Genomic DNA, 57671 nt, shown 5'->3' on the forward strand with positions numbered 1-57671 from the left:
GAGAAGGTCGAGGACCTCGCCGACTGCGACCTCGTGATCGAATCCGCCACCGAGCGGGAAGAGGTCAAGCGGAAGATCTTCTCCGGCCTCTGCACGGTGGTGAAGCCGGAGACGCTGCTGGCCTCCAATACCTCTTCCATCTCCATCACCCGACTTGCCGCGTCCACCGACCGGCCGGAGCGCTTCATCGGCATTCACTTCATGAATCCGGTGCCGCTGATGGAGCTGGTGGAGCTGGTGCGGGGCATCGCCACCGACGACGATACCTTCGAGAGCGCCAAGCAGTTCGTCACCCGGCTGCACAAGACATATGCGGTGGCCGAGGATTTCCCGGCCTTCATCGTCAACCGCATCCTGCTGCCGATGATCAACGAGGCCATCTACACCCTCTATGAGGGCGTCGGCTCCGTGGATTCCATCGACCGGGCCATGAAGCTGGGCGCGAACCATCCCATGGGCCCGCTGCAGCTCGCCGATTTCATTGGCCTCGACACCTGCCTGGCGGTGATGCAGGTGCTGCACGAGGGCCTCGCCGATTCCAAGTACCGACCCTGCCCGCTGCTGGTGAAGTATGTCGAGGCCGGCTGGCTCGGCCGCAAGACGCAGCGCGGCTTCTACGATTATCGCGGCGAGAAGCCGGTCCCCACCCGCTGAGGGGCGCCGCAGAGCGGCTTCGGGAAAGAAGGGCGCCGCCGGTCGGCGCCCTTTGTTTTTTGGAACGGGCCCGGCCGGCCATGCCGGCTTCAGCCCGCCAGGCCTTCGGTCTCCTCGGCATCCGCCTCCACCGCCGGCAGGTCCACCTTCTGCAGCAGGCCGCCGCCCGGCCGGTTGGCCAGGGTGAGGCGCCCGCGGTGGCGGGAGATGATCTCGTTGGCGATGGCCAGCCCCAGGCCCGCGCCGGGGATGCTCACATGACGCGCCGGATCCACCCGGAAGAAGGGCTCGAACACCTGCCCCATCAGCGTCTCGGGGATGCCGGGCCCGTCATCCTCGATGATCAGCACCGCCCGGTCGCTCGCCCCGCCCACCGCCACCCGCGCCCCGCCGCCGTGGGTTGCGGCATTGACGATGAGGTTGCGCACCGCGCGCTTCAGCGAGAGCGGGCGGCCGCGGACCGTCACGGGCTGGGTGGAGACCAGGGCCACCTCGAGGCGCGCCTCGCCGACCTCGGCCACCACGGCCTCCACCAGCGCATCCAGCCGCAGCTTCTCCTCCGGGCCGCCCCCCACCTCCTCGCGCACGAGGCGGATGGCACTGTCGGCGATGCGGTCCAGCTCCTCGAGGTCGGTGAGCCACTGGGCCCGCTCCTCGTCGTCCGGGATGAATTCGGCGCGCAGCCGCATGCGGGTCAGCGGCGTGCGCAGGTCGTGCGCGGCACCCGCCACGATGCGCATGCGGCTGTCCAGGGAGCCCTTCAGCAGCGCCGACAGGCGGTTGATGGCGGCGGCCGCTGCGCGGACTTCGGTGGGCCCCTCCTCCGGGAGAATGGGCGGCTCGCCATCGGGGCCGATGCGGCGCACCGCCTCCTCGATGAGGGCGAGGGGCTTGGTCAGCCGACGCACGGCGAAGACGGCCACCAGCGCCACCCCCGCGACCAGGAAGGCGAGCCAGGTGGCGAGGCCGAACGTGCCGCCCGGTGGCCCGCGCGGAGTCCAGGGCTCCGCAAGCCCCTCCAGCACCAGCCAGCGCCCGTCCGGTAGGCCGATCGCGGTGGTGCCGCTCCGCTCGCCCGGCCCGCCGGGGCCGGGAGGCGCGCCCGGCGGGCGCAGGACCCGCACGGGCAGCACCGCGCCGCGCCGCATCAGGGCCTCGGCCAGAAGGCGCGTCTCTTCGGGATTGATCTCTCCGGCCGGCGGTGCGGTCCGCAGCAGCGCCGAGCGCCCCCCGGAGGTCACCTCGGCGCCGGTGGGCACGGCCGAGGCGAGATCGGCCATGATCAGCAGGTCGGCGGCCCGGATGCCGTGGCCGCCGAAGGGCGGCAGCTCGGGCCGGGCGAGGAAGAAGGAGGCGCCGTTGGCGAGCGCCACCACCGCCAGCAAGGCCAGGACCATGAGCGCGGAGACCTGGGCGCGCAGGGACCTCAAGGGGTCTCCTCCTGCTCGACCCGGACCGCGAGCTGGTAGCCGCCGTTGCGCAGCGTCTTCAGGATCTGGAAGGCCCCCTGGTCGCCGAGCTTGCGCCGCAGGCGGCTCACCAGCACGTCCACCGACCGGTCGAAGGGCCCGGCCTCCCGGCCCTTGGTGATGTCGAGCAGCTGGTCGCGGGACAGGATGCGCCCCGGCCGTTCCAGGAAGGCGATGAGCAGGTCGAACTCGGCGCCCGTCAGGGGCACCTCGCTGCCCGCATCGTCGGTGATGCGGCGCAGCTCGGGCTCCACCCGGAAGCGGGCGAAGCGGAAGGCGCGGGCGGCGGCGGCCGGAGCGTCCATGGCGCCGGAGCGGCGCAGCACGGCGCGGATGCGCGCCACCAGCTCACGCGGGTTGAAGGGCTTGCCCAGATAATCGTCGGCGCCGATCTCCAGACCGATGATGCGGTCCACATCCTCCTTCAGGGCAGTGAGGAGGATGACCGGCGTGCGCGCGCCGGCCTGCAGCGCGCGGCAGAGATCGAGCCCGGAGGCGTCGGGCAGCATCAGGTCCAGCACCACCAGGTCGATGCGATGGGTGGCGAGCGCCTCCTCCATCTCGCGGCCGTCGCCCGCCGTGGTCACGCGGAAGCCCTGTGCCGTGAGGTAGCGCCCCAGCAGCTTGCGGATTTCCAGATCGTCATCAACGACGAGAATGTGTGCGCCCGCGTCCAACTCTGCTCACCTCCCGAGACCGCGCCTGAAGGTTTGTGCTGCGGCGGCGCAACACCATAAAGGACGCCCTCCGCGCGTTGGACCCCTGTTGTGTTCCGCCTCTTGCGTCCGAGTGTTGCCCCGCGCCGCCCAGCAACATTGCGTTACAAAATGGACCGCGGCGGTGACGTTCGGACACGAAGAGACCTTCGGCAGCAACAGGGGCGGGTCACGTTGCTCATCGAACAACATCGGACGGAGGCACACAATGCCGCGCACACCGATACGCAAAGCGCTGCTCGCCAGCGCTCTGGTTGCTCCGCTGCTGGCGATCGGGGTGCTCGCGTCGCCGGTCGCCACGAAGGCGAAGACGCAGGAGCGCCTGCCCCAGGTCGAAAGCGCCCGGTCCGTGCAGATGGCGGCCCTGGACGTGCAGGGCCCGCAGGGCGGTCCTCCGGGCTTCCCGCCGCCGGAGGGCGGTCCGAGGGCGGAGGGTCGTCCCTCCGGTCGTCCCCGCCCGCCCGGCGGGCCGCTAGCCCTCGCCCGCAACCTTGCCGCCGCGGAAGTGGCTCTCGGCATCCGCGCCGCCCAGCTTGATGCCTGGCGCGATTTCACCGATGCCCTGCAGGCGATGCTGCCGCCGCCGGACCTGCCGCCCGGCCCGCCCCCCGCGCCCGGGGCTGAAGGCGTGCTCCCGAGGCCCGAGGCCTTCGCCCTCACCTCCGCCTTTGCCTCCCACGTGGAGGCGGCGGGCAAGGCCGGCACCCGGTTGTCCCAGGCGGTGACGGCGCTGAAGGCGCGCCTCTCGCCGGAGCAGCTGGAGCGCATGGTGCGCCTGGAGCCGACCCTGCTTCCCCCTCCGCCGCCGCCCCCGGGGCCGATGGGGGCGCCCTGCCCACAGCAGGACCATTGCCTCCCACCCCGGTGAGGCTTCGCAAAGGAGGGGATGCTCGCCGCCCTTGATTGTCCCCTCCCTGCAGCGGGCGTGCCTCGGCACGCCCGCTGTCCGCGTTCGCGGGCTCCGGCGCGTGTCACACGCTTGTCGCCGGCGGTGGGTTAGAGGAAGATCCTGAAAACGATTTCAGCGACGCAATCCAGCGCCGCGTGCTTCAGGAAACGTCCTTGGCCCGCATCGTGACCATCCGCACCGTCGCGGAGCACGCCGGCTGCTCCATCGCGACCGTCAGTCGCGTGATCAACCGGTCTGCGCCCACCAGCACCGAGGTGGAGACCCGGGTGCGCGCCGCCATCACTGCCCTGGGCTTCCGCCCGAGCGAGATCGGCCGGGCGCTGAAGACTCTGCGCATGCGCACGCTGGGCGTGGTCATCCCGAGCCTTATGAACCCGGTCTTCGCCGCCTCCGTGGCCGGCATGGAGGCCGCCGCGCGCGAGCGCCGCCACACCCTGCTCCTCACCGCCACGGATTACGAGGCCGGGCGCGAGGCGGAACTGGTGGAGACGCTGGTGGCGCAGAACGTGGCCGGCCTCATCCTCACCGTGGCCGACGCGGACGAGAACCCCACGCTGGACATGCTCGACGCCGAGCATATCCCTTATGTCCTGATCCACAACGAGCCGGTGCGCACGCGACGCGCGGCCGTGTGCGTGGACAACGCCGCCGCGACCTTCGCCCTCACCGGGGCGATGATCGCCGCCGGGCACCGGCGCATTGCCTACCTCGCCGGCCGCTTCTCCACCTCCGACCGCTCCCGCCGCCGGCACGAGGGCTATGCGGCGGCCATGACGGCGGCCGGGCTGACGGCCGAGGCGCCGGTGGAGCTCGACTACCTCAGCGATGTGCCCGGCCATGCGGAGGCCCTCGCCGGCCTGTTCCTCAGCCCCGGCCGCCCCACCGCGGCCTTGTGCTCCAACGATCTCCTCGCTCTTTCGGTGGCCGGCGCGCTGCGCGACCTCGGCCTCGGCGTGCCTGCCGACGTCTCCCTCGCCGGCTTCGACGGCATCGCTCTCGGCCACGTCATGAACCCGACGCTCGCGACCGTCGACACCCCTACCCGCCGCATGGGCGAGCGGGCGGTGGAGATGCTGTTCGCCATGCTGGAGGACGATGCGCCACCGCGCGTCGAGCACCTGCCCTTCACCCTCCGTCCCGGCGGCACGCTCGCCGCCGCGCCGGCAGATGCCGTGTCTGTTCCCTGTTCCCCCGTTTCCAACCCGTGAGGCCGAAGCCATGCGCCGCACCCTGACTGGTCTTGTCGCCGCGAGTGCCCTTGCCGCCCTGTCGCTCGCCCTCGTCCCGGCGCGTCCCGCCGTGGCGGCGGACGCCATCTGCTACAACTGCCCGCCCGAATGGGCCGACTGGGGCGCCATGCTGAAGGCCATCAAGGCTGATCTCGGCATCGACGTGCCGCAGGACAACAAGAATTCCGGCCAGTCCCTCGCCCAGATCCTCGCCGAGAAGGCGAGCCCGGTGGCGGACGTGGCGTATCTGGGCGTCACCTTCGGCATCAAGGCGAAGGATGCCGGCGTGACCCAGCCCTACGAGCCGAAGGGCTTCTCGGAGATCCCCGACGGCCTGAAGGACAAGGACGGGAACTGGTTCACCATCCATTCCGGCACCCTCGGCCTGTTCGTGAACAAGGATGCCCTGGGCGGCGCCCCGGTGCCGGCCTGCTGGGCGGACCTGCTGAAGCCCGAATACAAGGGCCTCGTGGGCTATCTCGATCCCACCTCCGCCTTCGTGGGCTATGTGGGCGCGGTGGCTGTGAACGGTGCCACGGGCGGCTCCCTCGACGACTTCAAGCCTGGCATCGAATACTTCAGGAAGCTGCAGGCGAACGGGCCCATCGTGCCGAAGCAGACGTCCTATGCCCGCGTCGTCTCCGGCGAGATTCCGATCCTGTTCGATTACGACTTCAACGCCTACCGGGCCAAATATTCGGAGAAGGGCAACTTTGCCTTCGTCATCCCCTGCGAGGGCACGGTGGTGGTGCCCTATGTGATGACCATGGTGAAGGGCGCGCCCCATCCGGAGGCGGCGAAGAAGATCCTCGACTATGTGCTCTCCGACAAGGGCCAGGCCATGTGGGCGAAGGCCTACCTGCGCCCCGCCCGCAACGTCGAGCTGCCGAAGGAGGTGGCGGATCGCTTCCTGCCGGCCGCCGACTATGCCCGCGCCAAGCCGGTGGACTATGCCAAGATGGAAGCGGCGCAGAAGGGCTTCTCGGAAGCCTATCTCAACGCGGTGAAGTGAGGCGGTCCGCATCTTGAACCGCGCCCGGCGCGCGACCCGGTCGGCTTGCGATGCAGGCTGACCGGCGCCGGCTCCAGCCCTGTCATCCCCCGGCGCGCCCGGGGGAAGCGTCCGGGCCGGAACGCTCGCCGCCGCGCCGGTCCCTTTCCATCCAGGCCCAGCTCCCATGCACAGCGCCGACCGTCTCGCCCGCCTGTTCCTGCTGCCGCTCTTCCTGTTCGTGGCGGCCTTCTTCCTGCTGCCTTTGGTGCGGCTCGTGGGCGTCGCCGGCTCGGGGCCGAACGGGCTGGCGGAATATTTGGCGATCCTGACCAATCCCCGCCATCTGGCGACGCTGGTGGCGACGCTGCTCCTATCGGCAGCCGTCACCGCCGCGACCCTCGCCATCGGCACGGTGGTGTCCCTGTTCCTCGCCCGGAACCGCTTCCGGGGCCGTCCGCTTCTGGTGTCCCTGCTGACCCTTCCGCTCGCCTTTCCCGGCGTGGTGGTGGGCTTCATGATCATCCTGCTGGCGGGCCGGCAGGGGCTGCTGTCCAGCCTGTCCGTGGGGCTCGGAATGGGGCGGTGGGTCTTCGCCTATTCCATGGCGGGCCTGTTCGCCGGCTATGTCTATTTCTCGCTGCCGCGCGTGCTCGTCACCCTCATGGCCGCGGTGGAGAAGCTCGATCCGGCCCTGGAGGAAGCGGCGCGCTCGCTGGGCGCGGGGCGGCTCGCGGTGCTGCGGGACGTGACGCTGCCGGGCATCGCCCCGGCGCTCATGGCCTCCGGCGCCATCGCCTTCGCCACCGCCATGGGGGCCTTCGGCACCGCCTTCACCCTGGCGACGCGCATCGACGTGCTGGCCATGACCATCTACACGGAGTTCACCCTCAACGCGAACTTCGCCACGGCGGCGGCGCTCTCCATCGCGCTGGGCCTTATCACCTGGGCGGTGCTGGCGCTGTCGCGCAATCTCGCCGGCTCCGGCGTCGCGGCGGCGGGGTGAAGCCATGACGCCCCACCGCCTGACCTTCGCCTTCCAGCTGCTGGTGACGCTCATCGCCTGCGCCTTCCTGATGGTGCCGGCGGGGGCCTCCATCCTCGCCGGCTTCACGACGAATTACTTCCGCGGCCTCGCCTCCGGCCTGACGCTCGAATGGGTCAGGCAGGTGCTGGAGCTCTATTCGGGCACGATCCTGCTCTCGCTGGGGATCGCCCTCGGCACGCTTGCCGTCACGCTGGTGCTCGGCGTGCCCGCGGCCTGGGCGCTGGTGCGCCGGCCCTCGCGCCTGTCGCGCCTCGTGGAGGAGGTGGTGACGCTGCCGGTGGCCATCCCCGGGCTGGCTTTGGCGCTGGCCCTCATCCTCGCCTACGGCGGCTGGCGGGATTTCCGCATGAGCCCGCTGTTCATCCTCACCGGCCACGTGCTCTACACGCTGCCCTTCATGCTGCGCTCGGTGATGGCGGTGCTCGCCGCCGTCGACGTGCGCACGCTGGAGGAGGGGGCGGCCTCGCTGGGCGCCTCGCCGCTGCAGCGCTTCTTCCATGTGGTGGTGCCCAACGCGCGAGGCGGCATCCTCGCCGGGGCGCTGATGGTGGTGACGCTCTCCATCGGCGAGTTCAACCTCACCTGGATGCTGCACACCCCGCTCACCAAGACGCTGCCGGTGGGCCTTGCCGACAGCTACGCCTCCATGCGCCTCGAGATTGCGAGCGCCTACACGCTGGTCTTCTTCGTCATGATCGTGCCGCTGCTCGTCGCCCTGCAACTGTTCGGCCGCACTCCCGGAGGCGCGAAATGACCACCCCCTCCGGCGCCGCCATCACCGTCTCGGCCTGCGGCAAGACCTATGCGGACGGCACGCGCGCCCTGCATCCCGTCGACCTGCAGGTGAAGGCGGGCGAGACGCTGGTGCTGCTCGGTCCCTCCGGATGCGGGAAGACGACGCTCCTGCGCCTCATCGCCGGGCTGGAAACGCCGGATGCCGGCGGGCGCATCCTGTTCGACGGGGCGGAGGTGACGGCCCTGCCCATCGAGAAGCGCAACGTGGGCATGGTGTTCCAGTCCTACGCCCTGTTTCCCAACATGAGCGTCATCGACAACGTGGCCTACGGCCTGCGCGTGCGCGGCGCCGCCAAGGCGGAGCGGCGCGCCCGGGCCGGCGCGGTGCTGGAGATGATGCGCATCGGCCAGCTGGCGGAGCGGCGGATCGACCAGCTCTCCGGCGGCCAGCGCCAGCGCGTGGCGCTGGCCCGGGCGCTCGCCGTCCGCCCGCGGGTGATCCTGCTGGACGAGCCGCTCACCGCCCTCGACGCGGCGCTGCGCGAGCATCTGCGTTCCGAGATCGACGCGCTGCTCAAGCGCCTCGCCATCACCGCCATCTATGTCACCCACGACCAGGCGGAGGCGCTGGCGCTGGGCGACCGCATCGTGGTGATGAAGAACGGCGGCATCGCCCAGGTGGGCACGCCGCGCGAGGTCTATTTCCAGCCGGCCGACGATTTCGTGGCCGACTTCGTCGGCATCACCAACCGGCTAGAAGGGGCGGTGCGCCACGGGCGCTTCGAGACCGCGGCCGGCGTTCTCCCCATGCCCGGGCCGGACCGGGCGACGGCGCGCCTGCTGTTCCGCCCGGAGGCGGCGCGGCTCGCCAACCCAGCGGAAGCCCAGCTGGTGTTCGAGGTGGTGCAGGTGGAGTTCCAGGGCGCGCGCCAGCGCGTCACCCTCACCGGGCCGGGCGGGGTACGCCTCGTCGCCGAGGCCCCCACCGACATGGCTCTTGCCGCCGGGGGGGCTGTCGGGCTCATCCTCGATCCAGCCCGAATCGTTCTCGCCTGAGACCCCATGCTCATCGCCCAGCTGACCGACACCCACATCCGCCGCCCCGGCAGCCTCGCCTACGGGGTGGTGGACACCGCCATCTATCTCGCCGCGGCCGTCGACCACATCCTCGCCCTCGATCCGCGCCCGGACGTGGTGATCGTCACCGGCGACCTCACCGATTTCGACGACCCGGCCGAATATGCCCGTTTCCGCGAGATCACCGGCCGGCTGCCCATGCCCCTGTTCCCGCTGCCGGGGAACCACGACAGCTCGCAGGGTTTGCTCAGGGCCTTCCCGGAGATCGCCGCGCGTACGGCCGGCGGGCGCGTGAATTATGTGGTGGAAGGCTTTGCCCTCCGCCTCGTGATGCTCGATTCCACCGTCCACGGCCGGCCGCACGGCACGCTGGGGGAAGAGGGCCTTACCTTCCTTGATGCGGCGCTTTCGGCCGAGCCCAGCCTGCCGGCGCTGGTGTGTGCCCACCATCCGCCGTTCCTCACCGGCATCCGGCACATGGACGTGCAGAATCTGTTCGATGCCGATGCGCTGGCGGAGGTGCTGCGGCGCCATCCCCAGGTGTGCGCCTACACCTGCGGCCACGTGCACCGGGCGGTGACGACCACCTTCGCCGGCATCGCCGCGACCATCGGCCCGGCCCCGGCCCATTCGGTGAGCCTGGCGCTTGATCCGGCCGCGCCGCCCACCTTCCACATGGAGCCGCCGAGCCTGTCCCTGCACCTGTTCGCGGACGGCCGGCTCGTCACCCACCGCAGCTTCATCGGCACGTTTTCCGGGCCCCATCCCTTCTTCGGGCCGGATGGAAAGGCGATCGGCACGCCGGGCTGAGCTCGCCCGGGCCGGCTGAAGCGCGCCGGACGGAAGAACGCGAATCCCGGGCGCCCGCGCGGCGGCTGCGTCCAGGGGCCCCGGAGGGATCCGAGACCTTCACACCCCGTCCTGCCGCACCGACGCCGGCAGGAAGCACCGCCCGCCCTCGCCCTCGGGCATGAGGGGCAGGAAGGCGGCGCCCTCCTGCGCCAAGAAGGCCTGAAGGGCGCGGCCGGCGGGCAGCAGGCGCTTGTCCCGCGCCCGCACCACCAGCCATTGGCGCACCACCGGCAGGCCCTGCACGTCCAGCACCTTGAGGCGCCCGTCCGCCACCTCCGCCGCCACCGTGTGGGCGGAGATGAAGGACAGGCCGAGACCCGCCATCACCGCCTGCTTGATGGTCTCGTTGGAGCCGATCTCCATGGCGATGGGCGGATGCGGCACGCCCGCCTCGTCGAACACCCGCTCCATGAGCATGCGCGTGCCCGAGCCCGGCTCGCGCACCAGCAGGTCCTCCTTGGCGATATCGGCCGGTGTCAAGCGTCGCCGGCGAATCAGCCGATGCTCCGGCGGGGCGATGACCACATGCGGATGGTCGCCGATCACCTTGGTGTCGGCCTCCATGGCCGCCGGCGGACGGCCCATGACGGCGAGGTCGAGGTCGAGACGCATCAGCCCCTCGATGATCTCCTCGCGGTTGCCGATCATCAGCTTCAGCTCGATTGCCGGATGGCGTTTCCTGAATGCCGCCAAGGCCATGGGCGCGAAATACTTGGCGGTGGAGACCACCCCCACCACCACCGATCCGCGATCCGGGCTCTTCAGCGCGGCGATGGCCCGTTCGGCTTCCGCCAGAGCCTGGGCGATGCGCTGCTGGGCGGCGAGAAGCTCCTGTCCAGCGGCGGTCGGTCGCAGGCGTCCGTCGGCGCGCTCGAACACCGGCACGCCCAGGTCCTCTTCCAGCGCCTTCATCTGGGCGGTGACTGCGGGGGGGCTCAAACCCATGTCCTGCGCCGCTTTGGCGTAGGAGCCGGAGGCGGCGGCCAGGGCCACGAGGCGCAGCTGCTTCAGGGTCCAGTGGGGCATGGCTTCAGGTTTCCTGAATGCCTATTTCATGACATTCAAATTTACCTAAATCCTGATGCGCGGCAAGGTGGCTTCAACAAGCAAGGAGGGCCGCCATCATGGGTGCCGACGCCGCCATCGGGCAGATCAAGGATGCCAAGAAGAGGTACGCCGCCGGCGTGCTCAAGTATGCCCAGATGGGCTATTGGGACGGCGACTACCAGCCGAAGGACACCGATGTCCTGGCGCTCTTCCGCGTGACCCCTCAGGAGGGCGTGGACCCCATCGAGGCGGCGGCCGCCGTCGCCGGCGAGAGCTCCACCGCCACCTGGACCGTGGTGTGGACCGACCGCCTCACCGCCGCCGACATGTACCGGGCCAAGGCCTACAAGGTCGAGCCGGTGCCGGGTCAGCCGGGCCAGTATTTCTGCTGGGTCGCCTATGACCTCGACCTGTTCGAGGAAGGCTCCATCGCCAACCTCACCGCGTCGATCATCGGCAACGTCTTCTCCTTCAAGCCGCTGAAGGCCTGCCGCCTGGAGGACATGCGCCTTCCGGTCGCCTATGTGAAGACCTTCCGCGGCCCGCCCACCGGCATCGTGGTGGAGCGTGAGCGCCTCGACAAGTTCGGCCGCCCTTTGCTCGGCGCGACGACCAAGCCGAAGCTCGGCCTTTCCGGCAAGAACTACGGCCGCGTGGTCTATGAGGCGCTCAAGGGCGGCCTCGACTTCGTGAAGGATGACGAGAACATCAATTCTCAGCCCTTCATGCACTGGCGGGACCGCTTCCTCTACTGCATGGAGGCCGTCAACAAGGCCCAGGCCGAGACCGGGGAGGTGAAGGGGCACTACCTCAACATCACCGCCGGGACCATGGAGGAGATGTACCGCCGCGCCGCGTTCGCCAAGGAGCTGGGCTCCGTGGTGGTGATGGTGGACCTCATCGTCGGCTGGACCGCCATCCAGTCCATCTCCAACTGGTGCCGCGAGAATGACATGCTCCTGCACATGCATCGTGCGGGCCATGGCACCTACACGCGCCAGAAGGGCCACGGCATCTCGTTCCGGGTGATCGCCAAGTGGCTGCGCCTCGCCGGCGTCGACCATCTCCACACCGGCACCGCGGTGGGCAAGCTGGAAGGCGACCCCATGACCGTGCAGGGCTACTACAACGTCTGCCGCGAGATGACGACGAAGACCGACTATACCCGCGGCCTCTTCTTCGACCAGGACTGGGCGGGCCTGCGCAAGGTGATGCCGGTGGCTTCCGGCGGCATCCACGCTGGCCAGATGCACCAGCTCATCGACCTGTTCGGCGAGGACGTGGTGCTGCAATTCGGTGGCGGCACCATCGGCCATCCGGATGGCATCCAGGCGGGCGCCACCGCCAACCGCGTCGCCCTCGAGACGATGATCCTCGCCCGCAACGAGGGCCGGGATATCAAGAACGAGGGGCCGGAAATCCTCATCGAGGCCGCCAAATGGTGCCGTCCGCTGCGCGCCGCCCTCGATACCTGGGGCGAGGTGACCTTCAACTACGCCTCCACCGACACGTCCGACTTCGTGCCCACCGCGTCCGTCGCCTGAGGAGAAGAGACATGCGCATCACCCAAGGCACCTTCTCCTTCCTGCCCGACCTCACGCCGGCGCAGGTCCGCGCCCAGATCCAGTATGCCCTGGACCAGGGCTGGGCGGTCTCGGTGGAATATACGGACGACCCGCACCCCCGGAACACCTACTGGGAAATGTGGGGCCCGCCCATGTTCGACCTGCGCGATGCCGCCGGCGTCTATGGCGAGGTCGAGGCCTGCCGCGCCGCCAATCCCGGGCTCTATGTCCGGGTGAACGCCTTCGACTCCACCCGCGGATGGGAGACGGTCCGCCTCTCCTTCATCGTCCAGCGGCCGGAGAAGGAAGACGGCTTCCGCCTCGACCGCACCGAGGGAGAAGGCCGCACCCAGCGCTACGCCATCCAGAGCCGGGCCTACGCCGCCCGGTGACCTGATCAAGAGTTCCCAAGCTTCACCAGCGCGGCTGTTCCCACCGCGCCACTTAACGCCGAGGTTCGAGTCATGCTCGATGTTGCCACTCCCGCACCGTCCGCCGCGTTGCCGGCTGAGGCCGCCGAGAGCAAGCTCGACCTCGGCGCTCTCTTCACCGAGAGCGAGGTTCCCGAATTTCTCGCCGAGCTCGACGAGGGCCTGATCGGGCTGAAGCCCGTGAAGCGCCGCATCCGCGAGATCGCCGCCCATCTCGTCATCGGCCGCGCCCGCGAGCGCCTGGGCCTGACCTCGGGCGCTCCGACGCTGCACATGGCCTTCACCGGAAACCCGGGCACGGGCAAGACCACCGTGGCGCTCAAGATGGCGCAGATCCTCCACCGCCTTGGATATGTGCGGCGGGGTCATCTTGTCTCGGTGACGCGGGACGATCTCGTGGGCCAATATATCGGTCACACGGCACCGAAGACCAAAGAGATTCTTAAGAAGGCCATGGGCGGGGTTCTCTTCATAGACGAGGCTTATTATCTGTACCGGCCCGAGAACGAGCGGGATTACGGACAGGAGGCCATCGAGATCCTGCTGCAGGTGATGGAAAACCAGCGCGACGATCTGGTGGTGATCCTCGCCGGCTACAAGGACCGCATGGATCGCTTCTTCGAGAGCAATCCCGGCTTCCGCTCGCGCATCGCCCACCACATCGACTTCCCCGATTACGAGGACGGCGAACTGGTGGAAATCGCCAGGACCATGGCGGAGGAGGCGGACTACACCTTCAGCCCGCAGGCCGAGGTGGCGCTGGAGGAATATGTCGCCCTGCGCCGCACCCAGCCGAACTTCGCCAACGCGCGCTCCATCCGCAACGCTTTGGACCGCATGCGGCTGCGCCAGTCCCTGCGCCTGTTCGAGGCGGGCGGCCTTGCCGATCGCGACGCGCTCTCCACCATCGTGGAAGGCGATGTGCGCGCCAGCCGCGTCTTCGCCGGCGGCATCGACGCACCGAACTACACGCCCCGCGCCGAATAGGCCGCGGGACCAATAAGACCGGTGACGGCCCGCTGAACGGGCCGCACGGAGGAGACCCTCAGGGAGACCTGCCATGTTGGAGCCGAACGCCGATCATCGCGCCGCCCCGGCCATCACCCTTGCGTGCGCGCTCGAGGAATGGGCCGGCGAGGACGCCCGCCGCCGCGACGTCGCCGCGACCATCTCCGCCCTGGCCGAGGGCGCGACCGAGCTCTCCCGCGCCATCGCCGAAGGCCCGTTGGCCGGCGACCTGGCGCGGACCCTGTCCTCCGGTGAGGCCGGTGAGGGGCAGAAGGCGCTCGACGTCATCTCCAACGACATCGTCATCGGCGCGCTGAAGGCGGCGCCGGTCGCGGCGGTGGCGTCCGAGGAGAACGACGCGCCGGTGTTGCTGGACGCCGACAAGCCGCTGCTGGTCGCCATCGATCCCCTCGACGGCTCTTCCAACATCGACACCGACATTTCGGTGGGCACCATCTTCGCCGTGTTCCCGCGCCGCGACGACATCGACGCGGCGGAGCCGGCCGCATTCCTGCAGCACGGCCGCGACATGCTTGCGGCCGGTTATGTGATCTACGGTCCGCACACGGCGATGATGCTCACCGTCGGCGCCGGCACCTGGCATTTCGCCCTCGACAGGCAGGGCGCCTTCCGCCTCGTGAGCGCGGACGTGAAGGTGAAGGAGGGCACGCCCGAGTTCGCCATCAACATGTCGAACTACCATCACTGGGACGGGCCGGTGCGGGCCTATGTGGACGATTGCCTCTCAGGCCGGAACGGCCCGCGCGAGCGCGACTTCAACATGCGCTGGGTCGCGTCCATGGTGGCGGACGCCCACCGCATCTTCCAGCGCGGCGGCATCTACCTCTACCCCGGCGACAGTCGGAAGGGCTACGGGCAGGGCCGCCTGCGCCTCCTCTACGAGGCCTTCCCGGTGGCGTTCCTGATGGAGCAGGCCGGCGGCGGCGCCAGCGACTGCCGCGGCCCGATCCTCGACCTGACGGCGACCGGCCTGCACCAGCGCGTGCCGTTCGCGTTCGGCTCGCGGGACAAGGTGGCTCGCGTCGCCCGGTATCACCTGGAGCCCGCCGGCCACGGCGAGCGCTCGCCTTTGTTCGCGCGTCGCGGCCTGTTCATCTGATCCGCGCCCGACCTCAAGAAGAAGAGCCGAGCATTCCATGTCCGTGAAGCATCCCATCATCGTCGTCACCGGCTCGTCGGGCGCCGGGACGACCTCCGTCAAGCGCACCTTCGACCAGATCTTCCGCCGCGAAGGGGTCAAGGCCGCCTATGTGGAGGGCGATGCCTTCCACCGCTACGACCGCCTGGAGATGCGCGAGCTGATGGCGGCCGAGGCCGCCAAGGGCAACAAGCATTTCAGCCACTTCTCCCCCGATACCAACCTGCTCGGCGAGCTGGGCCAGCTGTTCAGGGACTATGGCGCCACCGGCTCCGGCCGCTTCCGCCACTATGTCCATGACGTCGACGAGGCGAAGGCCTATGGCACGGAGCCCGGCCGCTTCACCGACTGGGAGGACGTGGAGGGCGGCACCGACCTCCTGTTCTACGAAGGCCTGCACGGCGCGGTGGTCACCGACGATCTCAACCTCGCCCAGCATGCGGACCTGAAGATCGGCGTGGTGCCGGTGATCAACCTCGAATGGATCCAGAAGATCCATCGCGACAAGGCCACGCGCGGCTATTCCACCGAGGATGTGACCGACACCATTCTGCGCCGCATGCCGGACTACGTGCGCTACATCTGCCCGCAGTTCACGGAGACGGACATCAATTTCCAGCGCGTGCCCACGGTGGACACGTCCAACCCCTTCACCGCGCGCTGGATCCCGACGCCGGACGAATCGATGGTCGTCATCCGCTTCCGCGATCCGCACGGCATCGATTTTCCGTACCTGCTCTCGATGATCCACAACAGCTTCATGTCGCGGGCGAACTCCATCGTCATCCCGGGCAACAAGCAGGATCTCGCCATGCAGCTCCTGCTCACGCCCCTGATCATGAAGCTGATGGACAGGAAGCGTCGCGCCGGCTGACGCGCCCCGGCCCGCCGGGCCGGAGCGCGATCCATTCCCTCCTCCCGCGCCGGGGGGGAGGGCGAAGGGGGGAAGACGGCACGTCCTTTGAGCCCTTGGACGCGTGGCAGCCGTCTTCCCCCCGCCTCCCTCCCGGAGGCCTCGGGCCGGACCGGCCGCTCCCCCGGTGGGGCGGACGAGGGGCGGCATGCCTTGGCGGCCGCCCGCATGAGAAGCTTTGCTGGAGACCATGGCGTGCCCCTCCCTCCCCTGCCCCGCCGGGCCGGGGGAAGACCGAGCAGGGGACAGGAAGCCGAACAGGGAGAAGTGCCATGACCGCGCATGCGATGACCGCCGCCACCCCCCTCGACGCCGCTCCGGTGCTCGACCGCTCGCCGGGTTCGCTGGCCTGGCCGGTGACGGCCGCCCTCCGGGCGCTCGCCATGGACGCGGTGGAGCAGGCGAAGTCCGGCCACCCGGGCGCGCCCATGGGCATGGCGGAGATCGCCGCCGTGCTCTGGCGCGAGACCCTGCGGCACAATCCCGCCAACCCCTCCTGGCCGGACCGCGACCGCTTCGTGCTGTCGAACGGCCACGGGTCCATGCTGATCTACGCGCTGCTGCACCTCACCGGCTATGACCTGCCAGTGAGTGAGCTGAAGCGCTTCCGCCAGCTGCATTCGCGCACCCCCGGCCACCCGGAATACGGCATGACGCCGGGCATCGAGACCACCACCGGGCCGCTGGGCCAGGGTCTCGCCAACGCGGTGGGCATGGCGCTCGCCGAGAAGACGCTGGCCGCCCAGTTCAACCGGCCGGGCCTTTCCATCGTCGACCACCGCACCTTCGTGTTCCTCGGCGACGGCTGCCTGATGGAGGGCGTGAGCCACGAGGCGTGCTCGCTGGCCGGCCGGCTCGGCCTCGGCAAGCTCGTCGCTTATTATGACGACAACGGCATCTCCATCGACGGCAAGGTGGAGGAGTGGTTCCCGGACGACACTCCGGCCCGCTTCGAGGCCTATGGCTGGCAGGTGATCCGCGACGTGGACGGCCACGATCCCGCCGCCCTGCGCGCAGCCACCGCGGCCGCCATTGCCGAGACCGTCAGGCCCACCCTCGTCTGCTGCAAGACGGTGATCGGCCGCGGCGCGCCCACCAAGCAGGGCCACCAGGACACCCACGGCGCCCCGCTGGGCAGCGAGGAGATTGCCCGCACCCGTGCGGCCATGGGCTGGGACCATGCGCCGTTCGAGGTGCCGGCGGAGATCTATGCGCAGTGGGACGCCCGCAGGGATGGCGCCGCCCGGCAGGAGGCGTGGGAGGCCCGCATGGCGGCCTATGAGCGCGCCTATCCGAACGAGGCGGCCGAGTTCCACCGCCGCCTCAAGGGCGATCTCTCGCCGGTGTTCCCCGACACGTTCGAGGTGGCGCTGAAGACGACGCTAGAAAAGGCCGAGACGGTCGCCACCCGCAAGGCAAGCCAGCAGGCCCTCGCCGCGCTGGCCCCCGCGGTGCCGGAGTTCCTCGGCGGCTCCGCGGACCTTGCCCACTCGAACCTGACCACCTTTCCCGGCGCGGTTCCCGTGACGCGGGACCCGGCCGGCAACCAGATCTTCTACGGCGTGCGCGAGTTCGGCATGTCGGCCATCGCCAACGGCATCGCGCTGCACGGCGGCTTCATCCCCTTCGTCGCCACCTTCCTCGTGTTCTCGGACTATGCGCGCAATGCCATGCGCATGAGCGCGCTGATGGGCCAGCGCGTCATCTACATCCTCACCCACGATTCCATCGGCCTCGGCGAGGATGGCCCCACCCACCAGCCGGTGGAGCATGTGGAGAGCCTGCGCCTCATCCCGAACCTCGATGTGTGGCGGCCGGCCGACACGGTGGAGACGCTCAAGGCCTGGCACGCTGCCTTGACCCGGAAGGACGGCCCGAGCGCCTTCATCCTGTCCCGCCAGAACCTGCCCATGTGGCCGCGCACCGCCGCGCAGCTCGAGGCCATCGAGAACGGCGCCTACGTGCTGCGCGAGAGCGAGGGGGTGGCGCGTGCCGTGCTCGTCGCTACCGGCTCCGAGGTGAAGCTGGCGGTGGCGGCGGCCGAGGCGCTGGATGATGCGGGCATCGCCACCCGTGTCGTGTCCATGCCTTGCCGCGAGCGCTTCGAGGCGCTGACGGAGAATGATCGCGCGGCCCTGTTCCCGAAGGGCGTGCCGGTGGTGGCGGTGGAGGCGGGCGTCACCCGCGGCTGGCGCGGCCTGACCGGCACCCGGGAGGAGGGCGTCACCGCCATCGGCATCGACCGCTTCGGCGAATCCGCGCCGGAGAAGGATTTGTGGCCCCTGTTCGGCTTCACCGTCGAGAAGGTGGCCGACGCCGTGCGCCGCGCCATCGGCTGAGGCGCAGGCGGCGCACCAGACGCACCGTTACGAACGTGACCTGACAAGGAGAGGACAATGGCCCTCGTTTCCATGCGCCAGCTGCTCGACCATGCGGCGGAGCATTCCTACGGCCTGCCGGCCTTCAACGTGAACAACATGGAGCAGGTGAAGGCGATCATGGACGCGGCCCGCGCCACGTCCTCGCCGGTGATCCTCCAGGGCTCGGCCGGCGCGCGCAAGTATGCGGGCGAGCCGTTCCTGCGCCACCTCATCGCCGCGGCGGTGGAGGCCTATCCCGAGATCCCCGTGGTGATGCACCAGGACCATGGCGCCTCCCCCGCCGTGTGCATGGGCGCCATCAAGTCCGGCTTCTCCTCGGTGATGATGGACGGATCGCTGAAGGAGGACGGCAAGACGCCGGCCGACTATGACTACAACGTCTCCGTCACCGCCAAGGTGGTGGAGCTGGCCCACGCGGTCGGCGTCTCCGTGGAAGGCGAGCTTGGCTGCCTGGGATCGCTGGAGACCGGAAAGGGCGAGGCCGAGGACGGCCACGGGGCCGAGGAGGCCCTCGACCATTCCAAGCTGCTCACCGATCCGGACGAGGCCGCCCAGTTCGTGAAGGCGACCCAGTGCGACGCGCTGGCCATCGCCATCGGCACCTCCCATGGCGCCTACAAGTTCACCCGCAAGCCGACCGGCGACATCCTCGCCATCGACCGCATCAAGGCCATCCACCAGCGCATCCCCACCACGCACCTGGTGATGCACGGCTCCTCTTCCGTGCCGCAGGAGCTGCTGGAGGAGATTCGCACCTACGGCGGCGACATCAAGGAAACCTACGGCGTGCCGGTGGAGGAGATCCAGGAGGGTATCCGCTACGGCGTGCGCAAGGTGAACATCGACACCGACATCCGCCTCGCCATGACCGCCGCCATGCGGCGCGTGGGCGCGAAGAACAAGAGCGAGTTCGACCCGCGCAAGTTCCTCGCCGCCGCCATGGAGGAGGCCAAGAAAGTGTGCATCAACCGCTTCGAGGCGTTCGGTTCCGCCGGCAAGGCGGAGAAGATCCGCGCCATCGAGCTGGACGAGATGGCCAAGCGCTACGTTTCCGGCGAGCTCAAGCAGGTGGTGCATTGAGCTTGGCCGAAGCCGGCGCGCTGGCGCGGGTGGTGGCCCCTGCCGTATAGGTGACGTGAGGCGGCCTCCGCCGCCTCGTTCCCGGGACGAGCGACAGCGCAGCTGGAGCGCCGATCCGGGATCCACGGAAAGGTCCTGCGCAGCAGGCTCTTTTCGACGACGGTCATGAAGGGAGCCGCCTTCGGCGCGTTGTTGCGCCGGGCCCCGGCTCTCCTTCCGCTGACGCTCCAGTCGGCCGGGGCACGAGATCGAGCCCCGGCTATCCAGACGTTGAGGAGACCCCCATGGCCCGCGCCCACCCCATCATCGCCCCGTCCATCCTCTCGGCGGACTTCACCCGCCTCGGCGCCGAGGTGGACGCCGTGCTCGCGGGCGGCGCGGAGTGGATCCATTTCGACGTGATGGACAACCATTACGTCCCCAACCTCACCATCGGCCCGCTGGTGCTCCAGTCCCTGCGCAAGGCGACGAAGGCCTTCGTGGACGTGCACCTGATGGTGAAGCCGGTGGACGGGATGATCGAGGCCTTCGCCGCGGCCGGCGCCGACCTCATCTCCTTCCACCCCGAGGCGAGCGAGCACGTGGACCGCTCGCTGCAGCTCATCCGCTCCAAGGGCGTGAAGGCGGGGCTCGTGCTGAACCCGGCCACCCCCCTCTCCGTCCTCGACTACACGCTGGATCAGCTTGATCTCGTGCTGGTGATGTCGGTCAACCCCGGCTTCGGCGGGCAGGCCTTCATCCCCTCGGCCCTCGACAAGCTGAAGGCGATCCGCGCGCGTATCGACGCCTCGGGCCGGGACATCCGCCTGGAGATCGACGGGGGCGTGAAGGTGGACAACATCGGCGCCATCGCGGCGGCGGGGGCGGACACCTTCGTGGCGGGCAGCGCCATCTACGGCGCCAAGGACTATGCAGCGACCATCGCCGCCATGAAGCTCGAGATCGCCGTTGCCACCGGCACCGCCGCTGCGGCGTGAGGGGAACGCTGAACGCTTCCGGTCACTCTTCGTGACCCCCATGCCCCGGTTGGTCCGGGGCGCGGGGGCTTGCGCATCGCCGCGCGGCTCTCCGCGCAGCGCGTGATCGCGCGTCTCACGCGATCTTCAGCGCCGCGCCGTCCGGCAGCATGCTGCCCGTCTCCCGCGCCTTCACGTGCCAGGAGAGCGCCTCCTCGATGATATGCGGGGTGTGGCCGCCCCGCGTCAGGGCGCGCGCGAAATAATCCTCCATCGCATCGCGGTAGAGCGGATGGACGCAATTGGCGATGATCGCCCGCGCCCTCTCCCGCGGCGCAAGCTCGCGCAGGTCGGCGAGGCCCACTTCGGTGATGAGGATGTCCACGTCGTGCTCGGTATGGTCCACGTGGCTCACCATGGGCACGACCGACGACAAGGCCCCGCCCTTGGCGATCGACTTGGTGACAAACACGGAGAGGTAGGCGTTGCGGGCGAAGTCGCCGGAACCGCCGATGCCGTTCATCATGTGGGTGCCGCCCACGTGGGTCGAGTTCACATTGCCGAAGATGTCGAACTCCAGCGCCGTGTTGATGCAGATGAGGCCGAGGCGGCGGATGATCTCCGGATGGTTGGAGATCTCCTGCGGACGCAGGATGAGGCGCGACTTGTAGTCGGTGATGCGCGGCATCACCTCGTGATATTTCGCCTTCGACAGGGTGATGGACGAGCCCGAGGCGAAGTTGAGCTTGCCGGCGTCGAACAGGTCGAAGGTCGAGTCCTGGAGGACCTCGGAATACATGGTGAGGTCGCCGAAGGGGCTGGCGATGAAGCCGTGCATCACCGCATTGGCGATGGTGCCGATGCCGGCCTGCAGCGGCTGCAGGCGGTTGGTCATCCGCCCGAGCTTCACCTCATGCTTCAGGAAGTCCATGAGGTGGGAGGCGATGGCCGCCGTGTCCGTGTCCGGCGGCAGCACGGTGGAGGCGGAGTCGAGCTTCTCCGTGATGACGATGGCGGCGATCTTCTCCGGCGGCACCGGGATGAAGGGCAGGCCCACGCGGCTTTCGGGGGTCACCACCGGGATCGGCTCGCGGAACGGGCGGCGGGTGGGAATGTAGATGTCGTGCAGGCCCTCCAGCTCGGCGGGCTGGGTGAGGTTGATCTCGACGATCACCTTCTTCGCCAGGATCGCGAAGGTGGCCGAATTGCCCACCGAGGTGGTGGGGATGATGCCGCCGGATGCGGTGATGCCGACGGCCTCGATCACCGCCACGTCGATGGGGCCGAGCTGGTTGGTGCGCAGGTGCTCCACCGTCTCGGACAGATGCTGGTCGACGAACATCACCTCGCCGGCGTTGATGGCCTTGCGCAGCGCCGGATCGGACTGGAACGGGATGCGCCGCGACAGCACGTGGGCCTCTGCCATCTGCTTGTCGAGGTCATTGCCGAGCGAGGCGCCGGTGATGAGGGTGATGCGCAGCGGCTCGCCCCGGGCGTGGGCCGCGCCGGCGCGGGCGGCGAGCGCCAGGGGCACGGCTTTCGCCTCGCCGGCACGGGTGAACCCGCTCATGCCCACGATCATGCCGTCCTTGATGAGTTGTGCGGCCTGTTCGGCCGAGACGATCTTTTCGCTGAGGGACGAGAGGCGGATACGCTCGTGGGGCATGGTCGGCCGTCCGGATCGTTGGGCAATCCTTCGCGCATAGCGAGCGGACCGCGGCGGGCGGAATTCGACTTAAGAGAATATCCCGATCAGGCGACGATGGCGACAGGCAGTCCGAAGGCATCGCGCTCGGGCGGGTCGGGAAATGACAAGGCCTTGCCGTCACTCATTCTTCGGGCGGAGACGGCGCAGGCGCACGCGTCCACGAGATCGTCGAGGCCTGCGCCGAGCGCACGGGCGTTCTGCTCATTAAGCAGGTCTGTTGGTATCCCCCATGCCTCCAAGAGCCTAATCCGAAGGTCGAGGCCCGGCGGATGGGGCCTGTTGTGGACCTTCTTCGGCAATTCGAGCGCCCGTTGCCCGTTCATGACGAAGAATGCGACTTCGGGATGACATTCAACCAGCTGGTTGCAAAGCTCCGGCCGGTTCCGCAGCAGCAGGTCCACTTCCGCAATCTTCGGAAAAAGATGGAAGCACTGCTTGGCCACGGCGCGCGGTGGATCGGAGGAGGCGCGGGCGGCGGCGCAGGCGGCCCGGTAGCGCTCGCTCTCGTCCCCGTCCCCGATCCCCGCCATGACGGCTGCCCGGGAGGGGACCGAGAAGACCGAGGATTGCCGCTTGCCGAGTAGGGGGCGCACCAGCCGCTCCGGGGCCCGGCCCTTCGCGCCGATCCGTTCCGGCAGGCCGATGGGCATGTCGACGGCGGCGGTGACGGGCGGCTGCGGGGCATCGAACACGTCCGCCACGGCTGCCACGCGCATCAGGCGCAGATTCGCGTTCCCATCCCAGCGCGCGACAATCCAGCCGCCGCGACACCCGTCGATCCCGGCGAAGGGGAGGGGCAACTCAGTCCTCCCCGGGCTTCGCCTGGGGCAGGGGAAGGGTGGAGGGCTGGGGGGCGGGGGCGGAATAGTATTTCCGCTTGATGGAGCCGGTCACGATGTTCCCGCCCTCCCCCTGGGAGACGGGCACGCCTTGCGGGCCCACCTGCCAGCCGGGCGGAAGGCCGCGCGGCTGGTTGGTATTTTGCGCGGGTGCGGCGGCGGGCTGCGGCGGATAGGCCTGGCCCTGGTAGCGCGGTTGCGGTGCCGGTGCGGCGCTGACGCTTCCCGCCGGGCGAAGCGTCGCGGTGGAGGCTGGCGGCAGGGGCGGCGGCGGAGGGGGCGGCTCCGCCATCACCGGTTCCGGGGCCGGCTGCTGAGCGGGCCGCGGGGCGAAGATGGAGGAGAGGAAGTTCGGTTGCTGCTGAGGTGGCGGTGCGGCCGGCATCGGCTCGGGCATCGGCTCCGGCGCGGCCATGGCCACCGGCGGTGCCTTCACGGCGAGGGGGGCGGGGGCCATCGGCGCGGGCATGGGCCGGGGCGCGGGCTTGCAGATGGTGCGGCCCTTCTCGTGCCGCATCAGGTCCACGTGGATGTGGTCGTAATGAAAGATGTTGGAGCCGGGGGCGAGCACGGTGGTGAAGCGCTCGCACGCCCCGGCCTGCACCTGCAGCAGGAAGCCCCGCTCCTCCGGCGTTCCCTTCCAGCCGTCCTTCACGGTGATCCAGCGCCCGTCCGCCAGGCGGAAGGCGCCCACGTCGAACGCATTGCCGAACGCGTGCTCGGAAATCTTGGCGTTGGGGTTGCCGTTGACCATGGCGCGGCAGGAATAGGAGGACATCTGCCGGATCGCGACGACCGGCTGGCCCAGCCAGGCGACGGCGGCGGGCTGGACCACGTCCTCCTCCCAGCGCTCGACCTGGTAGATGACGGGGCAGGCGAGCCGGGCTGCCGGCTCCACGATCACATTGCCCTGGGACAGGGCGTTGACGCGGAAGGGATGTTCCATGCCGCACTGACCCGGCCCGTCGATGGCCGACAGGGGCTCGATGAAGGCGGATGCCACCACGCCCTTGGCGGCGATGCACCGTTCCTCTTCCTCCGCGCGCCAGGGTTCGCGTGACGATCCGAAATCGAACCGACAGCCGGTGATCCCCGCGAGCAGAAGCGGGGCGAGGAGAAGCCAGAAGGAACCGCGCGCCATGGCGGCACCTTGGGGGATTCGGCGTTGCGAAGGGGTTAAGGCGCGGGGCTCTGGCCCCTATGCGGCGGCGCGGGTCCTTACATTCCGCTGCGGGGCGCGGGAGGGGGAGCGCGGCAGAGGGGAGAGGTCCGGCGCCGCGCCGCCATGGCCTTCAAGCAGCGCAACCATGTCGCGCTGGTCCCGTTCCCCTGCCGCACGGGCCGTGCGCAGGGCGGCGGAGGCCTCGGCCAGGGCGCGTTCATAGTCGGTCGCCAAGGCGCTCAGGGACCTGATGCGCAGGTGCAATAAAATCACCGCGGTGGTGGTTGCGACCAGCGCCGCAATGAGGACGAAAGCTGCGGGGTCGGACATCATCCATGGCCTCCGTTCCGCCGTCCCAGGTCCGGGGCGCTTCCGGAAAGCTTTTGTTCGACAGGGGCTTGGGTCATGCGATGTCGCCTCGGTTCCCATGGAGGCCAAAAGCCTGACCGATGTATCGGATGGTCCGGGCCGGCGTTCAATTCTCCGGAGGTGCTACCTGGAGGAGAATTGGTGCCGGGGTGGAGCCATATCATTCCGAAATGGCACAATCTCCTGCAACAACAGTGGGTTGCGTATGCTAGGTAACTCTCGTCGGTAGCACAGCCGAACCCTCCGCGGGGGTGGGGGGTGGTACCGGGCGTTGCGTTTTCGGAATCTCGTGCCACGCCCTGACCGGCACGGGGTGGTCGGGCCGGGTTGTTCGCCAGCGATGGCGACGCCTGGCTCGTTCCATTTCTCCGGCTCGTTCCGGTTTCAGGACCTTCCAGACCTTCGGCGGTTTTGACGCCTTCGCCTTTGGGGCGGGTCCGCGCCGGGCCTGCATCCATCTGCCGTCGCGTGCGCCCCCGCGCGCAGGTTCGCCGATATCAGCGTGAGGCGCTTGAAGACGCGGCCGGTCCCTGCGTCGACGGCGCAGCCCCGGATGGGGTGAGGTTTTATGATACCCTCAATCGAGGGTGATGCCGAACCGCTCCGCCTGCCGCCGGACGAAGGCCTCCATCCGCTCCCGCCCCAGGTCGGTGAGGGTTACGAGGATGCGGCGCCGGTCCCGTGGGTCGGGCTGCCGGGCGAGGAGGCCGGCGCCCTCCAGGTCGTCGATGCGGCGGAGCGCCGTGGTGGTGGGGGCGCCGGAGGCGATGCACAGGCTGGTGACGGAGATGGGCCGGGCGCTGGCCTCGGCCACCGCGAGGTCGAGCATCATCTCCCAGGCGGGGTCGGAGAACAGGCCGGCCTGGAAGATGGCGTCGCGGTCGGCCCGGGCGGCCACCAGGGCGCGCAGGTAATTGGGCCGGGCGATGTGGCCGGCGGCGGGCGCATCGCCCTCGGCCGCCGCGCCTTCGTCGTCCACCAGCGCGAGGGCCCGGGTGATGGCGTGGGCGACCTCCTCCGCCGCGAGGGGCTTCTGCAGGAAGTCCACCGCCTGCAGCCGCAGCGCGCCCACGGCGCGGTCGAGGGAGGCGTGGCCGGTGATCACGATGGCCGCCATGGGATGGTTGCGCCGCCGCACGGAGAGCTTCTGCAACAGCTCGATGCCGTCGATGCGGGGCATCTGCAGGTCGGTGACGATCACCTGCAGGCCCTCGTTCTGCTGCACCAGGTCGAGCGCCTCGATGGCGGTGGCGGCGGTGATGGACGGGATGCCGAGCATCTCCAGCCCCTCGTGCAGCTCGGCGAGCACGTCGGGATCGTCATCCACCAGCAGGACGCGGGGCGCGGACGACGTGGGGTTCATCTCGTGCGATCTCCTTTGGCACCGCCGGAGCGATGCCTCATCCCGTCCGCGGCGCCGGCCGCCGGCAGGGTATCGGGAGCGTGACGCGGCACCACCGGAGGCCGGAGCCCGCCGGCCCGCCACCCCTCCGGCGCATGCGGCCCGAGCGCCGCCTCGGCCCCTCGAAGGCCGGGCCGGCGGCAATCTCCACCAGATTGGGGGCGAATAGAGACCTGCATGCGAGGTGCCGCCGCGAATCTTTCCGCCCCGGAAGATGCTCTTCAAGATGTTGATATGGCAAGCGCTCCTTTCACGCTTTCCTGCGCCGGAACGCGCGCCGCCGCCGCGAAGGGGGATGGCGGACGCGGCGGGACGGCTGGGGCGGGCCCGCGGTTCCGGCCGGTTCCATTCCAATTTGGTGCAGGTTCGGGTTGACGGGCCGTTGTCCTCCCGTTGCATTGAGGGCCTCCTGGCTGGGTGAAGCGGCCGGGCCGCGCGGCCGTGCGGGCTTCCGCCGGCCGGTTCCGTGACACGGCCGGATACCGGTCTTCCGTCGGTGGCGAGATGGGCCCGGTACTGATCGTCGATGACGAGCCCGAGTATCTCGACGAACTGGTCGAGGCGCTGTCCTTCCGGGGCATCCCCGCGGTGTCGGCGGGGCAGGGGGCGCGGGCCGTGGCGCTCCTCGCCGACGATCCCTCCATCCGCGTGATCCTCACCGACCTGCGGATGCCGGACATGGACGGCATCTCCCTCATCCATGCGGTGCGCGCGGCCTATCCGGCGCGCCGGCTGGACTTCCTCGTCATGACCGGGCACGCTGCCGAGGCGGACATCGAGCGGGCCATGGCCGAAGGGGTGCTGCGCTGCTTCCCCAAGCCGCTCGCCTTCGATGCGCTGTACGAGGCTCTGGCGGACCTGAACGCGCGTGATGCCCAATCCTGAAGCCAGGACGCCCGAGGCCAGGAACAAGCGGCTCCGTCGGCTCCTCGACCCGGTGACGGTGATGCTCGGAAGCCTCGTCTTCCTGGTCGGCGTCATTCCCTTCACCGCGGCCCTGGTGCTGTACCAGCTGCACAGCCGCGCCCAGCTCGAGATCGCCGAGACCTCGGCCAACCGCACCGCCACCTTGCTGCTGCGCAGCTTCGAGCAGGCCATCGAGCCCATCGACGCGCTGCTCATCAACTTCGCCAACAGCTACGATGCCGGTGCCACCCCGCAGCAGATCTACGAGGCGCTGAGGAGCTTCAGCCTGCCCACGGCGGTGGTGCAGTTCTCCGTGGTGGACAAGGACGGCGTCCTCGTCGCCAGCAACCTCGCGCCGCCGGGTGGGGAGCGGGTGGACGTTTCCGACCGTGAGCACATCCGGGTGCAGATGGGCAAGGACCCGGGGGGCGGGGACCTGTTCATCTCCAAGCCCGTGCTCGGGCGGGTGTCGAAGAAATGGACCATCCAGCTCACCCGGCCCCTGGGCGATGCCGAGGGCCGCTACGCGGGCATCATCGTCGCCTCCTACGCCATCAGCGACTTCATCGATTTCTACAAGCAGCTGCGCACCGAGGACCAGATGCTGATCTCCCTCATCGGGCGCGACGGCGTGGTGCGGGCGCGCGCGGCGGCGGAGACCTCGTTCGGCGACGACGTGTCGAAAAGCCCCTCCTACCAGGAGGCGCTGCGCAGGGGCTTCAGCGTCTACAACCAGGTCAGCGCCGTGGATGGGGTGGAGCGCGTCGGCTACACGCTGCTCTCCGCGAAATATCCCATCCTCGTCACGGTGGCCTATTCGCTGGCCTTCGTGCAGCAGCAGTCCGCCGGGTTCCGGGTCGCCATCTGGTCGACGGCGCTCGGCCTGTCCGCCGCTTTGCTCATCGTGGTGCTGCTGGGCGCGCGCTACCTCCGCCTGCAGAAGCGGCTCGAGGCCGAGGAGGTGCAGCACCGTGCCCGCCGGCGCGAGGCGAACGTGCTGGAGGCCATCAGCCGCGTGCCCGGCGTCGCGGTGATGCAGGTCACCGAGGACGGGGCGGGCACGGTGGGCACCGCCTCCGGCGAGCCGCTCTCCACCGTCATGCGCACCTATCTGGACAGCTCGCGCTTCCGCGCCTTCGCCAGCCGCCTCACCGGGCCGAAGCTGCGCAGCGAGCACCTCTCCGACGGCACCCGCGAGCTGGAGGTGGAGATGGTGGTCGCCCCCCTCGTGGGCATCGACAAGGGGCCCCTGGGCTCCGACCGCGACGTGGTGGTCTTCGCGGTCGACCAGACCCAGCGGCGGGTGGAGGAGAACAAGCTCTACCAGATGTCGAAGCTCGCCTCCCTCGGCGAGGTGGCCACCGGGCTCGCCCACGAGATCAACCAGCCCCTCGGGGTCATCCGCCTCGCGGCCGCCAACGCCCTCACCGGCATGAGCCGCGGCCTGCCGCCCGAGCACCTCGCCGGCAAGCTGGACCGCATCCTCCAGCAGACGGTGCGCATGAGCCGCATCATCGACCACATGCGCATCTTCGGCCGCAAGAGCGACGAGCGCCTCCAGCCCTCGCGCGCCGCCGACGCGGTGGAGGGCGCGCTGCAGGTGGTGGGGGCCCACTTCCGGCTCGACAACATCGAGGCGGTCACGCAGGTGGAGCCGGACCTGCCCGAGGTGCTGTGCCGGCAGGACCAGCTGGAGCAGGTGATCATCAACCTGCTGCAGAACGCCCGCGACGCCATCGTCGAGCACCGGGCCCGCGCGCCCGCGGAGCTGCCCGGCCGCATCCGCGTGAGCGTGGCCTGCGAGCCGTCCGGCGGGCCCGCCGGCACCGTGCGGATCGAGGTGGAGGACAATGGCGGCGGCATGCCCGAGGCGGTCATCGGCCGCATCTTCCAGCCCTTCTTCACCACCAAGCCGCCGGGCAAGGGCACCGGCCTCGGCCTGTCGGTGAGCTTCGGCATCATCCGCGACCATGGCGGCAGCCTGACGGCTGCGAACACGGCGGAGGGCGCCGTGTTCACCATCCGCCTGCCGGCGCTGGTGGCGTGCGGCCCGGGCCCGTCGCAGCCCCAGGCCCGGTGATCGCCGGTTCCACGCGCGGCCTTCAACAGGAGCTTTGATCGAGCCCCTTCCTCGCGCACCGAGGGCGTGCTGTTCTTCGCGCGGCGACCCAGGACGCCGGGAGGAAGAAAGAATGAGACGCCCCTTCTTCGTAGGCCTCGCTCTCTTGGCGGGCATCGTGGCGGCGCAGGCCCAGGGCGCGCCCGCCACGCCCGCGCCCATCACCGCCGCCTGCTCGCAGGCGCGGCTGTGCGCCCTCAAGCAATTCTACGAGGTGAAGAACTTCCGCATCGGCGGCAAATACGACCTGTCCGCCCCGCAGAAATGGGAGTTCGGCGGGGAGGGGGGCACCACCCTCGAATCGCTGGGCGCCGGCCCGCTGAAGACCGCCTATATCGCCCTGGGCACCCCCGTGCGCAACGCGGCGGGGGAGATCACCAACGCGGTGGTCGTCAACACCTTCTATTCCGGCGACGCCACCGACATGTACGCCCAGTGGGTGGAGGGCACGACCCTGTCCGGCGGGCCGGTGATCGGCCCGGGCAAGGCCATCGACACCGACCAGTATTACGTGGTCATGACCGATGCGCTGGGCCTGTGGGGCACCTCCAAGCCCTCCGAGGGGCTGGGGCAGAAGTTCCCGCAATACAGCTACCAGGACATGGTGCAGGCCAACTACCGCATGCTGCGCGACCACCTGAAGGTCGCCCGCGCGGCGCTGGTCACCGGCGTCTCCATGGGCGCGACCCAGACCTATGTCTGGGGCGTGATGCACCCCGACTTCATGAACGGCCTGATGCCCATCGGCGGCACCAGCCAGTCGGACGGCGGCGATCCGGTGGGCAACTGGACCTTCCAGCTCATGTCCGCCGCCATCGAGTCCGATCCCCAGTGGCGCGCCACCGGCGGCAACTACTACAACCTGCCGAAGGACAAGCACCCCAACCAGGGTGTCGCCTTCGGCTGGTCGGTGCTGCTGCTCACCGGCTTCGACTTCGACTTCCGCTCCCAGCAGGACTGGGCGAAGGTGCAGCCGGACATCTTCTACTGGAACCCGCCCACCCCGCAGGCCGGCGCCTCGGTGAACGCGCGGGCGCTGCTGTTCGACGCGGTGGACCTCCTGTGGCGCAACCGCGCCGGCGAGACCTACAACATCAACGACCAGCTCGGCCGCATCAAGTCGCGCACGCTGGTGATGCATATCGAGAACGACCAGTGGCTCACCTTCGACCGCGCCAAGCGCACGGTGGAGAAGGTGCCCGGCGCCGATTTCGTGCATGAGCGCAGCCCCGTCGCCCATTACGGCGTCTTCCCCATCCTGAAGAACCGCCAGTTCGACCCGACGGTGGCCGCCTTCCTCGGCGACGTCTCGCGCCTCACCCGCGGGCAGGACCTGGTGGCGAAGACCTACCGCAACCCCGCCGTCGCGCAGGCCATCACCCCCGACACCTCGTTCTGGAACACCTTCGTCACCTATCCCTTCCCGGTGAAGAAGACGAAGGCGAAGGATTCCCGCGGCATCGAGTGGGACATCGGCTACATGGACGAGTATGCTGGCACGGCCGCCAATCCGGACGTGCTGGTCATCGTCCACGGCAAGGGCGCGTTCGGCGGCCACTACGGCAACATCATGCGCATCGCCCTTGAGCGGGGCCTGCGGGTGATCGCGGTGGACATGCCCCACTACGGCATGTCCGGCCCCGGCAACCTCGACAAGAGCCCCGCCCGCACCATGCAGGAGATGCGGGAGGTGCTGCACGAGGTGGTGGTGAACCAGCTGAAGGTCCCGAAGGCGGCCTATCTCGGCCACTCCATGGGCGGGCAGATCGTGCTCGGCTATGCCCTCACCTGGCCGGACGCGGTGTCGAAGCTGATCCTGGAGGCCCCCGCCGGCCTCGAGGAATATCCGCGCGAGGTGACGGTGGCGCCGGGCAAGAAGCTCGACTTGTTCGACCCCGCCTTCGCCCATGACTTCGACAAGTGGAAGGCCACCTGGGACCAGACCGGCCTGCGCGACCGGGAGAAGAACCTCACCGCCCAGCAGATCGATGACTTCTTCCACTTCAGGAGCCGCGATCCGGTGTCCGGGGCGGTGACGCCCCAGCGCAACGGCTACTTCCTGCGCGACAGCGAGTACGCCCGCCTGCACACCGCCCAGCGCATCGGCATGATCAAGGGCGATCCGCGCGAGCTGCAGCAGTGGGTGGATGTCTTCATCTTCGACATCTACGGCATGGTGGCCGAGCTGCAGGAGAAGGACCCGGCGAGCCTCTACAAGCGCCTCACCCAGATCAAGGTGCCGATCTTCCTGGCGTTCGGCGACAAGGAGCCGTTCATCCCCGGCTATGCCTTCAACGGGCTCGACGACCTCTCCCGCCAGCTCATCCTGCCCTTCATGCGCCGGATGAACGCGGCCGGGGGCGACGTGCAGCTGAAGATCTATCCCGGCACCGCCCACTTCATCCACACGGACGAGCCCGTCGCCTTCGCCGAGGACGTGGTGGACTTCGTGGAGACCGGGCGGGTGGCCACCGGCACGCCGGCGAGCGTCGACCGGCTCATCCACGGCGCGGCGGCTGCGGCCGCGCCGGCCGAGGCCAAGGCGGCCGCGCCCACCGGCCTCAACAAATAGGAGCGGCCATGCCGAGCGTGAAAGCAGGCGAGGTGACCCTCGCCTGGCGTGAGTGGGGGGAGGGCGACACCGTCGTCCTCTTCATCCACGGCAACCTCGCCTCCAAGGACTGGATCGAGCTCGCCGCCCCGCACTTCCCGCGGGGCGTGCGCACGATCGCCATCGACTGGCGCGGCTGCGGCGACAGCGAGAAGCCGGAGCCGCGCGCCGACTTCTCCAACTACTCCATCGCCCAGCACGCGGACGACATGCTGGCGGCGCTGGACGCGCTGGGCATTTCCTTCTGCCACCTCGCCACCCATTCCACCGGGGGCATCATCTCCACGCGCATGATCCTGAAGCAGCCGAGCCGCTTCGGGCGCGTCTTCTCCTTGTCCCCCGTGGGGCCGCAGGGCATCGACTTCCCGCCGGAGAAGGCCGCCTTCTTCGGCGAGATGAAGAAGGACAAGGCGCTGACCCGGCAGATCATGGCCGCCACCGCCGCGAGCCTGTTCCAGCCGGACAGCCTGGTGGAGGGGCCGGCCCGCTTCCGGGCGGACGCGGGGCCGCGCGCGGCCCTGTTCGAGCGCATCGTCGACCAGGTGTTCGCCGTCTCCGACGGCATCTGGTTCGGCACGCCGGACACGCTGACCAGGGAGGCGAAGAGCGGCGAACTGAAGGCGGTGATGGGCCGCATCACCCACCCCCACCTGGTGGTGTGGGGGGCCGAGGACAAGGTGATCCGCGAGGCGGACATGAAGGAGATGGCCGACGTGATGCCCGATTGCCGCTTCGTGGCGGTGCCTGGCATCGGCCATTCCCTCAATCTGGAGGAGCCGGAGCTCTACGCCGGCTATTTCGGCGCCTGGTTCGGCGGGCTGGCGTTCTGAGGGGGCTTTCGCCCTCACCGCGTCATCCCCCGGCCCGTCCGGGGGATCCACGCTGCGGCGAGACGGTTGCGGAGGTCCTCAGGCGCGGGGCCCGCGTCCGGGTGGATGCCGCGGACACGCCGGGGCATGACGGTGCCTGCAAGGAGGGCCGGGTAGACCTTCCGACGTCCGGTCGCGTGGCCGGGGCGGGAGTCTTCCCTTCGCCGCGTTCCCCCCGGCTCGTCCGGGGGATCTACCCTGCGGCGAAACGGTTGCGGAAGTCCTCAGGCGCAGGGCCCACGTCCGGGTGGATGCCCCGGACGGGCCGGGGCATGACGGTGGTGGGGCCCCGCAGTCCTTCGGATGACCGCGCGTTGATGGGGGATCGGGGGGACATTGCGTCTGGGGAGTGGCACAGCGGGATGGTGCGCGGAAGGGTTGCCGACAGGCGTCCGTCCCGGGCCGTGCCTCTCCTCACGCCTCGCCGGCGCGGCTCTTCAGGAAGCGGCGGAAGGCGCCGAGGGTCTTTTCGGAGACATAGTGCTCCATGCCTTCCGCGTCGGTCTCGGCCGCATCCTCCGGCACGCCCACGGCGAGGAGGAAGTCCACCACCAGCCGGTGCCGGGTGCGCACGCGCTCGGCCATCTTCGCGCCTTCCTCCGTGAGGAACACGCCGCGATAGGGGCGGGAGGTGACGAGCCCCTCGCGCTTGAGCCGCGCCAGCGCCTTGGTGGCGGTGGGGTGGGTGACGCCGAGGCGCCGGGCGATGTCGGTGACGCGCGCCTCCCCGTGCTCGGCGATGAGGTCGGCGATCAGCTCGGTATAATCCTCGAGGATCTCGGCGGAGCGGGCCGTGCGGGCCCGGCTGAAGCGGCGGACCTCGTCGGCCTCCGCGGGGGTGGGCGCGGCCTCGCCGGCGCCTTTCGGGCGGGCGCCCCTCGTGTCCGCGTCGTCCGCGCGCTCTTTTTCCGCGCGCATGGGAGCGGCGCCCTTATCCCGCGCCGCCTTCTCTCTCGCGCCCTTTCCGGCGGCGGCCACCGGCGCGGCGGCCCGGGCAGAGCCCTTCTGAGCAGTCGTCACGCGCATCCCCGCATGAGCCGAGACCCGGCGGATGCCCCGCCCCGGTCGAATCGGGATTGAAACTGCGACGACATTATGAAGACGGGCCTGGGCAGGCAACCTGTGCCCCCTTCCCGTGTCATCGCCCCGTATCTTCACCGCACGTCTTCACCGCAGTTTTTCACCGCACGTCTTCTCCGCAACGTCCTCACGCCGTGCTCCCGCCGCCGGTCCGTCGTCGTTCCAGCCTCCGCCCTGCGCTCTGCCGGCTTCGTTCCGCAGCGCCCGCGGGCGGGGCCTCCGCGTCTTCCCGTTGCGGCTTGCCTCAGGAGAATGTTGCAATAAATGTAGCTGTGGCTACATTATGAGGTAAGTGCAACGCAACATAGCCGAAGCCATGAGCGAGCAAGCCATGAGCGATGCCGTTTCCACGGCCCGCTCCTCGATGACAGATCGCACCGCCCACGCGATCCATGAGGTTCTCGCGGGCCGCCGCCGCGGGCCGGCCGCAGCGCTGCTGTTCGCGGGGCCGGCGATCATCGCCTCCATCGCCTACATGGACCCCGGCAACTTCGCGACCAACATCCAGGCCGGCGCGGGCTACGGCTACACGCTGCTGTGGGTGGTGGTGATGGCGAACCTCATCGCCATGCTGTTCCAGGCGCTGTCCGCCAAGCTCGGCATCGCCACCGGCCGCAACCTGGCGGAACACTGCCGTGACCACCTGCCGAGGCCGCTCGTGTGGGTCATGTGGGGCGTGAGCGAGATCGCCGCCATGGCCACCGACCTTGCCGAGTTCCTCGGCGGCGCCATCGGCCTCTCGCTGCTGTTCGGGCTGCCGCTGATCGCCGGCATGGGCGTCACCGCGGCGGTCACCTACGCCATCCTGCTGGTGGAGAACCGCGGCTTCCGTCCCATCGAGCTCATCATCGGCGCGCTCGTGGGGCTCATCGGCCTGTGCTACCTGGTGGAGATGGTCGTGGCGCCGGTGGACTGGGGCGAGGTGGCCCGCCACGCGGTCTCCCCGCAGATCCCGGACGGCGCCGCCCTGGTCATCGCCGTGGGCATCATCGGCGCCACCGTCATGCCCCACGCCCTCTACCTGCATTCCGGCCTGACGCAGAATCGCACCACGCCGCAGAACAACGCCCAGCGGCGCATGCTGGTGCGCTTCTCCAATCGCGAGGTGGTGCTGGCCCTCTCCGTGGCGGGGCTCGTCAACATGGCCATGGTCATCATGGCCGCCAGCGCCTTCCACCAGGGCCACAGCGACGTGGCGGAGATCGAGACCGCCTACCACACGCTGACCCCGCTGCTCGGGGCAGCCGCGGCGGGGGTGTTCCTCGTCTCGCTCATCGCCTCGGGCGTGTCGTCGTCGGTGGTGGGCACCATGGCGGGGCAGATGATCATGCAGGGGTTCGTGGGCTTCCGCATCCCCATCCTGGTGCGCCGGCTCGTCACCATGGCGCCCGCCTTCGTGGTGGTGGGTCTCGGCGTCAATCCCACGCGGGCGCTGGTGCTGAGCCAGGTGGTGCTCTCCATCGCCCTGCCGGTGCCGATGATCGCCCTCGTCCTGTTCACCCGGCGGCGGGACATCATGGGCGAGTTCGCCAACAGCCCGCTGGTCAATGCCCTCGCCACCATGGGTGCGGTGCTGGTGCTGGGGCTCAACGGCGTGCTGCTCGCCCAGGCCTTCGGCTTTCCCATCCCCGGCCTGCCGGCCTGAGGCGGCCATCGGTCCCGGGCCGCTTCACTCGCACAGGGTGAGACGCACCGGATCGGCTTCGGGCGGCAGCAGCGTCCCCATTTCCCGGCACGTGCCATCCATGCAGATGCGCCAGTCCGCCGTGGCGCCGGAGCGGCGGAGCAGCACCTCCGTCTGCGGCGGCAGGGCGGGGCGGGCGACGTAGAAGCCGTTCCGCAGCACCGCGCCCTCGGGCGGCTCCATGCCGGCGCCCGAGCCCTGGACGCGCACCTCCTCCAGCACGAGGCCTGAGGGCGTGGCGCGCCAGTCCTCCTGCCACTCGCTCTTCTGCACCGAATGGGTCCAGGCGAGGGTGAAGGCGGCGGCGAGCCGCACCACCATCCCGCCGGCCGCAAGGCAGGCGACGGCGCCCACGGGCCGGCCGCCTCAGGCCGTCGCCGCCCGCGCCGCGCGGGTGCGCCAGGCGTGCCAGGCGATGAAGGCGACGGAGGCGGCGAAGCCCACCTCGTCCGTCCACGGCAGGGCGAGAATGAGCAGGGCCGCCGCCGCGAAGGTGATGAGGCGCTCCGCCGCGTTCATGGGCCCCAGCAGATAGCCGGTGGCGGTCGCCGCCCACAGCACGATGGCGAGGACCGCCTTCACGAACACATAGACCACCGACGGCCAGAAGCCGATGACGGCGGACATGGGGTCGCCGTCCTGCAGCATCAAGGCGGGGGAATAGACCGCCATGAACGGCACCACATAGCCCGCCAGCGCGATGCGCGTGGCGATCCAGCCGATGGTCTGGCCGGAAGCGCCGGCGATGGGCGCGGCGGCGAAGGCGGCCAGCGCCACCGGCGGCGTCAGGTCCGCCATGATGCCGAAGTAGAAGACGAACATGTGCGAGACGATGAGCGGCACCCCGAGGGCCAGCAGCGCCGGCCCGGCGATGGAGGCGGTGATGATGTAGTTGGGGATGGTGGGCAGCCCCATGCCGAGGATGAGGCAGGCGATCATAGTGAGGACGAGGGACAGGAACAGGGAGCTCTTGCCCACCTCCACCACGAAGGTGGCGAAGGTGGTGGCCACCCCGGTGAGGGTGAACACGCCGATCATGGTGCCCACCAGCGCGCAGGCGATCCCCACCGGCAGCGCGTTGCGGGCGCCGTCGGCCATGCTCTCGATGCTGATGCGCAGGGTCTCGCGCCCGCCCTTCACGAACAGCAGCAGGGCGACCAGCACGGCGACCACCGCCGCGACCCCGTTGATGCCGTATTCGAGGAAGCTCGCCGCGGACAGGCCGAGCACGATCCAGAAGATCACCCGCAGCCCGTAGGGCCCGATGAGCCGCGCCACCGGCGTGCCCAGCACGATGAGGGCGGTGAGGGCGAGGCCGACCGTGCCGGCGAACAGCGGCGTGTAGCCGGAGAACAGCAGCCACACCAGCGCGGCCAGCGGCAGCAGCAGGTACCAGCGGGTCTTCAGCGCCAGGACGGCGTCGGGGCACTGGGCCTTGGGCAGGCCGGAGAGGCCGTATTTTCCCGCCTCCAGATGCACCATGGCGAAGACGGTGAAGAAATAGAGGAAGGCCGGGATCACCGCCGCCGTGGCGATGGTGGCATAAGGCACGTCGATGGTCTCGGCCATGATGAAGGCGACCGCGCCCATCACCGGCGGCATGATCTGCCCGCCCATGGAGGCGGTGGCCTCCACCGCCCCGGCGAAGGCCGGCTTGTAGCCGAAGCGCTTCATGAGCGGGATGGTGAAGGCCCCCGTGGTGACCACGTTGGCGACCCCCGAGCCGTTGATGGTGCCCATCAGCGCCGAGGAGATCACCGCCACCTTGGCCGGCCCGCCCTTGGCATGGCCCACCGTGCCCATGGCGAGGTCGTTGAACAGCTGGATCATCCCCGCGCGCTCCAGGAAGGCGCCGAACAGGATGAACAGGAAGATGAAGGAGGACGACACGTAGGTGGGCGTGCCGTAGATGCCCTCCGTGCCGAGGAACATCTGGTCCACCACCTGGGCATAGTCGAACGGGCGGTGGTCCAGCGGCGCCGGCAGGTACTCGCCGAACAGGCCATAGAGGATGAAGCCGCCGCACATGAGCGGCAGCGAGGCGCCCATGAGCCGCCGCGAGCCCTCGAACACCAGCGCCACCGCCAGCGTGCCCACCACGATGTCGAGGGTGGAAGGGTCGCCGGCCCGCTGGATGAGCGCGGTGTAGAACACCCAGTGATAGAGGCCGACGACGAAGGAGAAGATGCCGAGCCCCCACAGGACGAGGCGCTCCGTTCCCCGCTTGTGGTTGGCGGCGATGGCGAACACCACCAGCAGCAGGAAGCCCACGTGCACCGAGCGCACGATCTGGCTGGGCAGCGGGCTCCAGGCGGCGGTGACGACCTGGAAGGTGGAGAAGGCGACCGCGATCCAGAACACCGTCCGCCCCCACGCGCCCGGCCCCCAGGTGAGGTCGAGCAGCGCATCGTCCACCACCACCGCGGCGCCGTGGTTGGGGTCCTTCAGGTCATGGCTGACGGGCGGGGTGGTCTGCGGCGTGTGGAGCGAGGATGTCATGGGTCAGGCTCGGGCGATCGGGCGCGAGAAGGGCGAAGGGCGGGGCTCGCCCGTGCTGGTGGCGGCGGGCCGGGGCCCGGGGCGGCGCGTGCCGCGCCTTCAGACCCCGCGCCGGCTCCCGGCATGGACGCGGCCGCGCCGCGGCGGCCGCACGGCGGGACCGGCCGGCCCCGCCTCTTGCGTCAGGGGTTGACACCCTTCTCCTTGAAGAACCGGACCGCGCCGGGATGGAACGGCACCGGCGAGCCCTTCATGGCGTTCTCCAGCTTGATGGACTTCGCCGCCGCATGGGCCGCCGCCAGCTCCGGCAAATTCTCGTAGACGGCCTTGGTGATGGCGTAGACCTCGTCCTCCTTCAGGTCGGCGCGGGTGACGAGGAAGTTGGGCACGGCGGCGGTGGCGACATCCGCGCCCTGGCCCTCGTAGGTGCTGGCGGGGATGGTGGCCTTGAGGTACGGCGCGCCGATCTTGTCGATGACCGCGCCGGGCACCTCCACCACCACGATCGGCACCGAATTGGCGAGGTCCTTGATGGAGGCGACGCCGAGGCCGGCCGACTGGAGCGTGGCGTCGAGCTGGCGGTTCTTCATCAGCTCCACGGATTCGGCGAAGGGCAGGTATTCCACCTTGCCGAGGTCGTCGTACTTCAGGCCGGCGGCATTGAGGATGGCGCGGGCGTTGAGCTCCGTGCCGGACTTGGGCGCGCCCACCGACAGGCGCTTGCCCTTCAGGTCGGCGATGGTCCTGATGCCGGAATCCTTCGAGGCGACGATCTGGATGTAGTTGGAATAGATGCCGCCCAGCGCCTGCACCTTGGAGAGCGGGGCCTTGAAGCCGGCCTCCTCCTTGCCGGCCGCGCCGTCGGCCAGGCTGTCGGCGAGGGTGAAGGCCACCTCGCCCTTGCCCTGCTGGATGAGGTTCAGGTTTTCCACCGAGGCCTTGGTGGCCTGCACCGACGGCCGCGTGCCCGGCACCTTCTCGCCGATCACCTTGGAGATGGCGACGCCGAGCGGATAGTAGACGCCGGACGTGCCGCCGGTGAGGACGTTGACGAACTGCGCGCTGGCCGCGCCCGGCGCGAGGGCGAGGCCTGCGACAAGCGCTGCTGCGGCGACGCGGACCGCCCGGAAGCCGGAGGCACGGGCTGTCTTCGAGATGCTGGACCTGTTGGCGATGCTCTGCACGGGCATGCTCCCTTCCCTCAATTTTTTGGTGTTTTGGGGAGGCTAGCCTGTCCTTACGCAAAGGCCAGCGCCTTTTGCCTGCATGCGACTAAAGTCTACCCATGCGGTGACGGGGTGGGGGCTGGTGCGGCGCCGGGCGAGGTCAACCCAGGGCTCGGGCGAGCACGCGGAGCACCTGCGCATCCATCTGCGCCACGTTGAACCGCATGAGGTCGGTGGCCGACCGGGTGACGCTGAAGACGTCGCCGGGGGCGAGCACGACCCGTTCGCGCAGCGCGGCCCGCGCCACCTCGGCGGCGTCCCGTCCGCCGGGCAGCCGGCACCACAGGTGAAAGCCGCCGCGCGGCAGGGTCCAGGGGCGGATGCCGAGGCCGTCGAGCTGGCCGAGGGCCTCCCGCCGCCGCCGGGCGAGCCGCGTGCGCAGCTCCGCCAGATGCTTGCGATAGCTGCCGTCGCTGAGCGTCCGGAACACCAGCTCCGCCGCGATGGGGCTCGGCCCGCCGAAGCTGGTGGCCACCTGAAGATCGACGAGGCCTTCGATCCAGTCGGGCCGGGTGGCGATGTAGCCGCAGCGGATGGAGGCGGACAGGGTCTTGGAGAAGCTGCCGATGCGGATCACCCGGGACAGGCCGTCGAGGGCGGCGAGCCGCGGGGAGGGCTCCGGCTCGAGATCGGCGAAGATCTCGTCCTCAACGATGGTGAGGTCGTGCGCCGCTGCGGCGGTCAGGAGGCGATGGGCGACCTGGGGCGAGAGGGTCGCGCCGGTGGGATTGTGAAGCGCCGCATTGGTGATGTAGAGGCGCGGGCGGTGCGTCGCCAGCGCTTCGGCGAAGCGCGCGGGATCCGGCCCCGTGGGCGTGTAGGGCACGCCGACGATCTGCGCCTTGTGGGCCCGCAGGAGCGCCTGGAAGTTGAAGTAGCACGGGTCGTCCACCAGCACCGCATCGCCGGGATTGAGCAGGAAGCGGCAGATGAGGTCGATGGCCTGCGTGCCCGAGGCGGTCAGCAGCACCTGGTCGGCGCCCGCCTCGATCCCCTCGGCGGCGAGCTGGCGCACCAGCAGCCGGCGCAGGGCGAGGGAGCCGCGGGTGGCGCCATAGTCCGTGAGCTGCGCGCCGTCGGCCTTCGCCAGCGCGCGCATGGCGCGGCGGATGGCGGCCTCGGGCATCCAGGCGGGCGGCAGCCAGCCGCATCCGGGGCGCAGCATCTCCGGCCCCGCATCCAGCGATTGCCGCGACACCCAGAAGGGATCGATGGCGCGGTCGAGCCTCGGCTCCACGTCCGCCAGCGCCACCGGCGGCACGGCGCCCGTCACGTAGAAGCCCGAGCCCGGACGGGACCGGATCAACCCCTCCGCGGCGAGCCGGTCATAGGCCTCCACCACGGTGGACGGGGAAAGCCGCATGTCGCGGGCGAGCCGGCGAATGGAGGGCAGCTTCTCGCCGGGCGCCAGCGCGCGGCGCGCCACGCGCCCGCGGATCTCCGCCATGACCGTTTCCGTGCGCGTCGCCGTCATGCCTGCGTCCTCCGCCGGAGCTGCCAACTGTTCGGACCTGCCAACTGTGTGGCTTCTCGTATCCATACTGTTCGGTCCAACCGTATGGGAGTGTCGCTGTCGCGGCAATCGCCCGCGCGGTAGTGCCGGGAGCGGGGGCGGGGCGAGGGAGGTCCTCATGCAGCGCACGGACGGGTGGGGCAGCGGCCTCCTCGGCGTCATCATCTTCAGCGGCTCGCTGCCGGCGACGCGGGTGGCGGTGGGCGGTTTCTCGCCGCTCTTCCTCACCTCGGCCCGCGCGGTCATCGCCGCCCTGCTCGGCGGGGCGCTGCTCCTCGCGCTGCGCCAGAAGCGCCCGGCGGCCGGCGATCTCCTGCCGCTCGTAGTGGTGGCGCTCGGGGGCGTGGTGGGCTTCCCGCTCCTGACGGCGCTGGCGCTCCAGCACATCACCTCGGCCTATTCCATCGTCTTCATCGGCCTCCTGCCGCTCGCCACCGCGCTGTTCGGCGTCATCCGCGCCGGCGAGCGGCCGAAGCCGGCCTTCTGGCTGTTCTCGGTCGCGGGGGCGGCGTCGGTGGCGGGCTTCGCGCTGGCGGGCAGCGGCCCCGGCTCGCTCGCGGGGGCGGGGCTCATGGTCGCCGCCATCCTCGTCTGCGGCCTCGCCTATGCGGAGGGCGCCCGCCTCTCGCGCCGGCTCGGCGGCTGGCAGGTGATCTGCTGGGCGCTGGTGGTGGCGCTGCCGGTGATGGCGGCGATTGCCGCCGCGAGCCTGCCGGAGGCCTGGAGCGGAATTGGCGGCCCGGCGTGGCTCGGCCTCGCCTATGTCTCGGTCTTCAGCATGCTGGTGGGCTTCTTCTTCTGGTACCGGGGCCTCGCCCGCGGCGGCATCGCCGGGGTGGGCCAGCTGCAATTGCTCCAGCCCTTCTTCGGGCTGGCGCTGGCGGGGCTGCTGCTGGGCGAGCCGGTGGCCTGGAGCATGATCGCCACCGCCGGGCTGGTGGTCGGCTGCGTCGTCGGCGCGCGGCGGTTCGCCTGACGCGGTGCCGCCCGCGGTTCCGCATCCTCGCTCGCCCATCCGGGCGACGGCGCTTCCGTCCGCGCAGCACCTGTGCAAGCCTGCGCGCCATCGCGGCAATGGGGGGCGAGGCGCATGCGGATCATGCTCGGCGAGGCGCAGCAGGAGGCGGTGCTGGGCGCCATGCTGTGGGTGGCGCAGGCGCACGGCGCGGGGGCGGTCACGCCGGCCGACCGCCACACCATCGGCGCCGCCGCCGAGGTGGTCTTCGTCCGTCCCGTCCCGGATTTCGCGGCCTTGCGCCCGGTGGATGCGCCGGCGCTCGCCGCCGCCGTGTCGGGAGCCGACGCGCAGGAGGCGCTGCGGCTGCTCACCGTGGCGGCCCTCGTGGACGGCAGCATCGACGCCGCGAAGATCGACCGGGTGGTGGCCTGCGCCACCGCCACCGGCCAGGGCGGCGCAGAATATGTGCGCGACCTTGCCGAGGCGGCCCACGGCCATCTGCAGCAGGCGCTCGGCTGCATGATCCGGGCGAACATGGCGAGCATCACCGGCAAGCCGTGGACCGGGGGGCTCACCGGCGACGTCGCCGCATTCCTCATGCCGTACCGGGGCGCCGGCGCGGACCCGGCGCTCGCGGCGCGCTTCACCGCCCTTGCCACGCTGCCGCCGGACAGCTTCGGCCACCACTTCTTCCGCCATTTCCGGGACAACGGCTACGGCTTTCCCGGTGAGCCCGACGGCCTCAACGTGGCCTTCTCGGTGCCGCACGATTCCACCCACGTGCTCGCGGGCTACGACACCACCCCGGAGGGCGAGGTGCTCACCTCCACCTTCACCGCCGCCATGCACCCGAAGAATTCCATGGCGGCCCATGTCCTGCCGGTCATCGTCAGCTGGCACCTGGGCATCAAGCTGAACGACCAGGCGCGTTCCTCCACCGGCGCGCTCAAGCCCGGGGCCTTCTTCGAGGCGTGGCAGCGCGGCGCGCAGACGAGGCTGGACCTGTTCGCCCCCGGCTGGGATTTTTTCGCCGTCGCGGCCGAGAACATCGATGCGCTCCGCGCCCGTTACGGCATCCCTCCGCGCACCCAGCCGCTGGACAGCTAGCGCGTTCTCCTTCCTGAAGCCGGAGCGCGCTCCGCTTCACGACCGCATCCGGAGACGGCACGCGGCGGCGCCTCATTCGGCGGCGACGTCCAGGCGCGGCCGCGCCGCGGGCTCGGCCGGCGCGGGGCTGCGCCGCCGGCCCGCCAGCAGGCGCTGGAGCCGCACCATGTACAGATAGACCACCGGCGTGGTGTAGAGGGTGAGCACCTGGCTCACCATGAGGCCGCCGACGATGGCGAAGCCCAGCGGCCGCCGCAGCTCCGAGCCCGTGCCGGTGCCCAGCATCAGTGGCAGGGCGCCCAGCAGCGCCGCCATGGTGGTCATCATGATCGGCCGGAAGCGGATGAGGCAGGCCTCGTAGATGGACTCCTCCGGTGGCTTGCCCTCGCGCTCCCGCGCCAGGGCGAAGTCGATCATCATGATCGCGTTCTTCTTCACGATGCCGATGAGCAGCAGGATGCCGATGAGGGCGATGACGCTGAGGTCGTAGCCCGACACGTAGAGCACCAGCAGCGCGCCCACCCCCGCCGACGGCAGGCTGGAGAGGATGGTGAGCGGGTGGATGAAGCTCTCGTAGAGCACGCCGAGGATGATGTAGACGGCGATGATGGCGGCGAGGATCAGGTAGGGCTGGGTGCGCAGGGAATCCTGGAACGCCTGCGCCGTGCCCTGGAAGGTGCCGATCAGCGTCTGCGGCATGCCCATCTCCCGCTCCGCCTGCTTGATGGCCTCCACCGCCTGCCCCAGCGCCGTGCCGGGCGAGAGGTTGAAGGAGAGCGTCACCGCCGGGAACTGGCCCTGGTGGGAGATGGAGAGGTAGGCCGTCTTGGTGGTGTCCACCTTCACGAAGGCGGAGAGCGGGATCTCCTCCCCGGTGCGCGGCGAGCGCACGTAGACCTTGTCGAGGGCGCCGGGATCGGTCTGGAGCCTGGGGTCCACCTCCAGGATCACGTGATACTGGGAGAGCTGGGTGAAGTATTGCGCCACCTGCCGCTGGCCGAAGGCGTCGTAGAGCGTGTCGTCGATCACCTGCGGCAGGATGCCGAAGCGCGCGGCCGTGTCCCGGTCGATGGTGAGGGAGACGGTGGGGGCGCTGGTCTGCTGGTCGGTGGCCACGTCCTGCAGCTCGGGCAGGGTGGCGAGCTTGGCCAGCATGCGCGGGCCCCAGGCGTTCAGCTCATCCAGGTTCGCGTCCTGGAGGGTGTATTGGTACTGGGTGCGCGAGGCCCGCCCGCCCACGTTGATGTCCTGCGAGGCCTGGAGGAACAGGGCGATGCCCTCCACCTTCGCCAATTGGGGCCTCAGGCGCGCGATCACCTGGTCGGCGGTGGCGTCGCGCGCGCTACGCGGCTTCAGGGTGATCCACACGCGGCCGGTGTTCACGGTCTGCGAGCCGCCGGTGGCGCCCACCGCGCCGGAGACGTGATCGATGGCCGGGTCCTGCGCCACGATGGCCATCAGCGCCATCTGCTTCTGCGTCATGGCGGCGAAGGAGATGTCCTGCGCCGCCTCGGAGAAGCCCTGGACGAAGCCGGTGTCCTGCTGCGGGAAGAAGCCCTTGGGGATGGCCATGTAGAGCCAGCCGGTGGCGGCCACGGTGGCGAGAAGGCTCATGAGGGTGAGGAACTGGTGGCGCAGCACCCATTTCAGGCCCGTGTCATAGAGCTTCAGCATCCCGTCGAAGAAGGCCTCCGCCGCCATGTAGGCGCGGCCGTGCTTCACGTGGTGCTCATCCTTGAGGAACAGGGCGCACATCATGGGCGTGAGGGTCAGCGACACCAGCGCCGACACCAGGATGGTGATGGTGACGGTGACGGCGAACTCGCGCAGCAGGCGGCCGACGATGCCGCCCATGAGCAGCACGGGGATGAACACCGCCACCAGCGACAGGCTGATGGAGAGGATGGTGAAGCCGATCTCTCCCGCCCCCTTCAGCGCCGCCTCGAACGGGCTCATGCCTTCCTCGATGTAGCGGTAGACGTTCTCCAGCATGACGATGGCATCGTCCACCACGAACCCCACCGCGATGGTGAGGCCCATGAGCGAGAGGTTGTCGAGGCTGTAGCCCAGCAGGTACATCACCGCGAAGGTGCCGATGAGGGCCATGGGCAGGGTGATGGAGGGGATGACCGTCGCCCACAGGCTGCGCAGGAAGGCGAAGATCACCGCCACCACCAGGCCGATGGTGATGAGCATGGTGAGCTGGACGTCCTCCACCGAGGCGCGGATGGTCTGGGTGCGGTCGCCGATCACATTCACGCTGATGCCCGGGGGCAGTGCCGCCTCCAGGCGCGGGATCGTGGCGTAGACGCGGTCCACCGCCTCGATCACATTGGCGCCGGGCTGCTTGAACACGATCAGCTGGATGCCGCGCTTGCCGTCCTGCCAGGAGGCGAGGCGCATGTTCTCCGGCCCGTCCACCGCCCGGCCGATGTCGCGGATCCGCACCGGCGCGCCGTTCCTGTAGGCCACCACCACCTCGTTCCACGGATTGGCGGTGAGCAGCTGGTCGTCCGCATAGATGGTGAAGCTCTGGGCGGCGCCGTCGAAGCTGCCCTTGGGCTGGTCCACCGTGGCGGCGGCGAGCACCGCGCGCACGTCCTCGAGGCTCATGCCGAGGGCGGCGATCCTGGCCGGGTCCACCTGCACGCGCACCGCCGGCTTCTGCTCGCCGACGATGGCCACCTGGGCGATGCCGGGGATCTGGCTCAGCTGCTGGGCGAGGATGGTGTCGGCGGCGTCGTCCAGCTTGGTGAGGGGGTAGAGGTCCGACTGCACCGACAGGATGAGGATGGGCGCGTCGGCGGGATTGATCTTGCGGAAGGTGGGCGGGCTGGGAAGGTTCTTCGGCAATTGGCCGGAGGCGGCGTTGATGGCCGACTGCACGTCCTGGGCGGCGGCGTCGATGTTGCGGTTGAGGTCGAACTGGATGGTGATGGAGGCGACGCCCAGCGCGCTGGTGGAGGTCATCTGGCTGACGCCGGAGATCTGGCTGAACTGCCGCTCCAGCGGCGTCGCCACCGAGGAGGCCATGGTCTCCGGGCTCGCCCCCGGCAGGCTGGCCGAGACCTGGATGGTGGGGAAGTCCACCTGCGGCAGGGGGGCCACCGGCAGCAGGGGATAGGCGACGGCGCCCACCAGCAGCATGGCCGCCATCAGCAGCGTGGTGGCGATGGGGCGGCGGATGAAGGGGGCGGAGATATTCATGCCGGCTTGCCCGCGCTGGCGCTGCGCACCGGGGCGGCCGCCGGGGTCGTTCCCGGCGCCGGCCGCACGGTGACGCGCGCCCCGGGCTTCAGCTTGTACTGGCCGTCCACCACCACCTGGTCGCCGGCGGCGAGGCCCGCCTCGATGGCCGAGGTGCCGGCGCTGGTGCCGCTGACGGTCACCGCGCGCTTCTCCACCGTGTCGTCGCCCTTGAGGCGGTAGACGTAGAAGCCATCCGGCCCGCGCTGGATCGCCTGCGCCGGGACCGTCACCACGTTGCGCCGGGTGTCCAGCAGCACCTTCACGTTCACGAACGCGCCAGGCCACAGCTTCAGGTCCGCGTTGGGGAACAGGGCCTTGATGCGCAGGGTGCCGGTGTCGGAGCTGATCTGGTTGTCGATGAGGGTGAGCGTGCCCTCGCCCACCCTGGTGATGCCGTCGCGGCGGTAGGCGATCACGTCCACCGGGCCGCGGGCCATGGCGGCGCGCACGTCGTCGAGCCGGTCCTGGGGCAGGGTGAACATGACGGCCACCGGCTTCAGCTGGGTGATGACCACCAGCCCGCCGGCGTCGCCCGCATGGACGATGTTGCCCTCGTCCACCAGCCGCACCCCCAGCCGGCCGGAGATGGGCGCGCGCACGGTGGCGTAGTCGAGCTGGGTCTGGGCGTTGTCGATGGCGGCCTGGTCGCCGTCGATCTGGGCCTGGTACTGGGCGACGAGGGCGACCTGCGTGTCGAGCTGCTGCTGGGAGGCGGCCTGCTTGGGCACCAGCACCTTGTAGCGCTCCATGTCCGCCTTGGTGTTGGCGAGAAGGGCCTCGTCCTTGGCCTTCGCCGCCTTGGCCTGGGCGAGGGCCGCCGCGAACGGGCGCGGGTCGATCTGCGCGAGCACGTCGCCAGCCTTCACATCCTGCCCCTCGGTGAACACCACCTTGGTGAGCTCGCCGTCCACCCGCACCTTCACGGTGATGGTGCTGGAGGCCTGCACCGTGCCGATGCCCTCGCCATAGACGGGCATGTCCTCCACCGCCACGGGGGCGGCCACAACGGGGATCGGCGGCGGCGGCGCCTTCGCCTTCGGGCCCTCCGAGGCGGAGACGGGAAGCCCGTAGTGCCAGGCAAGGGCGCCGGCCACGAGCACCACCGACGAGAGGATCCAGGGGAGGGGACGCATCGACACCGTCCTGCAGCAATGAACACCAGGAGGTTCAACACGCGGGCGCGGCAAACCCTGCGGACCTGCGGCGAGAGCATTCCCGCCTTTCCCCGAACCGGAAAAATCACCGACCCGTTTGTTTTTCCGTACTTTTTCACCACGGGCGAGCGCCCGTTTCGCATCGAGGATGCGCCAGGCTCACGTCTTCGTGATCATGCGCCGGGGCGCGCCGGGTTTTGCCGGCGCACGGGTTTAACTCGGGGATGTCCCGGAAAGGGGCGCCCGCCGGCGGCCTGCCGCTGCGGACGGATTGAGGGAGTTCGCATCATGATGACATGCTGCGGGCGGGGAGAGCGGGTACGAACACGCGGATGCGCGAGCCGAGCGACGAGGACCTCATGTCGGCGGTCGCAGCCGGCGACGCCGCCGCGTTCCGGGTGCTCTGCGGCCGCTATGCCCTGCGCGCCGTGGGTTTCGCGCGGCGGTTCGTGGGCGACGGGGCCGAGGCCGAGGACATCGCCCAGGAGGCCCTGCTCCGGGTCTGGCGCGCGGCCCCGCGCTGGCGTCCGGATGCCGCCTTCGGCACCTGGTTCTACCGCATCACCATCAACCTCTGCCTCAACCACCGGCGTCGCGCGCCGTTCCTCGACCTGGAGGCGGCCGCTGCCCATGCCGACCCCGCCCCCGACGCGCTGGCGCGGATCGAGCGGCAGGAGGAGGATCGCGCGCTGCTGGCCGCGGTGGCGGCGCTGCCCGAGCGCCAGCGCGTCGCCATCCTGCTTACCTATTGGGAGGGGTTCTCCAATGCGCACGCGGCGGAGATTCTCGGCACCTCGGTCTCCGGCGTGGAGACGCTGCTCGTCCGTGCCCGGCGCAGCCTGCGCCGAACCCTGGCGCCGCAGGACTAGGGCGCGACCCGAGCAAGGGGTTCAATTTGCTCGGATCGCACTCCAGATACAGGGAAGAAGACGTGTTATCCGAATGGATTGCGGTGCGATCTGTTCCAGAAAGGCCAGGCGATGACCCGTGACGAACTCGAACGCTGCACGATCCGCTTCGGCGCCGACGTCTCGCGCTGGCCCGAGCCCTTTCGCCTGAAGGCGGAAGCCCTGCTGGCGCATGACGGCGCGGCGCGGACGCTCCTCGCCGAGACCGCCGCCCTGGACCTGCGCCTTGCCCGCGCGGCGGCCCTGCGCACGGCCGCCGACACGGCCCCCGCCCAACGCATCGTGACCGGCTTGTCCCGGGCCGCGCTGCCGGCCCAGTCGGGCCGTCACGGGGTGGGCTGGCTGCCGGCGTGGCTCGTCGCCCTCGACCTGCAGCCAGCCTGGCCCAGCATCGCCGCGCTCGCCGGGATGGCCGTGCTGGGCTTCGTGATCGGGTCGAGCACGATGGTTCCCGGCCTCGGCGCGGGCGCGGGCGGGCCGTCCGGCACCGATGTGAGCGCGGTGGTGTTCGAGCCGGGGCCGATCGGCGAGGGGGTGCTGTGAGCTGGAAGGCTTCCTCCATGGCGGGCGCGCCCGCCCCGCGGCGCCTGCTGATGGTTTCGCTCGCGCTCAACCTCTTCTTCGCGGGGGTCGGGCTCGCCGTGGCGCTGCGCGGGCCGCCGCCCCCGCCACCGCCCCAGGCGGCGACCCCTGACGACCGGAGCCCGCGGGTGCGCATCGACCGCCTGGCGGCGACCCTGCCCGCCGCCGACGCCCGCCTGCTGCTCGACCGCTTCAGGGCGGAGCAGGGGCGCCTCACGGCAGCCGAGGGCGTATCCCGCGCGGCGCAGGACCGGGCGCGCGCGGCGCTTTCCGCCACCCCCTTCGATCCGGCTGCGGCCGACGCGGCCCTCGCCGATCTGCGCAACGCCCGGCGCGACGTCTGGAGCATCGTCCACGGGGTCATCCTCGGTGCGGCGCAGGGCATGTCCCGGGAGGGGCGCGAGCGCATCGCCGCCTGGGTGCCGCCGGCGCCGCCCGCCGGGCCGCAGTGAGGGAGCGGGCCGGCGTGTCGGGCCGGTCGGGCGTCTACTGTCGCGGTCGGGCCGCTCGCCTTTTCAGCGGTCTGCGGCCGGCCGGCCGCAGCGACGGCGCGCGGAGTGGGGTATCCTGCCGCCGGCGGCCGGCGGACGGGGCATGTGCTCGCGAGCTCGGGCGTGGAAGCCGGCACGGATCGCCGGAAGGGAAGGTTCCATGTCGGTATCCGCGCGCATCCTCGCCTCGCTCAAGGCCTCCATCGGTGACGTGGTGTTCGGCATGGAGGACGGCACCGTCTCCATCTTCGGCCTCGTCTTCGGTGTCGCCATCAGCACCAATGACCCGCGCACGGTGCTGATCGCCGGCGCAACCGGCGCGGCGGCTGCCGCCGTCTCCATGATGGCGGGCAGCTATCTCGATGCGGAATCGGTGCGGGACGCCCGCCGGGTGCGGCGCGAGGGGGCGGTGGACCCGGCGGCGGCCCGGGCAGAGGTGGACACCGTCGCCGCGGCCCTGGCCCGGGGCGGCATGGCCCAGGAGGACGTGCGGCAGGTGACGCAGGCGCTCGCCCGCGCGCCGCGCGCGGTGGCCGGCCTGCGCTCCGAGCTGGCGGAGGCGGACGATGGGGCGAGCCCCGCCTCCCATGCCTTCTGGATGTTCATCTCCGACCTGTTCGCCGGCTTCACGCCGGTCCTGCCCTTCGCCTTCCTGCCCATGGAGCGCGCGCGCATCGTCTCGCTCGTGCTCACCACCATCCTGCTGGTGGCGCTGGGCATCGGCCGCGGGCTGGTGGCGAAGCGGCCGGTGGTGCGCGCGACGCTGGAGACCCTGGCGATCGCCGCCTCCGCGGCGCTCGCGGGCATCGCCATGGGCCATTTCCTGTCCTGACCGGCCGGCTCGGCGAGCGCCGGGATCCGGATTGCCCCGGCGCCCGCATCCCGCACGAGGCGCAGCCATGCCGCGCGGCGCGGCCGGTGACGGTCCCGCCCTCAGGCGGCGAGGGCGCGCAGCTGCGGCAGGACATCGCCCAGCGCGCCGGCATAGCGCTCGACCGCTTCGTCGATCTCCGCCTCGGTGACGGTCAGGGGCGGAGAGAAGGAGGTCACGGGCAGGAAGGGAAGGGCCCGCGTGAGCACCCCCCGCTCCTGCGCCCGCTTCGCCACCAGGCGATGGGCGGCGCCTTCGGCGGGGAAGTCCTGCCGCCGTGCCCGATCGGCGACGAACTCGATGCCCACCATCAGCCCAGTTCCGCGGATGTCGCCGACAAACGGGTTGTCGCCGATGCTCTCCCGCAGGCGTGCCAGCAGGTAGCGGCCCATCTTCTCCGAACGGGAGACGAGGTCTTCGCCGGCGATGATGTCCAGGTTGGCGAGGGCGACCGCGCAGCCCACCGGATGGCCCGAATAGGTGAAGCCGTGCATGAAGGCGCCCGTGGTCCGGGAGGTCGCCTCCAGCACCCGCCAGACGCGCTCCGACACGATCGAGGCGGACAGGGGGAAGTAGGCGCTGGTCAAGCCCTTGGCCAGGGAGACGATATCGGGCTCAAGGGCGTATTTGCCGGATCCGAACCAGGAACCGGTGCGGCCGAAGCCGGTGATGACCTCGTCCACGATGAACAGGATGTCATGCTCCGCCAGGAGCTTCTGGACGCCCTGGAAATAGCCCGCGGGCGGCGGGACCACGCCGCCCGTGCCCATCACCGGCTCGGCAATGAAGGCGGCGATGGTGTCCGGGCCTTCCCGCTCGATCGTGGCGCGCAGCTCCGCGACCATGCGCGCGGCGAATGCAGCTTCGCTCTCGCCGGGCAGCCCGTGGCGGTAGTAATGCGGGCAGGACACGTGAACGACATCCGGCAGCGGCAGGTCGAATCCCTTGTGGTAGGCGGAGATCCCGGTGAGGCTGCCGCTGGCGCAGGACACCCCGTGATAGGCGCCAAGCCTCGAGATGATCTTCTTCTTCCGGGGGCGGCCGAGGAGATTGTTGTAGTACCGGACCAGCTTGAAGGCGGTGTCGTTCGCGTCGGAGCCCGAGGTCCCGAAGAAGACCCGCGCCATCTGCGGCGCGCAGGCCTCGCGGCGGAACAGGTTCAGCAGGCGGTCGGCGAGCCGGATCGCGGGCTCGGACGCGGCGGAGCCGAACAGATGCTGGAAGCTCAGCTCACGCATGGCGGACGCGGCAACGTCGGCGAGCCCGGCGCGGCCATAGCCGACGTTGACGCACCACAATCCGGCGCCCATGTCGATGACCTCGCGGCCATGCTGGTCGGTCAGGCGCACGCCGTCGCCGCGGGTGTAGACCACCGGCCCGGAGGTGATGTGGTCCGAGATCGACGTGACCGGATGGAACAGGCTCTGCCGATCCATGTCGTCGAGCGAAAGCGGCGGCGTTGCGGGCATGGCAGGTTCTCTCGCGGGAAAAGGACGGCCGCCGTCCGGGGCGGCGGAGCCGCGCCCGTCCGCAGTGCCGGGATGGGGAATCTGGTCGCGTCCGGCTGAATGCGGCGCCCGGGCGCCTCGGCGCCGGGCCCGCGATCTGCCTTCCGGGCCGCCTCAGGCGGCGGCCGGGGGCGCCATGAGCTGCGACACGCACTGCTTCAGGATGAGCAGGCCCTTGCCGAGCTGGTCGTCGGGGATGGTGAGGGGCATCAGCAGCCGGATGCCGTTGCCGTTAACGCCGCAGGTCAGGAGAATGAGGCCCCGCTCCGCCGCCGCGGCCACCAGGCCCTTGGCCAGGTCGGCCGACGGCGCGCCGGTGGCGGGATCAACCATGTCGAAGGCGATCATGGCCCCGAGGCCCCGCAGCGCCGCGACCGGCGAGGCGTTGCCCACCATCAGCTCCGTGGAGACGAAGCGGCGGATGGTTGTGCCGAGGGCCTCCGCGCGGGCGACGAGGCCCTCCTCCTCGATCACGTCGAGGGTGGCGAGGGCCGCGGCGCAGGACACCGGGTGCCCGCCATAGGTGCTGCCGAGGCCGCCGGGCGGGAGCCGGTCCATGATCTCCGCCCGGCCCACCACGCCGGCCAGCGGGAAGCCGCCGGCCAGGGACTTGGCGATGGACATGAGGTCCGGCTTGACCCCGGAATGCTCCATGGCGAACAGGCGGCCGGTGCGGGCGAAGCCGGACTGGACCTCGTCCGCGATCAGGAGGATGCCGTGCTGGTCGCACAGGGCCCGCAGCCAGCGCAGGAATTCGGCCGGGGCCGGATAGAAGCCCCCCTCGCCCTGCACCGGCTCGATGATGATCGCGGCGACGCGCTCGGGATCCACCTCATATTTCAGGATGGCCTCCACCCCGGCGCGGGCGTCATCCACGCTCACGCCCGCCAGCTCCGCCGGGAAGGGCGCGTGGAAGACATCCGGCAGCAGCGGCCCGAACTTCTTCTTGTAGGGCGCCACCTTGCCGGTGAGGGCGGTGGTGGCGAGGGTGCGGCCGTGGAAGGCGCCATGGAAGGCGATCACCGCCTGGCGGCCGGTGGCGGCGCGGGCGATCTTCACCGTGTTCTCCACCGCCTCCGCGCCGGAGTTCACGAGAAGGGTCTTGGCCGGGCCCGCGATGGGGGCAAGGGCATTCAGCCGCTCGCACAGCCTCACGTAAAGCTCGTAAGGCGCCACCTGGAAGGAGGTGTGGGTGAAAAGGTCGAGCTGGGCCCTGGCCGCGGCGATGACGCGCGGATGGCAATGGCCCACGTTGAGCACGGCGATGCCGCCGGCGAAATCGATGAACTCCCGCCCTTCCACATCCCACAGGGTGGCGTTCGCGGCGCGCTCGGCGAAGATGGGACAGGCGTGGCCCACACCGCTCGGAACGGCTGTATTGCGCCGCTGAAAAAGGTCGCTGGTCCGGCTCATCGTCTATCCTTTCCGGAATTTGTTCTGGATTTCGCCCTAAACGCAAGCAACGTGCCACCTGGAAAGTTGTTCCCCCGCAATGACCGGGAGCGGAGCGCGTCGGTCTTTGCTGCGGATGCGCATCGGCGCGCGTGGTGAATACGCATCATTCCTCAGGCTTTCGGCCGCGTCGTCTTGCGCACGAGGGTGGCGATATCCACCCCGAGGCGTCGTGCCGCCTCGCGCTTGGAGCCGTAGCGCTCGAGCGCGCGCTGGATCACCTGGTCCTCGAAGGCGCGGGTGAGGTCGCGCAGCGTGCCCGCCTCGCTGGCCTCGAAAAGCTCGTCCACTCCGGCCGCCACGTCCGAGGCCAGCGCGGCCGGCGCCGCGAGGCTTTCCGGCAGATGGCAGGGCTCGGCCAGCTCCTCGGCGACGATGTCGAGATATTCGACGATGCTGCGCAATTCCCGCAGGTTGCCCGGAAAGTCGTGGGCGAGGATCCGCGCCCGGCATGCCGGCGACAAGGCAAGGGGGCGCCCGCGCATGCGATTGGCGCGCACCACGAGGGCGTCGAGGATGGCTTCCTTGTCCTCCCGCGCGCGCAGCGGCGGGATGTGGACGGGAAAGGTGGCAAGGCGGAAATAGAGGTCCCGGCGAAAGCCGCCCTCCTGCATCATGGTGTGGAGGTCGCGGTTGGTGGCCGCGACCACGTGGGTGTCCACCCGCTTGCTGACCGCCGAGCCCACCGACTGGATGGTGCCGTCCTCCAGGAACTTCAGCAGCTTGGCCTGGCTCGCGAGGGGAATCTCGCCCACCTCGTCGAGAAACAGGGTGCCGCCGCCCGCGCTCTCGATATAGCCGCGCTTGCCGGCCTGGAGCGCGCCGGTGAAGGCGCCCCGCTCGTAGCCGAACATCTCGGATTCGAACAGGGTCTCGGGGATGCTGCCGCAGTTGACGTGGATGAACGGCCGTCCCGCCGCCCCGCCGGTGGTGTGGATGTGCTTGGCGACGGCGGTCTTTCCCACCCCCGACTCGCCCAGGAGCAGGATGCGGAACTGCCGCGCATAGGCGCGTTGGGCGCGGGTGATCTGGTTCTTCAGGTCGGGGGGGAAGGACAGCTCGGACGTGCCCTCCATCTCCGCGCGCCCGACGGTGCGGCTCTGGGCGCCGCGCTTCGTGCGATCCCAGGATTCCGGATCGTTGAGCCAGTAGAGCAGGAAGCCGCGCGTGTCCGCGTCCACGCTGAGCACGCGCCGCAGGGCCTGGTACATGCGCCCCGAGCCGCGGGCCCTGACGCTTCCCTGCGACTGCCCGCGCTCGGTGGCGGCGAGGAAGTCGTCCATGTCGAGGCTGGATTGCTGAAGGAAGCTCGTGAGCGGCAGCCGGGCAGGAAGCCCGGCGCTGCCTGCGAGCCGTTCCGCCGACCGGTTCGTGAACACCACGAGCTCGTCCGGATCGACGATCAGCAGCGGGCTCGGCAGGAGGTCCGCGAAGGCCCGGAACGGCCGTGAGCCGATGAATGCCTCGAACGCCTCCCGGCCGAGGGAGGCGGTGTCCCGCAGGACCACGTGAAACGACTGGAGCTCGGTGGGGACGGTCACGCGCGCGGCCCCCCGGTTGCGCCGCGGGGGACGCGGACCGCCTGGGCCCCGGGCACCAGGGTCGCGACGTTCCACGTCTCGCCGTCCACGCCCGGCGCCTGGTCCCAGTGCACCCGGAGCGCGGTCCGCGCGCCGTCGAGGGTGAGCGTCAGCGCATGCCACCCCGGCCGAGGCCGGCCGCGCCGCAGCTGGCGCGCCAGGCGGTCTTCCAGCGGCCCGGCCTCGCCGTGGGCGTGCCGGAAGGCCCGGTTGCGGGTGATGAGCCCGCCGCGCCCGTCGAACACGACGACCGCCTGCGGCACGGCGTCGAACACGCGGCACATGGCGTTCTCGCGCTCGGCCTGCTCGGCCTGCTGGTCCGTGGTGTCGCGGCAGTTGCCCCACAGCCGCCGCAGGAAGCCGTCGACGATCTCGGCCCGCACGTCGTTGCGGATGTAGATCGGCGTTCCGTCATGCCGCGAATCCACGCTCAGCGCGTTGTCGATCTCGTAGTCGGCGTCGATGATCTGCTCCACGAAGCGCTCGTTGGCCGGGCTGCGCGGCCAATAGAGGCGGACCTGCTGGGCGTTGAGGTCCAGGTCGTCGGGCAGATCGTAGAGCCGCGCCATGGGCTTGTTGCACATGCGCCAGATCGACTGGTTCTCGAACACCTGGCGGACCACCTCCGCCTTGTGCTGGGTGATGTCCACCGGCTCGAGGAAGACGATGGCCCAATGGGCCTCCTTGGAATGCTCGACGATCTTGCCCAGCAGGCGGGCGTTGTCCGCGACGGCGGCGTGCTGCAGGGCGATCGGGCCGTAATCCATCTTGGTCAGCCGCAGCGCGGTGCGGCCGCGCCAGTCCTGGAACCGCGGGCGCGCCAGGGTGCGGATGCTGCGGCCGCCGCGGCCGATGAGCGTGAGCTCGCAGGAGGACGCATGCCCGCCGTCCTCGGCGCGCCGCAGCAGCTCGCTGATGGTCTCGCAGGAGTCCGGGGCATAGACGGCCTCCAGCGGCAGGCCGCAGAACACGTCCGCCGGCAGGCCGAGGGTGCGCAGCTGCGCTTCGCTGGCCCAGAGCATGCGGCCGTCGCTTCCCACCACATCCACAAGAAGGTCGTCCAGCGCCTCGCCTGCGCCGGTCCGGGCCTGTGACGGGTCGTCCAGAAGCTCTGCGTCGGCCGGGTCGGGCATGCGTTCGGGTCCTTTCGTTCAGGGGCGGGCGGCGATGTCACATCATGCGCGCCGGGACTGGCGCCGGGCCGCCGTCGCCGCCCCGAAGGCGGCGAGCAGGCGGGCATTGGGCGGCGACAGGTCCGGGCGATATTCGGCGTGCCATTGCACCCCCACGGCAAAGGGGTGGTCGGCGACGCGCACCGCCTCAGGCGTGCCGTCGGGCGCCAGGGCCTCCACGCCGAGGCGTCGGCCGAGGCGCGCAAGCCCCTGGTAGTGGAGGGAGTTCACCGCGAACCGCCGGGCGCCGAACACGCCTTCGAGGCTCGAGCCCTCCACCAGCTCCACGTCGTGGAACGGGGCGTATCGCGCCTCCGCCGGGGCGTCCTCCGGCGCGTGATGCTCCATGCGCCCGGGCACCTGCCGCAGCTCCGGCTCGAGGGTGCCGCCGAGGCCCACGTTCAGCTCCTGGAAGCCCCGGCAGATGAACAGCGCCGGCACCTTCCGGTCCACCACCGCCGCCACCAGGTCCAGCGCGAGGTCGTCGCGGGCCTCGTCGAACGGGCCGGGCGTGTGCTCCGGCCCGCCCCAGCGGCGCGGATGGATGTTGGACGGGCTGCCGGTGAACAGGAAACCGTCGAAATAGGCGGTGAGCGCGCCGATGTCGTCCTTGCGCATCACCGGCAGGAGCAGGGTCGGCAGGCCGTTGGCGAAGTCGTAGATGCAGCGCGCGTACTTGTCGCCGACCATGTGGTACGGCAGCCCGGAGACCTCGGTGAGGTCTCCCACGAGGGCGATGAGGGGGCGGCCATTGGCTTCGCGCGCATTCATGGGACCTGATCCAGACGTTCGTCCGTGAGGCGTGGCCGGACCGCGTCGTCGAGCAGTCCGGCGGAGCGGATGAAGTTCAGGATCATCCGCTCGCAGCCGGGGATGAAACGATAGGCCGCCGCCTTTGACGGGTCCAGTTCCGCCCAGCAGGTGGCCATGCGGTCGCAGGTGATCTCGGGATGGAACTGCACCGACACCCAGGCGCCGCCGTGGTCCAGCGCCGCCGCGGGCAGGTTGGGCCGCGTGGCGAGCACCACGCTGCCTGCCGACGGCTCCACCACGCGGTCGAAATTGCCGAAGTGGAACAAGGCGCCGTCCTCAAATCCCTCGAACAGCGGATGCGCGGCCCCCGCCGTCGTGGGCGTCACCGGCAGGGAGCCGAATTCCGGCCCGTGGGGCGAGCGCTCCACGCGGCCGCCGAGGACGGTGGTCATGATCTGGTGACCGCCGCAGATGCCGAGCAGCGGCTTGCCCGTGGCCCGCCAGGCGGCGAGGAAGCGGGCGATGGCCCGCTGCCAGGGATAGTCATCGGCGACCGAGGCGAAGCTGCCGCCGAGGATGACGGCGTCGATGCCGCCGAGATCGTCGGGCAGCCGCTCGCCCTCATGGGCGCGGATGGTTCGGACGTTCACCGCCGGGGTGACCGCGAGCGCGTCCATCAGCGCCAGGATCGGGACGGTTTCGTCGTCCTCTCCCTGCACCCGGCGCCAGAGGGCCTTGTTGTAGGTGCCGGGTTGCGCGAACTGGGAAATGAAGAGGAGGGTGGGGCGTGTCATCGGGGTCTCTTCGCTCGGGGCCGGCGCGGTCTTCGGAGGGGCGCGGCGGAGACGCGATGAGCGCCTCCGCCGCGCAGGGCGCCGTTCCGCCGGGGCGGAACGGCCGGCCGTATCAGGAGGCCTGCGAGGCGCGGACCGAAACCTGCGGCCTCGCCTGCATCTGCCAGGCATCCGCATAAGGCGCGTCGCCGCGCTGGTGGGAGCGGAACAGCAGCATGTAGAGCAGCCCGACGCCGAGGACGATGGAGACCGTGAGCGGCGTCGCGTAGTTGGTGTACCAGGCCGCGTCCGGCGAGAGGCGCGGCCACAGGAGATTGGCGATGGCGCCCACCCCGTAGGCGAGGGCGGCCACGTTCACCAGAAGCCCGGCCTGGCCCAGCGTGAACTTTCCGCCCGGCACCCAGCCGCGCATGCGGGCGTGAAGCGCGCCCAGCACCACCATCTGGAACGACACGTAGATGCCGATGACGGCGAAGCTGATGATGGTGGTCAGCGCATCCTGCACGAAGAAGCCGAGGCAGACGACGAGGGCGGGAACGATGCCCGCCATCACCAGGGCGGCCGAAGGCACGTGGTGGCCCTTCGAGAGGCGCCCGAGCACGCTCGATCCGAAGATCATCCTGTCGCGGGCATAAGCGAAGATCAAACGGCTGACCGCCGCCTGCAGCGACAGCACGCAGGACACGAAGGACACCATCACCACCACGATGACCGCCTTCGAGCCGATGGGGCCGAACGAGGTCAGGAGGACCTCGCCGAGCGGATCGGTGACCTTGCCGGAGATGACGGCGCCGATATCGGGGACCGCCAGGATCAGCGCGTAGCATACGAAGGCGGAGGCGCCGACGCCGATGTAGATGGTCATGCGCATGGCCATGGGGATG

49 protein-coding genes (2 of these 49 cut by a window edge) are annotated in these 57671 nt (G+C 70.1%); 27 read left to right on the forward strand and 22 right to left on the reverse strand.

The features are described 5' to 3' along the window. A protein-coding gene (locus tag V5F59_RS23860; RefSeq protein WP_393978793.1) for a 3-hydroxybutyryl-CoA dehydrogenase crosses the window boundary here: on the forward strand, nt 1–654 show its 3' portion. It extends 228 nt beyond the left edge of the window; only the last 654 of its 882 coding nucleotides appear in the window; its start codon lies beyond the left edge, outside the window; it ends in the stop codon at nt 652–654. Between the two features lie 89 nt (nt 655–743). Here the strand turns inward: V5F59_RS23860 and V5F59_RS23865 are convergent, their stop codons facing one another. Both V5F59_RS23865 and V5F59_RS23870 read right to left on the reverse strand, forming a co-directional pair. Beyond that, on the reverse strand, nt 744–2084 hold the full coding sequence (locus V5F59_RS23865) for an ATP-binding protein (RefSeq protein ID WP_393978795.1): 1341 nt from the start codon (nt 2082–2084) through the stop codon (nt 744–746). Next, nucleotides 2081–2800 (reverse strand): response regulator, encoded by a 720-nt coding sequence (locus V5F59_RS23870; protein WP_393978797.1) that lies wholly within the window; start codon nt 2798–2800, stop codon nt 2081–2083. Before V5F59_RS23870 ends, V5F59_RS23865 begins: the two co-directional genes overlap by 4 nt. 247 nt (nt 2801–3047) lie before the next feature. On the opposite strand from V5F59_RS23870, the gene V5F59_RS23875 reads away from it, so the two are divergent. The 7 genes from V5F59_RS23875 to V5F59_RS23905 all read left to right on the forward strand — a co-directional run bounded on the left by V5F59_RS23875 (nt 3048) and on the right by V5F59_RS23905 (nt 9639). Then, nucleotides 3048–3707: a hypothetical protein gene (locus V5F59_RS23875; RefSeq protein ID WP_393978799.1), complete on the forward strand. Its 660-nt coding sequence runs from the start codon at nt 3048–3050 to the stop codon at nt 3705–3707. 194 nt (nt 3708–3901) lie between these two features. Continuing rightward, on the forward strand, nt 3902–4957 hold the full coding sequence (locus V5F59_RS23880) for a substrate-binding domain-containing protein (protein WP_393978801.1): 1056 nt from the start codon (nt 3902–3904) through the stop codon (nt 4955–4957). 10 nt (nt 4958–4967) lie between these two features. After that, entirely contained in the window at nt 4968–5990 is a 1023-nt protein-coding gene (locus tag V5F59_RS23885; protein ID WP_393978803.1) for an ABC transporter substrate-binding protein, read from the forward strand. A 166-nt stretch (nt 5991–6156) separates the two neighbouring features. After that, complete coding sequence (locus V5F59_RS23890; RefSeq protein WP_393978805.1) at nt 6157–6975, forward strand: ABC transporter permease; 819 nt, start codon at nt 6157–6159, stop codon at nt 6973–6975. Nucleotides 6976–6979: 4 nt separating this feature from the next. Further along, a complete protein-coding gene (locus V5F59_RS23895; protein WP_393978807.1) occupies nt 6980–7771 on the forward strand; it encodes an ABC transporter permease in 792 nt (263 codons plus the stop codon). After that, nucleotides 7768–8808, forward strand: a complete 1041-nt coding sequence (locus tag V5F59_RS23900; RefSeq protein ID WP_393978809.1) for an ABC transporter ATP-binding protein — start codon at nt 7768–7770, stop codon at nt 8806–8808. The genes V5F59_RS23895 and V5F59_RS23900 overlap by 4 nt, the downstream gene beginning before the upstream one ends. Before the next feature lie 6 nt (nt 8809–8814). Next, nucleotides 8815–9639 (forward strand): phosphodiesterase, encoded by an 825-nt coding sequence (locus V5F59_RS23905; RefSeq protein WP_393978811.1) that lies wholly within the window; start codon nt 8815–8817, stop codon nt 9637–9639. Between the two features lie 99 nt (nt 9640–9738). Here the strand turns inward: V5F59_RS23905 and V5F59_RS23910 are convergent, their stop codons facing one another. Further along, the gene (locus V5F59_RS23910) at nt 9739–10707 is read right to left on the reverse strand and encodes a LysR substrate-binding domain-containing protein (protein ID WP_393978813.1); all 969 of its coding nucleotides are present in this window, start codon (nt 10705–10707) and stop codon (nt 9739–9741) included. A gap of 98 nt (nt 10708–10805) precedes the next feature. Between V5F59_RS23910 and V5F59_RS23915 the strand changes: the two genes are divergently transcribed. The 8 genes from V5F59_RS23915 to rpe all read left to right on the forward strand — a co-directional run bounded on the left by V5F59_RS23915 (nt 10806) and on the right by rpe (nt 20242). Then, nucleotides 10806–12272 carry a form I ribulose bisphosphate carboxylase large subunit gene (locus tag V5F59_RS23915; RefSeq protein ID WP_393978815.1) on the forward strand — a complete coding sequence of 489 codons (1467 nt, stop codon included), beginning with the start codon at nt 10806–10808 and terminating at the stop codon, nt 12270–12272. Between the two features lie 11 nt (nt 12273–12283). After that, complete coding sequence (locus V5F59_RS23920) at nt 12284–12685, forward strand: ribulose bisphosphate carboxylase small subunit (protein WP_393978817.1); 402 nt, start codon at nt 12284–12286, stop codon at nt 12683–12685. A 72-nt stretch (nt 12686–12757) separates the two neighbouring features. Further along, nucleotides 12758–13711 (forward strand): CbbX protein, encoded by a 954-nt coding sequence (cbbX, locus tag V5F59_RS23925; protein ID WP_393978819.1) that lies wholly within the window; start codon nt 12758–12760, stop codon nt 13709–13711. 73 nt (nt 13712–13784) lie between these two features. Continuing rightward, complete coding sequence (locus tag V5F59_RS23930; RefSeq protein ID WP_393978821.1) at nt 13785–14852, forward strand: class 1 fructose-bisphosphatase; 1068 nt, start codon at nt 13785–13787, stop codon at nt 14850–14852. Nucleotides 14853–14889: 37 nt separating this feature from the next. Then, the gene (locus V5F59_RS23935) at nt 14890–15765 is read left to right on the forward strand and encodes a phosphoribulokinase (protein WP_393978823.1); all 876 of its coding nucleotides are present in this window, start codon (nt 14890–14892) and stop codon (nt 15763–15765) included. A gap of 311 nt (nt 15766–16076) precedes the next feature. Next, on the forward strand, nt 16077–18143 hold the full coding sequence (gene tkt, locus V5F59_RS23940) for a transketolase (RefSeq protein WP_393978825.1): 2067 nt from the start codon (nt 16077–16079) through the stop codon (nt 18141–18143). A gap of 57 nt (nt 18144–18200) precedes the next feature. Next, entirely contained in the window at nt 18201–19265 is a 1065-nt protein-coding gene (gene fba, locus V5F59_RS23945) for a class II fructose-bisphosphate aldolase (protein ID WP_393978827.1), read from the forward strand. 284 nt (nt 19266–19549) lie between these two features. Continuing rightward, a complete protein-coding gene (rpe, locus tag V5F59_RS23950) occupies nt 19550–20242 on the forward strand; it encodes a ribulose-phosphate 3-epimerase (RefSeq protein ID WP_393978829.1) in 693 nt (230 codons plus the stop codon). A gap of 115 nt (nt 20243–20357) precedes the next feature. Here rpe and scpC read toward each other — a convergent pair whose 3' ends face one another. From scpC to V5F59_RS23975, 5 genes are all read right to left on the reverse strand, one after another. Then, nucleotides 20358–21887 (reverse strand): succinyl-CoA:acetate CoA-transferase ScpC, encoded by a 1530-nt coding sequence (gene scpC / locus V5F59_RS23955; protein ID WP_393978831.1) that lies wholly within the window; start codon nt 21885–21887, stop codon nt 20358–20360. An 86-nt stretch (nt 21888–21973) separates the two neighbouring features. Then, complete coding sequence (locus tag V5F59_RS23960) at nt 21974–22729, reverse strand: DUF429 domain-containing protein (protein ID WP_393978833.1); 756 nt, start codon at nt 22727–22729, stop codon at nt 21974–21976. A gap of 1 nt (nt 22730) precedes the next feature. Continuing rightward, nucleotides 22731–23909 carry an extensin-like domain-containing protein gene (locus V5F59_RS23965; RefSeq protein ID WP_393978835.1) on the reverse strand — a complete coding sequence of 393 codons (1179 nt, stop codon included), beginning with the start codon at nt 23907–23909 and terminating at the stop codon, nt 22731–22733. Between the two features lie 57 nt (nt 23910–23966). Beyond that, nucleotides 23967–24263, reverse strand: a complete 297-nt coding sequence (locus V5F59_RS23970; protein ID WP_509211146.1) for a hypothetical protein — start codon at nt 24261–24263, stop codon at nt 23967–23969. Nucleotides 24264–24876: 613 nt separating this feature from the next. Next, on the reverse strand, nt 24877–25662 hold the full coding sequence (locus V5F59_RS23975) for a response regulator (RefSeq protein WP_393978839.1): 786 nt from the start codon (nt 25660–25662) through the stop codon (nt 24877–24879). Nucleotides 25663–26205: 543 nt separating this feature from the next. Here V5F59_RS23975 and V5F59_RS23980 point away from each other — a divergent pair. The 4 genes from V5F59_RS23980 to V5F59_RS23995 all read left to right on the forward strand — a co-directional run bounded on the left by V5F59_RS23980 (nt 26206) and on the right by V5F59_RS23995 (nt 32167). Next, nucleotides 26206–26586 carry a response regulator gene (locus V5F59_RS23980; protein ID WP_393978841.1) on the forward strand — a complete coding sequence of 127 codons (381 nt, stop codon included), beginning with the start codon at nt 26206–26208 and terminating at the stop codon, nt 26584–26586. Beyond that, nucleotides 26573–28687 (forward strand): ATP-binding protein, encoded by a 2115-nt coding sequence (locus tag V5F59_RS23985; protein ID WP_393978843.1) that lies wholly within the window; start codon nt 26573–26575, stop codon nt 28685–28687. The genes V5F59_RS23980 and V5F59_RS23985 overlap by 14 nt, the downstream gene beginning before the upstream one ends. Nucleotides 28688–28799: 112 nt before the next feature. Further along, a complete protein-coding gene (locus V5F59_RS23990; RefSeq protein ID WP_393978845.1) occupies nt 28800–31298 on the forward strand; it encodes an alpha/beta hydrolase in 2499 nt (832 codons plus the stop codon). Between the two features lie 8 nt (nt 31299–31306). After that, complete coding sequence (locus V5F59_RS23995) at nt 31307–32167, forward strand: alpha/beta fold hydrolase (protein WP_393978847.1); 861 nt, start codon at nt 31307–31309, stop codon at nt 32165–32167. 453 nt (nt 32168–32620) lie between these two features. Here the strand turns inward: V5F59_RS23995 and mntR are convergent, their stop codons facing one another. Next, nucleotides 32621–33226 carry a manganese-binding transcriptional regulator MntR gene (mntR, locus tag V5F59_RS24000; protein ID WP_509211147.1) on the reverse strand — a complete coding sequence of 202 codons (606 nt, stop codon included), beginning with the start codon at nt 33224–33226 and terminating at the stop codon, nt 32621–32623. 391 nt (nt 33227–33617) lie between these two features. Between mntR and V5F59_RS24005 the strand changes: the two genes are divergently transcribed. Then, nucleotides 33618–34931 carry an Nramp family divalent metal transporter gene (locus V5F59_RS24005; RefSeq protein WP_393978851.1) on the forward strand — a complete coding sequence of 438 codons (1314 nt, stop codon included), beginning with the start codon at nt 33618–33620 and terminating at the stop codon, nt 34929–34931. Nucleotides 34932–34955: 24 nt separating this feature from the next. On the opposite strand, the gene V5F59_RS24010 is transcribed toward V5F59_RS24005, so the two are convergent. The 4 genes from V5F59_RS24010 to V5F59_RS24025 all read right to left on the reverse strand — a co-directional run bounded on the left by V5F59_RS24010 (nt 34956) and on the right by V5F59_RS24025 (nt 40169). Then, entirely contained in the window at nt 34956–35324 is a 369-nt protein-coding gene (locus tag V5F59_RS24010; RefSeq protein ID WP_393978853.1) for a DUF1850 domain-containing protein, read from the reverse strand. Between the two features lie 12 nt (nt 35325–35336). Beyond that, nucleotides 35337–37469, reverse strand: coding sequence for a TRAP transporter permease (locus tag V5F59_RS24015; RefSeq protein WP_393978855.1), 2133 nt, complete (start codon nt 37467–37469; stop codon nt 35337–35339). 182 nt (nt 37470–37651) lie between these two features. Continuing rightward, complete coding sequence (locus tag V5F59_RS24020; protein WP_393978857.1) at nt 37652–38659, reverse strand: TAXI family TRAP transporter solute-binding subunit; 1008 nt, start codon at nt 38657–38659, stop codon at nt 37652–37654. Nucleotides 38660–38795: 136 nt separating this feature from the next. Further along, nucleotides 38796–40169 carry an aminotransferase-like domain-containing protein gene (locus V5F59_RS24025; protein ID WP_393978859.1) on the reverse strand — a complete coding sequence of 458 codons (1374 nt, stop codon included), beginning with the start codon at nt 40167–40169 and terminating at the stop codon, nt 38796–38798. 157 nt (nt 40170–40326) lie between these two features. On the opposite strand from V5F59_RS24025, the gene V5F59_RS24030 reads away from it, so the two are divergent. Then, nucleotides 40327–41184 (forward strand): DMT family transporter, encoded by an 858-nt coding sequence (locus V5F59_RS24030; RefSeq protein ID WP_393978861.1) that lies wholly within the window; start codon nt 40327–40329, stop codon nt 41182–41184. Nucleotides 41185–41298: 114 nt separating this feature from the next. Beyond that, the gene (locus tag V5F59_RS24035; protein ID WP_393978863.1) at nt 41299–42273 is read left to right on the forward strand and encodes a hypothetical protein; all 975 of its coding nucleotides are present in this window, start codon (nt 41299–41301) and stop codon (nt 42271–42273) included. Nucleotides 42274–42345: 72 nt separating this feature from the next. Here the strand turns inward: V5F59_RS24035 and V5F59_RS24040 are convergent, their stop codons facing one another. Together V5F59_RS24040 and V5F59_RS24045 are read right to left on the reverse strand one after the other, a co-directional pair. Next, nucleotides 42346–45480, reverse strand: a complete 3135-nt coding sequence (locus V5F59_RS24040; protein WP_393978865.1) for a multidrug efflux RND transporter permease subunit — start codon at nt 45478–45480, stop codon at nt 42346–42348. Then, the gene (locus V5F59_RS24045) at nt 45477–46655 is read right to left on the reverse strand and encodes an efflux RND transporter periplasmic adaptor subunit (protein WP_393978867.1); all 1179 of its coding nucleotides are present in this window, start codon (nt 46653–46655) and stop codon (nt 45477–45479) included. The genes V5F59_RS24040 and V5F59_RS24045 overlap by 4 nt, the downstream gene beginning before the upstream one ends. Nucleotides 46656–47008: 353 nt before the next feature. Here V5F59_RS24045 and V5F59_RS24050 point away from each other — a divergent pair, with 353 nt between their 5' ends. From V5F59_RS24050 to V5F59_RS24065, 4 genes are all read left to right on the forward strand, one after another. Further along, the gene (locus V5F59_RS24050) at nt 47009–47545 is read left to right on the forward strand and encodes a sigma-70 family RNA polymerase sigma factor (protein ID WP_393978869.1); all 537 of its coding nucleotides are present in this window, start codon (nt 47009–47011) and stop codon (nt 47543–47545) included. Between the two features lie 111 nt (nt 47546–47656). Next, nucleotides 47657–48127 (forward strand): hypothetical protein, encoded by a 471-nt coding sequence (locus tag V5F59_RS24055; RefSeq protein WP_393978871.1) that lies wholly within the window; start codon nt 47657–47659, stop codon nt 48125–48127. Next, nucleotides 48124–48618, forward strand: a complete 495-nt coding sequence (locus tag V5F59_RS24060) for a periplasmic heavy metal sensor (RefSeq protein WP_393978873.1) — start codon at nt 48124–48126, stop codon at nt 48616–48618. Before V5F59_RS24055 ends, V5F59_RS24060 begins: the two co-directional genes overlap by 4 nt. Before the next feature lie 199 nt (nt 48619–48817). After that, entirely contained in the window at nt 48818–49489 is a 672-nt protein-coding gene (locus V5F59_RS24065; RefSeq protein WP_393978875.1) for a VIT1/CCC1 transporter family protein, read from the forward strand. A 101-nt stretch (nt 49490–49590) separates the two neighbouring features. Here the strand turns inward: V5F59_RS24065 and V5F59_RS24070 are convergent, their stop codons facing one another. The 7 genes from V5F59_RS24070 to V5F59_RS24100 form a co-directional block, all read right to left on the reverse strand. Continuing rightward, nucleotides 49591–50997, reverse strand: coding sequence for an aminotransferase (locus V5F59_RS24070; protein ID WP_393978877.1), 1407 nt, complete (start codon nt 50995–50997; stop codon nt 49591–49593). A 153-nt stretch (nt 50998–51150) separates the two neighbouring features. Then, a complete protein-coding gene (gene gabT, locus V5F59_RS24075) occupies nt 51151–52449 on the reverse strand; it encodes a 4-aminobutyrate--2-oxoglutarate transaminase (RefSeq protein ID WP_393978879.1) in 1299 nt (432 codons plus the stop codon). A gap of 152 nt (nt 52450–52601) precedes the next feature. Further along, nucleotides 52602–54029 carry a sigma 54-interacting transcriptional regulator gene (locus V5F59_RS24080; protein WP_393978881.1) on the reverse strand — a complete coding sequence of 476 codons (1428 nt, stop codon included), beginning with the start codon at nt 54027–54029 and terminating at the stop codon, nt 52602–52604. Beyond that, entirely contained in the window at nt 54026–55201 is a 1176-nt protein-coding gene (locus V5F59_RS24085; protein ID WP_393978883.1) for a PAS domain-containing protein, read from the reverse strand. The genes V5F59_RS24080 and V5F59_RS24085 overlap by 4 nt, the downstream gene beginning before the upstream one ends. Before the next feature lie 42 nt (nt 55202–55243). Next, nucleotides 55244–56011, reverse strand: coding sequence for a gamma-glutamyl-gamma-aminobutyrate hydrolase family protein (locus V5F59_RS24090; protein WP_393978885.1), 768 nt, complete (start codon nt 56009–56011; stop codon nt 55244–55246). Next, on the reverse strand, nt 56008–56787 hold the full coding sequence (locus tag V5F59_RS24095; protein ID WP_393978887.1) for a type 1 glutamine amidotransferase: 780 nt from the start codon (nt 56785–56787) through the stop codon (nt 56008–56010). The genes V5F59_RS24090 and V5F59_RS24095 overlap by 4 nt, the downstream gene beginning before the upstream one ends. 112 nt (nt 56788–56899) lie before the next feature. Continuing rightward, nucleotides 56900–57671, reverse strand: partial view of an APC family permease gene (locus tag V5F59_RS24100; RefSeq protein WP_393978889.1) — the 3' portion only. It continues 752 nt past the right edge of the window; 772 of the gene's 1524 nt are visible here — the last part of the coding sequence; its start codon lies beyond the right edge, outside the window; the stop codon is at nt 56900–56902.

The organism is Xanthobacter nonsaccharivorans (assembly GCF_043194755.2).
In the GTDB taxonomy this organism is placed as follows: Bacteria; Pseudomonadota; Alphaproteobacteria; order Rhizobiales; family Xanthobacteraceae; genus Xanthobacter; species Xanthobacter autotrophicus_G.

Coding starts and splice junctions, on each gene's coding strand:
- V5F59_RS24025 (WP_393978859.1), bottom strand. CDS start 40,169: ATGACGGCGACGCGCACGGAAACGGTCATGGCGGAGATCCGCGGGCGC.
- gabT (WP_393978879.1), bottom strand. CDS start 52,449: ATGAGCCGGACCAGCGACCTTTTTCAGCGGCGCAATACAGCCGTTCCG.
- scpC (WP_393978831.1), bottom strand. CDS start 21,887: ATGCCCCACGAGCGTATCCGCCTCTCGTCCCTCAGCGAAAAGATCGTC.
- rpe (WP_393978829.1), top strand. CDS start 19,550: ATGGCCCGCGCCCACCCCATCATCGCCCCGTCCATCCTCTCGGCGGAC.
- V5F59_RS23935 (WP_393978823.1), top strand. CDS start 14,890: ATGTCCGTGAAGCATCCCATCATCGTCGTCACCGGCTCGTCGGGCGCC.
- V5F59_RS23995 (WP_393978847.1), top strand. CDS start 31,307: ATGCCGAGCGTGAAAGCAGGCGAGGTGACCCTCGCCTGGCGTGAGTGG.
- V5F59_RS24040 (WP_393978865.1), bottom strand. CDS start 45,480: ATGAATATCTCCGCCCCCTTCATCCGCCGCCCCATCGCCACCACGCTG.
- V5F59_RS24015 (WP_393978855.1), bottom strand. CDS start 37,469: ATGACATCCTCGCTCCACACGCCGCAGACCACCCCGCCCGTCAGCCAT.
- V5F59_RS23885 (WP_393978803.1), top strand. CDS start 4,968: ATGCGCCGCACCCTGACTGGTCTTGTCGCCGCGAGTGCCCTTGCCGCC.
- V5F59_RS23905 (WP_393978811.1), top strand. CDS start 8,815: ATGCTCATCGCCCAGCTGACCGACACCCACATCCGCCGCCCCGGCAGC.
- V5F59_RS23900 (WP_393978809.1), top strand. CDS start 7,768: ATGACCACCCCCTCCGGCGCCGCCATCACCGTCTCGGCCTGCGGCAAG.
- V5F59_RS24045 (WP_393978867.1), bottom strand. CDS start 46,655: ATGCGTCCCCTCCCCTGGATCCTCTCGTCGGTGGTGCTCGTGGCCGGC.
- V5F59_RS24055 (WP_393978871.1), top strand. CDS start 47,657: ATGACCCGTGACGAACTCGAACGCTGCACGATCCGCTTCGGCGCCGAC.
- V5F59_RS23915 (WP_393978815.1), top strand. CDS start 10,806: ATGGGTGCCGACGCCGCCATCGGGCAGATCAAGGATGCCAAGAAGAGG.
- V5F59_RS23910 (WP_393978813.1), bottom strand. CDS start 10,707: ATGCCCCACTGGACCCTGAAGCAGCTGCGCCTCGTGGCCCTGGCCGCC.
- V5F59_RS24070 (WP_393978877.1), bottom strand. CDS start 50,997: ATGCCCGCAACGCCGCCGCTTTCGCTCGACGACATGGATCGGCAGAGC.
- V5F59_RS23980 (WP_393978841.1), top strand. CDS start 26,206: ATGGGCCCGGTACTGATCGTCGATGACGAGCCCGAGTATCTCGACGAA.
- V5F59_RS23970 (WP_509211146.1), bottom strand. CDS start 24,263: ATGATGTCCGACCCCGCAGCTTTCGTCCTCATTGCGGCGCTGGTCGCA.
- V5F59_RS23990 (WP_393978845.1), top strand. CDS start 28,800: ATGAGACGCCCCTTCTTCGTAGGCCTCGCTCTCTTGGCGGGCATCGTG.
- tkt (WP_393978825.1), top strand. CDS start 16,077: ATGACCGCGCATGCGATGACCGCCGCCACCCCCCTCGACGCCGCTCCG.
- V5F59_RS24005 (WP_393978851.1), top strand. CDS start 33,618: ATGAGCGATGCCGTTTCCACGGCCCGCTCCTCGATGACAGATCGCACC.
- V5F59_RS23895 (WP_393978807.1), top strand. CDS start 6,980: ATGACGCCCCACCGCCTGACCTTCGCCTTCCAGCTGCTGGTGACGCTC.
- V5F59_RS23975 (WP_393978839.1), bottom strand. CDS start 25,662: ATGAACCCCACGTCGTCCGCGCCCCGCGTCCTGCTGGTGGATGACGAT.
- V5F59_RS24020 (WP_393978857.1), bottom strand. CDS start 38,659: ATGCCCGTGCAGAGCATCGCCAACAGGTCCAGCATCTCGAAGACAGCC.
- V5F59_RS24050 (WP_393978869.1), top strand. CDS start 47,009: ATGCGCGAGCCGAGCGACGAGGACCTCATGTCGGCGGTCGCAGCCGGC.
- V5F59_RS24035 (WP_393978863.1), top strand. CDS start 41,299: ATGCGGATCATGCTCGGCGAGGCGCAGCAGGAGGCGGTGCTGGGCGCC.
- V5F59_RS24085 (WP_393978883.1), bottom strand. CDS start 55,201: ATGCCCGACCCGGCCGACGCAGAGCTTCTGGACGACCCGTCACAGGCC.
- V5F59_RS23890 (WP_393978805.1), top strand. CDS start 6,157: ATGCACAGCGCCGACCGTCTCGCCCGCCTGTTCCTGCTGCCGCTCTTC.
- V5F59_RS23875 (WP_393978799.1), top strand. CDS start 3,048: ATGCCGCGCACACCGATACGCAAAGCGCTGCTCGCCAGCGCTCTGGTT.
- V5F59_RS23965 (WP_393978835.1), bottom strand. CDS start 23,909: ATGGCGCGCGGTTCCTTCTGGCTTCTCCTCGCCCCGCTTCTGCTCGCG.
- fba (WP_393978827.1), top strand. CDS start 18,201: ATGGCCCTCGTTTCCATGCGCCAGCTGCTCGACCATGCGGCGGAGCAT.
- V5F59_RS24065 (WP_393978875.1), top strand. CDS start 48,818: ATGTCGGTATCCGCGCGCATCCTCGCCTCGCTCAAGGCCTCCATCGGT.
- V5F59_RS23930 (WP_393978821.1), top strand. CDS start 13,785: ATGTTGGAGCCGAACGCCGATCATCGCGCCGCCCCGGCCATCACCCTT.
- V5F59_RS24095 (WP_393978887.1), bottom strand. CDS start 56,787: ATGACACGCCCCACCCTCCTCTTCATTTCCCAGTTCGCGCAACCCGGC.
- V5F59_RS24030 (WP_393978861.1), top strand. CDS start 40,327: ATGCAGCGCACGGACGGGTGGGGCAGCGGCCTCCTCGGCGTCATCATC.
- V5F59_RS24090 (WP_393978885.1), bottom strand. CDS start 56,011: ATGAATGCGCGCGAAGCCAATGGCCGCCCCCTCATCGCCCTCGTGGGA.
- cbbX (WP_393978819.1), top strand. CDS start 12,758: ATGCTCGATGTTGCCACTCCCGCACCGTCCGCCGCGTTGCCGGCTGAG.
- V5F59_RS23985 (WP_393978843.1), top strand. CDS start 26,573: ATGCCCAATCCTGAAGCCAGGACGCCCGAGGCCAGGAACAAGCGGCTC.
- V5F59_RS23920 (WP_393978817.1), top strand. CDS start 12,284: ATGCGCATCACCCAAGGCACCTTCTCCTTCCTGCCCGACCTCACGCCG.